The organism is Actinomyces johnsonii (genome assembly GCF_006546835.1).
Lineage (GTDB): Bacteria > Actinomycetota > Actinomycetes > Actinomycetales > Actinomycetaceae > Actinomyces > Actinomyces johnsonii.
In genome coordinates, this window is sequence record NZ_VICB01000001.1 from 1 (window position 1) to 56,431 (window position 56,431).

At 68.0% G+C, this 56,431-nt stretch carries 53 protein-coding genes (1 of these 53 cut by a window edge); 22 read left to right on the forward strand and 31 right to left on the reverse strand.

Annotated features, from left to right (window positions below; all coding sequences use genetic code 11):
* Positions 1-447: 447 nt before the first annotated feature.
* The 4 genes from FK256_RS00005 to gatC form a co-directional block, all read right to left on the reverse strand.
* Positions 448-1,836 (reverse strand): NAD(P)-dependent malic enzyme, encoded by a 1,389-nt coding sequence (locus FK256_RS00005; RefSeq protein WP_141423235.1) that lies wholly within the window; start codon positions 1,834-1,836, stop codon positions 448-450.
* A 321-nt stretch (positions 1,837-2,157) separates the two neighbouring features.
* Complete coding sequence (gatB, locus tag FK256_RS00010; RefSeq protein ID WP_021605612.1) at positions 2,158-3,654, reverse strand: Asp-tRNA(Asn)/Glu-tRNA(Gln) amidotransferase subunit GatB; 1,497 nt, start codon at positions 3,652-3,654, stop codon at positions 2,158-2,160.
* On the reverse strand, positions 3,651-5,192 hold the full coding sequence (gene gatA / locus FK256_RS00015) for an Asp-tRNA(Asn)/Glu-tRNA(Gln) amidotransferase subunit GatA (protein ID WP_141423236.1): 1,542 nt from the start codon (positions 5,190-5,192) through the stop codon (positions 3,651-3,653). The genes gatB and gatA overlap by 4 nt, the downstream gene beginning before the upstream one ends.
* Positions 5,189-5,494: an Asp-tRNA(Asn)/Glu-tRNA(Gln) amidotransferase subunit GatC gene (gene gatC, locus FK256_RS00020; RefSeq protein ID WP_009233523.1), complete on the reverse strand. Its 306-nt coding sequence runs from the start codon at positions 5,492-5,494 to the stop codon at positions 5,189-5,191. The genes gatA and gatC overlap by 4 nt, the downstream gene beginning before the upstream one ends.
* Positions 5,495-6,060: 566 nt before the next feature.
* Here gatC and FK256_RS00025 point away from each other — a divergent pair.
* On the forward strand, positions 6,061-7,707 hold the full coding sequence (locus FK256_RS00025; RefSeq protein WP_141423237.1) for a L,D-transpeptidase: 1,647 nt from the start codon (positions 6,061-6,063) through the stop codon (positions 7,705-7,707).
* Positions 7,708-7,781: 74 nt separating this feature from the next.
* On the opposite strand, the gene ligA is transcribed toward FK256_RS00025, so the two are convergent.
* A complete protein-coding gene (gene ligA / locus FK256_RS00030) occupies positions 7,782-10,244 on the reverse strand; it encodes an NAD-dependent DNA ligase LigA (RefSeq protein WP_141423238.1) in 2,463 nt (820 codons plus the stop codon).
* Between the two features lie 62 nt (positions 10,245-10,306).
* On the opposite strand from ligA, the gene FK256_RS00035 reads away from it, so the two are divergent.
* On the forward strand, positions 10,307-14,020 hold the full coding sequence (locus tag FK256_RS00035; RefSeq protein ID WP_141423239.1) for an FtsK/SpoIIIE domain-containing protein: 3,714 nt from the start codon (positions 10,307-10,309) through the stop codon (positions 14,018-14,020).
* A gap of 206 nt (positions 14,021-14,226) precedes the next feature.
* Complete coding sequence (locus FK256_RS00040; RefSeq protein WP_003779481.1) at positions 14,227-14,475, forward strand: WhiB family transcriptional regulator; 249 nt, start codon at positions 14,227-14,229, stop codon at positions 14,473-14,475.
* Between the two features lie 100 nt (positions 14,476-14,575).
* Here FK256_RS00040 and FK256_RS00045 read toward each other — a convergent pair whose 3' ends face one another.
* A complete protein-coding gene (locus FK256_RS00045; RefSeq protein ID WP_009233519.1) occupies positions 14,576-16,051 on the reverse strand; it encodes a sensor histidine kinase in 1,476 nt (491 codons plus the stop codon).
* 167 nt (positions 16,052-16,218) lie between these two features.
* On the opposite strand from FK256_RS00045, the gene FK256_RS00050 reads away from it, so the two are divergent.
* From FK256_RS00050 to FK256_RS00070, 5 genes are all read left to right on the forward strand, one after another.
* Positions 16,219-16,758 (forward strand): DUF2505 domain-containing protein, encoded by a 540-nt coding sequence (locus tag FK256_RS00050; RefSeq protein WP_021610269.1) that lies wholly within the window; start codon positions 16,219-16,221, stop codon positions 16,756-16,758.
* A gap of 142 nt (positions 16,759-16,900) precedes the next feature.
* On the forward strand, positions 16,901-17,356 hold the full coding sequence (locus FK256_RS00055) for an OsmC family protein (RefSeq protein WP_141423240.1): 456 nt from the start codon (positions 16,901-16,903) through the stop codon (positions 17,354-17,356).
* 69 nt (positions 17,357-17,425) lie between these two features.
* Positions 17,426-18,142, forward strand: a complete 717-nt coding sequence (locus FK256_RS00060; protein WP_141423241.1) for a hypothetical protein — start codon at positions 17,426-17,428, stop codon at positions 18,140-18,142.
* On the forward strand, positions 18,139-19,029 hold the full coding sequence (locus tag FK256_RS00065; protein ID WP_141423242.1) for a thymidylate synthase: 891 nt from the start codon (positions 18,139-18,141) through the stop codon (positions 19,027-19,029). Before FK256_RS00060 ends, FK256_RS00065 begins: the two co-directional genes overlap by 4 nt.
* Positions 19,026-19,616, forward strand: a complete 591-nt coding sequence (locus FK256_RS00070; RefSeq protein WP_141423243.1) for a dihydrofolate reductase — start codon at positions 19,026-19,028, stop codon at positions 19,614-19,616. Before FK256_RS00065 ends, FK256_RS00070 begins: the two co-directional genes overlap by 4 nt.
* Before the next feature lie 26 nt (positions 19,617-19,642).
* Here the strand turns inward: FK256_RS00070 and FK256_RS00075 are convergent, their stop codons facing one another.
* The 6 genes from FK256_RS00075 to FK256_RS00100 form a co-directional block, all read right to left on the reverse strand.
* A complete protein-coding gene (locus FK256_RS00075) occupies positions 19,643-20,038 on the reverse strand; it encodes a winged helix-turn-helix transcriptional regulator (RefSeq protein ID WP_141423244.1) in 396 nt (131 codons plus the stop codon).
* Between the two features lie 103 nt (positions 20,039-20,141).
* Complete coding sequence (locus FK256_RS00080; RefSeq protein WP_009403923.1) at positions 20,142-20,765, reverse strand: NADPH-dependent F420 reductase; 624 nt, start codon at positions 20,763-20,765, stop codon at positions 20,142-20,144.
* Positions 20,766-20,878: 113 nt separating this feature from the next.
* On the reverse strand, positions 20,879-21,877 hold the full coding sequence (locus FK256_RS00085; RefSeq protein WP_141423245.1) for an ABC transporter substrate-binding protein: 999 nt from the start codon (positions 21,875-21,877) through the stop codon (positions 20,879-20,881).
* A complete protein-coding gene (locus FK256_RS00090; protein ID WP_141423246.1) occupies positions 21,874-22,554 on the reverse strand; it encodes an ABC transporter permease in 681 nt (226 codons plus the stop codon). The genes FK256_RS00085 and FK256_RS00090 overlap by 4 nt, the downstream gene beginning before the upstream one ends.
* Complete coding sequence (locus FK256_RS00095) at positions 22,551-23,288, reverse strand: ABC transporter permease (RefSeq protein WP_141423247.1); 738 nt, start codon at positions 23,286-23,288, stop codon at positions 22,551-22,553. The genes FK256_RS00090 and FK256_RS00095 overlap by 4 nt, the downstream gene beginning before the upstream one ends.
* Entirely contained in the window at positions 23,285-24,208 is a 924-nt protein-coding gene (locus tag FK256_RS00100) for an ABC transporter ATP-binding protein (RefSeq protein WP_141423248.1), read from the reverse strand. The genes FK256_RS00095 and FK256_RS00100 overlap by 4 nt, the downstream gene beginning before the upstream one ends.
* Before the next feature lie 171 nt (positions 24,209-24,379).
* Between FK256_RS00100 and FK256_RS00105 the strand changes: the two genes are divergently transcribed.
* Positions 24,380-25,387 carry a zinc-binding dehydrogenase gene (locus tag FK256_RS00105; RefSeq protein WP_141423249.1) on the forward strand — a complete coding sequence of 336 codons (1,008 nt, stop codon included), beginning with the start codon at positions 24,380-24,382 and terminating at the stop codon, positions 25,385-25,387.
* On the opposite strand, the gene FK256_RS00110 is transcribed toward FK256_RS00105, so the two are convergent.
* Entirely contained in the window at positions 25,384-25,824 is a 441-nt protein-coding gene (locus FK256_RS00110) for a VOC family protein (protein WP_141423250.1), read from the reverse strand. The two genes, FK256_RS00105 and FK256_RS00110, sit on opposite strands and share 4 nt — an antisense overlap.
* A 209-nt stretch (positions 25,825-26,033) precedes the next feature.
* On the opposite strand from FK256_RS00110, the gene FK256_RS00115 reads away from it, so the two are divergent.
* Entirely contained in the window at positions 26,034-26,801 is a 768-nt protein-coding gene (locus FK256_RS00115; protein WP_141423251.1) for a DeoR/GlpR family DNA-binding transcription regulator, read from the forward strand.
* Positions 26,802-26,832: 31 nt separating this feature from the next.
* Here FK256_RS00115 and FK256_RS14220 read toward each other — a convergent pair whose 3' ends face one another.
* From FK256_RS14220 to FK256_RS00130, 4 genes are all read right to left on the reverse strand, one after another.
* Positions 26,833-26,991 (reverse strand): hypothetical protein, encoded by a 159-nt coding sequence (locus tag FK256_RS14220; RefSeq protein WP_170197875.1) that lies wholly within the window; start codon positions 26,989-26,991, stop codon positions 26,833-26,835.
* Between the two features lie 12 nt (positions 26,992-27,003).
* Positions 27,004-28,785 carry an alpha/beta hydrolase family protein gene (locus tag FK256_RS00120; protein ID WP_009233501.1) on the reverse strand — a complete coding sequence of 594 codons (1,782 nt, stop codon included), beginning with the start codon at positions 28,783-28,785 and terminating at the stop codon, positions 27,004-27,006.
* A gap of 213 nt (positions 28,786-28,998) precedes the next feature.
* Positions 28,999-30,435 (reverse strand): class II fumarate hydratase, encoded by a 1,437-nt coding sequence (fumC, locus tag FK256_RS00125; protein ID WP_009233500.1) that lies wholly within the window; start codon positions 30,433-30,435, stop codon positions 28,999-29,001.
* A gap of 95 nt (positions 30,436-30,530) precedes the next feature.
* On the reverse strand, positions 30,531-31,124 hold the full coding sequence (locus FK256_RS00130) for a TetR/AcrR family transcriptional regulator (protein ID WP_009233499.1): 594 nt from the start codon (positions 31,122-31,124) through the stop codon (positions 30,531-30,533).
* 84 nt (positions 31,125-31,208) lie between these two features.
* Between FK256_RS00130 and FK256_RS00135 the strand changes: the two genes are divergently transcribed.
* Positions 31,209-31,589, forward strand: coding sequence for a nuclear transport factor 2 family protein (locus FK256_RS00135; RefSeq protein WP_141423252.1), 381 nt, complete (start codon positions 31,209-31,211; stop codon positions 31,587-31,589).
* 40 nt (positions 31,590-31,629) lie between these two features.
* Here the strand turns inward: FK256_RS00135 and FK256_RS00140 are convergent, their stop codons facing one another.
* On the reverse strand, positions 31,630-32,514 hold the full coding sequence (locus tag FK256_RS00140) for a purine-nucleoside phosphorylase (RefSeq protein WP_141423253.1): 885 nt from the start codon (positions 32,512-32,514) through the stop codon (positions 31,630-31,632).
* Positions 32,511-33,959 (reverse strand): purine-cytosine permease family protein, encoded by a 1,449-nt coding sequence (locus FK256_RS00145; RefSeq protein ID WP_141423254.1) that lies wholly within the window; start codon positions 33,957-33,959, stop codon positions 32,511-32,513. The genes FK256_RS00140 and FK256_RS00145 overlap by 4 nt, the downstream gene beginning before the upstream one ends.
* Positions 33,960-34,260: 301 nt before the next feature.
* Between FK256_RS00145 and FK256_RS00150 the strand changes: the two genes are divergently transcribed.
* Entirely contained in the window at positions 34,261-34,449 is a 189-nt protein-coding gene (locus FK256_RS00150) for a CsbD family protein (RefSeq protein WP_009233495.1), read from the forward strand.
* A gap of 114 nt (positions 34,450-34,563) precedes the next feature.
* Here FK256_RS00150 and FK256_RS00155 read toward each other — a convergent pair whose 3' ends face one another.
* The 3 genes from FK256_RS00155 to FK256_RS00165 all read right to left on the reverse strand — a co-directional run bounded on the left by FK256_RS00155 (position 34,564) and on the right by FK256_RS00165 (position 37,237).
* Positions 34,564-35,727: an RCC1 domain-containing protein gene (locus FK256_RS00155; protein ID WP_021605234.1), complete on the reverse strand. Its 1,164-nt coding sequence runs from the start codon at positions 35,725-35,727 to the stop codon at positions 34,564-34,566.
* Between the two features lie 38 nt (positions 35,728-35,765).
* Positions 35,766-36,422, reverse strand: coding sequence for a hypothetical protein (locus FK256_RS14710; protein ID WP_021605235.1), 657 nt, complete (start codon positions 36,420-36,422; stop codon positions 35,766-35,768).
* Positions 36,423-36,577: 155 nt separating this feature from the next.
* On the reverse strand, positions 36,578-37,237 hold the full coding sequence (locus tag FK256_RS00165; protein ID WP_425321564.1) for a ferritin-like fold-containing protein: 660 nt from the start codon (positions 37,235-37,237) through the stop codon (positions 36,578-36,580).
* 276 nt (positions 37,238-37,513) lie between these two features.
* On the opposite strand from FK256_RS00165, the gene FK256_RS00170 reads away from it, so the two are divergent.
* The gene (locus tag FK256_RS00170; RefSeq protein WP_141423256.1) at positions 37,514-39,178 is read left to right on the forward strand and encodes a DEAD/DEAH box helicase; all 1,665 of its coding nucleotides are present in this window, start codon (positions 37,514-37,516) and stop codon (positions 39,176-39,178) included.
* A 44-nt stretch (positions 39,179-39,222) separates the two neighbouring features.
* On the opposite strand, the gene FK256_RS00175 is transcribed toward FK256_RS00170, so the two are convergent.
* Together FK256_RS00175 and FK256_RS00180 are read right to left on the reverse strand one after the other, a co-directional pair.
* Positions 39,223-39,849: a MarC family protein gene (locus tag FK256_RS00175; RefSeq protein ID WP_141423257.1), complete on the reverse strand. Its 627-nt coding sequence runs from the start codon at positions 39,847-39,849 to the stop codon at positions 39,223-39,225.
* A gap of 44 nt (positions 39,850-39,893) precedes the next feature.
* Positions 39,894-40,739, reverse strand: a complete 846-nt coding sequence (locus tag FK256_RS00180; RefSeq protein ID WP_141423258.1) for a PHP domain-containing protein — start codon at positions 40,737-40,739, stop codon at positions 39,894-39,896.
* 36 nt (positions 40,740-40,775) lie between these two features.
* Here FK256_RS00180 and FK256_RS00185 point away from each other — a divergent pair, with 36 nt between their 5' ends.
* The 4 genes from FK256_RS00185 to FK256_RS00200 all read left to right on the forward strand — a co-directional run bounded on the left by FK256_RS00185 (position 40,776) and on the right by FK256_RS00200 (position 45,100).
* Positions 40,776-41,885 carry a Gfo/Idh/MocA family protein gene (locus FK256_RS00185; RefSeq protein WP_141423259.1) on the forward strand — a complete coding sequence of 370 codons (1,110 nt, stop codon included), beginning with the start codon at positions 40,776-40,778 and terminating at the stop codon, positions 41,883-41,885.
* 69 nt (positions 41,886-41,954) lie between these two features.
* Positions 41,955-43,592, forward strand: coding sequence for an aminopeptidase P family protein (locus FK256_RS00190; protein ID WP_141423260.1), 1,638 nt, complete (start codon positions 41,955-41,957; stop codon positions 43,590-43,592).
* Positions 43,593-43,748: 156 nt separating this feature from the next.
* Positions 43,749-44,120, forward strand: coding sequence for an ArsR/SmtB family transcription factor (locus FK256_RS00195; RefSeq protein WP_021607037.1), 372 nt, complete (start codon positions 43,749-43,751; stop codon positions 44,118-44,120).
* A complete protein-coding gene (locus FK256_RS00200; RefSeq protein WP_021607038.1) occupies positions 44,117-45,100 on the forward strand; it encodes a cation diffusion facilitator family transporter in 984 nt (327 codons plus the stop codon). The genes FK256_RS00195 and FK256_RS00200 overlap by 4 nt, the downstream gene beginning before the upstream one ends.
* A gap of 60 nt (positions 45,101-45,160) precedes the next feature.
* Here the strand turns inward: FK256_RS00200 and FK256_RS00205 are convergent, their stop codons facing one another.
* On the reverse strand, positions 45,161-46,009 hold the full coding sequence (locus FK256_RS00205) for a sugar phosphate isomerase/epimerase family protein (protein ID WP_021607039.1): 849 nt from the start codon (positions 46,007-46,009) through the stop codon (positions 45,161-45,163).
* A gap of 21 nt (positions 46,010-46,030) precedes the next feature.
* Positions 46,031-46,831 (reverse strand): YflT domain-containing protein, encoded by an 801-nt coding sequence (locus FK256_RS00210; RefSeq protein ID WP_141423261.1) that lies wholly within the window; start codon positions 46,829-46,831, stop codon positions 46,031-46,033.
* Positions 46,832-46,911: 80 nt separating this feature from the next.
* Between FK256_RS00210 and FK256_RS00215 the strand changes: the two genes are divergently transcribed.
* From FK256_RS00215 to FK256_RS00225, 3 genes are all read left to right on the forward strand, one after another.
* A complete protein-coding gene (locus tag FK256_RS00215; RefSeq protein ID WP_021607041.1) occupies positions 46,912-48,204 on the forward strand; it encodes a magnesium transporter MgtE N-terminal domain-containing protein in 1,293 nt (430 codons plus the stop codon).
* Positions 48,197-48,778: a DUF1003 domain-containing protein gene (locus FK256_RS00220; RefSeq protein ID WP_021610296.1), complete on the forward strand. Its 582-nt coding sequence runs from the start codon at positions 48,197-48,199 to the stop codon at positions 48,776-48,778. The genes FK256_RS00215 and FK256_RS00220 overlap by 8 nt, the downstream gene beginning before the upstream one ends.
* Before the next feature lie 71 nt (positions 48,779-48,849).
* Positions 48,850-49,992: an Mrp/NBP35 family ATP-binding protein gene (locus FK256_RS00225; RefSeq protein ID WP_141423262.1), complete on the forward strand. Its 1,143-nt coding sequence runs from the start codon at positions 48,850-48,852 to the stop codon at positions 49,990-49,992.
* Between the two features lie 112 nt (positions 49,993-50,104).
* Here the strand turns inward: FK256_RS00225 and FK256_RS00230 are convergent, their stop codons facing one another.
* Positions 50,105-51,013, reverse strand: coding sequence for a twin-arginine translocase TatA/TatE family subunit (locus tag FK256_RS00230; RefSeq protein WP_141423263.1), 909 nt, complete (start codon positions 51,011-51,013; stop codon positions 50,105-50,107).
* Between the two features lie 160 nt (positions 51,014-51,173).
* On the opposite strand from FK256_RS00230, the gene FK256_RS00235 reads away from it, so the two are divergent.
* Positions 51,174-51,809 carry an O-methyltransferase gene (locus tag FK256_RS00235; protein ID WP_009233478.1) on the forward strand — a complete coding sequence of 212 codons (636 nt, stop codon included), beginning with the start codon at positions 51,174-51,176 and terminating at the stop codon, positions 51,807-51,809.
* A 162-nt stretch (positions 51,810-51,971) separates the two neighbouring features.
* Here FK256_RS00235 and FK256_RS00240 read toward each other — a convergent pair whose 3' ends face one another.
* Together FK256_RS00240 and FK256_RS00245 are read right to left on the reverse strand one after the other, a co-directional pair.
* Positions 51,972-52,139 (reverse strand): DUF3117 domain-containing protein, encoded by a 168-nt coding sequence (locus FK256_RS00240; RefSeq protein WP_003782053.1) that lies wholly within the window; start codon positions 52,137-52,139, stop codon positions 51,972-51,974.
* A gap of 105 nt (positions 52,140-52,244) precedes the next feature.
* A complete protein-coding gene (locus FK256_RS00245; RefSeq protein ID WP_021607046.1) occupies positions 52,245-53,000 on the reverse strand; it encodes an LOG family protein in 756 nt (251 codons plus the stop codon).
* Between the two features lie 380 nt (positions 53,001-53,380).
* On the opposite strand from FK256_RS00245, the gene FK256_RS00250 reads away from it, so the two are divergent.
* Complete coding sequence (locus FK256_RS00250) at positions 53,381-55,123, forward strand: phospho-sugar mutase (RefSeq protein ID WP_141423264.1); 1,743 nt, start codon at positions 53,381-53,383, stop codon at positions 55,121-55,123.
* A 242-nt stretch (positions 55,124-55,365) separates the two neighbouring features.
* Here FK256_RS00250 and FK256_RS00255 read toward each other — a convergent pair whose 3' ends face one another.
* Positions 55,366-56,250, reverse strand: coding sequence for a metal ABC transporter permease (locus FK256_RS00255; protein WP_009233475.1), 885 nt, complete (start codon positions 56,248-56,250; stop codon positions 55,366-55,368).
* A protein-coding gene (locus tag FK256_RS00260) for a metal ABC transporter permease (RefSeq protein WP_141423265.1) crosses the window boundary here: on the reverse strand, positions 56,247-56,431 show its final stretch. Its footprint extends 871 nt past the window's final position; only the last 185 of its 1,056 coding nucleotides appear in the window; the start codon falls outside the window, past its right edge — the gene reads right to left on this strand; its stop codon occupies positions 56,247-56,249. The genes FK256_RS00255 and FK256_RS00260 overlap by 4 nt, the downstream gene beginning before the upstream one ends.

Sequence of the window (56,431 nt, forward strand, 5' to 3'; positions counted from 1 at the left end):
GCCCCCCAGAACCAAATGGCATAAAAAACATGACACACTATCGAGTTCTCAAACAACACACCCAGCCAGCTCTTATTCGAACCACGAAGGTTCGAACTTGCCCTGGCGAGCAACCCCGCTATCTTAGGATACTCGCTCATTTGATGTCAACCCGAAGCGCATTGCCCTCGATCACATCTCGCGTTGCCCTCGCGGCGGAGTCGCTACCGGAAGGCCTGACCGAAGGCGCAAGCCGTCCTGCAGCGGGCTGTACTTTAGGCAGGTTCACCCCCTGAACGTCAAACCAGATCACCATGATCCAGGACACATCGATTTTTCCCGATAATTCCAGCACTTCCTCTCTCTCCGTCCAGGAAGCACTCACACATGCCGGAGGGCGTCCGGCACCACGACGAAGAGTGGTGCCGGACGCCCTCGGCTGTATAACAGGACGAGAGCTCTTAGCCTCTACTCCTGCTCGGCAAACTTACGCACCGCCTTGGCCACGGCGTCGGCGACCCGGGTGTCGAAGGCGCCGGGGATGATGTACACGGGGCTGATCTCGTCGTCGGCGATCACTGAAGCGATGCCGGTTGAGGCGGCCCGCAGCAGCTCGGTCGAGATGTCGGTGATGCCGGTGTCCAGCAGACCGCGGAAGAGACCGGGGAAGGCCAGGACGTTGTTGATCTGGTTGGGGAAATCCGAGCGGCCGGTCGCCACCACGGCGGCGTAATCGGCGGCGCCGATCGGATCGACCTCGGGAACCGGGTTCGCCATCGCGAAGACGATGGCGCCGTCGTTCATGACCTTCAGATCCTCGGGCTTGAGCAGGTTGCCCGAGGAGACACCGATGAAGACGTCGGCGCCCTTGAGGCCCTCCTTGAGGGATCCGGTCACCCGGCGCGGGTTGGTGTTCTCCGCGAGCCACTTGCGGTGCTCGTTCATGCCCTCGGTGTCCGCTGCGGACAGAGCCCCGGTGCGCCCGTAGCCGACGATGTCGGTGGCGCCGTGAGCCATGAGCAGCTTAGCGATGGCGTTGCCTGCCGCACCGACACCGGACAGGACGATGCGCACGTCCTCGATCTTCTTACCCACGATCTTCAGGGCATTGATGAGGGCGGCCAGGGTCACGATGGCAGTGCCGTGCTGGTCGTCATGGAACACGGGAATGTCGAGCTCCTCGCGCAGGCGAGCCTCGATGTCGAAGCACTTGGGTGCAGCGATGTCCTCCAGGTTGATGCCCCCGTAGGCTGGTGCGATGGCCTTGACGATGGAGATGATCTCTTCAGGGTCCTTGGTATCCAGGGCAACCGGCCAGGCGTCGACGTTGCCGAACTGCTTGAACAGGACGGCTTTGCCCTCCATGACGGGCATGGCGGCAGAGGGACCGATGTCCCCCATGCCCAGGACCGCGGTACCGTCGGTGACGACGGCAACGGTGTTCTTCTTGATGGTGAGCATCCGGGCGCGCTCGGGGTGGTCGTAAATGGCTTTGCAGACACGGGCCACCCCAGGGGTGTAGACACGAGCCAGGTCACGACGGTTGTGGATCGGGTACTTGCCGGTCACCTCGATTTTGCCGCCGACGTGAGTCAAGAAGGTGGAGTCGCCGACGTTGCGCACGACGACGCCGTCGATCTCCTCAAGCTTGGTGACGAGCTCATTGCGGTGCTTGGAGTCTCGGGTGTCCGCAGTGAGGTTGACGGTGAGCTTGTCGCCGTCGGCGTCGGCCACGTCGACGCCGGTGACGATGGCGCCAGTCGCAGTGGCGGTGTCGACCAGACGGGCAACCGCCTTCTGTGAGGCGGGCACCTCGAGGTACAGGGCGACGGTGTAACTGGGACTGGGCTGAACCATGGGCACTCCTTGTAGGACAGGCGGGGCTTGAGATGAAGTGCTCTGAGCCTATCCCCCACCGGCCGTCTCCTAGCCAAATGACGGTCCTATGCCGACCGGATAGTGAGACACCAATGCTCACTCGCAGGCATTCCACCTCCTTGTTGGGAGGGGTCTCACATGAAGAGGCATCCAGCCTCCCGTCTCCTCCGGAGCTCCCGACGACGAAGGCCCGGCCCGTTCCCCTGGCGGCAGCCATGGGAAACGGGCCGGGCGATATCAGCATCCCTCGGTGCGAGGGGACCGGTGGTGGCGGACGGTCAGCTCAGTGCGTCGAGCCTCTCAGCCCTGGACGCGCTCCATGACCAGCTCACGCACGCGCTTGGCGTCGGCCTGGCCGCGAGTCGCCTTCATGACGGCACCGACGATGGCACCGGCCGCTTGCACCTTCCCGCCGCGGATCTTGTCGGCAACGTCCGGATTCGCCGCCAGGGCCTCATCCACGGCCTTCAGCAGGGCCGAATCGTCGGAGACGACCTCCAGGCCGCGAGCGGCGGCCACGGCCTCGGGATCACCCTCTCCAGCCAGAACCCCCTCAAGGACCTGGCGAGCCAGCTTGTCGGTGAGACGCCCGGAGTCGACCAGCGTCTGCAGCTCGGCGATCTGCTCGGGCGTGACCGGCAGGTCCTCCAAACCGGTCTCTTGCTCCTTGGCGGTGCGGGAGAGCTCGCCCATCCACCACTTGCGAGCGGCCTGGCCGGTGGTTCCCGCAGCCGCCGTGGCCTCGATGAGCTCGAGGGCCCCGGCGTTGACGACGTCGCGCATCTCGGTGTCGCTCAGGCCCCACTCGGCCTTGAGGCGACGGCGTTTGGCTGCTGGCATCTCCGGCAGGCCCTCACGGATCCGCTCGACCCACTCGCGGCTGGGCGCCACCGGCACGAGGTCCGGCTCGGGGAAGTAACGGTAGTCGTCGGCGTCAGACTTGACACGGCCGGCGCGGGTGGTGCCGTCGGCCTGGCCGTGGCGCGTCTCCTGAAGAACCTCTCCCCCGGCGGCCAAGATGGCGGCCTGGCGCTGGATCTCGTAGCGGACGACCTGCTCGATCCCGCGGAAGGTGTTGACGTTCTTAGTCTCGGTGCGAGTGCCCAGCGGCGCGTCGGGCGACTCGCGCAGGGAGACGTTGACATCGGCGCGCACATTGCCGCGCTCCATACGAGCTTCGGAGACGCCCAGGGCCCGGAAGATGTCGCGCAGGGTGCGCACGTAGGCGGCGGCGACCTGAGGCGCCCTGGCGCCAGTGCCCTCGATGGGGCGGGTGACGATCTCCACCAGCGGCACGCCGGCGCGGTTGTAGTCCACCAGGGAGTAGCTGGCGCCCTCGATACGGCCGTCGGCGCCCCCGATGTGGGTGTTCTTACCGGCGTCCTCCTCCATATGGGCCCGCTCGATCGGGATGGTGAAAAAGGCTCCGTCCTCCAGCTCGATCTCCAAGGCGCCGTCGTAGGCGATGGGCTCATCGGACTGGGAGGTCTGGAAGTCCTTGGCCAGGTCCGGGTAGAAGTAGTTCTTCCTGGCGAAGCGGCAGGACTCGGCAATCTCGCAGCCCAGGGCCAGGCCGATACGGATGGCGTACTCCACCCCGCGGGCGTTGACCACCGGCAGCGCACCGGGAAGGCCCACCGACGTGGGGGTCACCATCGTGTTGGGCTGGGCGCCGAAGACGTTGGGGGCGGCGTCGAACATCTTGGTCGCGGTCCCCAGCTCGACGTGCACCTCCAGTCCCAGGACTGGGTCGTAGCGGCGAACAGCCTCGTCGAAGTCCATCAGCGTGTCACTCATCGTGTCTCCTCCAGCTCGGGCGCGCGAGACAGCAGCGGCGCCCCCCAAGTCTCCTCCAGCGCTGCCTCCAGCACGGCTCCGACACGGTAGAGCCGGTCATCAGCGCGCTGCGGCGCAAGGATCTGGAAGCCCACCGGCAGCCCGTCGTCACTCAGGCCCGAGGGCAGGCTCATACCGGGAACCCCAGCGAGGTTAGCCGGGATCGTGGTCACGTCCAGCTTGTACATCGCCAACGGGTCGTCCTTTTCCCCGAAGCGGTAGGCTGTCACCGGAGCAGTGGGCGAGACGAGGATGTCCGCCTTGTCCCAGGCGGCGGCGAAGTCGCGCTGCACCAGGGTGCGCACCTTCTGGGCCGAGCCGTAATAGGCGTCGTAGTAGCCGGCCGACAGCACATGCGTGCCCAGGATGATGCGGCGCTTGACCTCGTCACCGAAGCCCGCCCCACGGGTGGCCGCCATGACGGTCTCAGCGGTGACGGGCCCCGACGTCGGCTCGACCCGCAGGCCGTAGCGCATCCCGTCGTACCGGGCCAGGTTGGAGGAGGCCTCAGCCGGCATGATGAGGTAGTAGGCGTCCAGTGCGTACTCCAGGTGCGGCAGGGAGACGGTCTCCACACGTGCACCCGCTGCCTCGAGCAGCTTCAGAGCGGCGTGGAAGGAGGCGACGACGCCGTCGTGGTAGCCCTCGCCGCCGTCGAGCTCGGAGATGACGCCGACCCGCAGACCGTTCAGGTCCCGCCCGTCCTGAGCGGCACGCACGACCGCCGCCATGCCTCGTGGCGCGTCCGGCAGTGAGGTCGAGTCCAGCGGGTCGTGGGAGGCGATGACGTCGTGCAGGAGAGCGGTGTCCAGCACCGTGCGAGCCATGGGGCCGGGCGTGTCCAGGGAGGAGGCCATGGCGATGACGCCGAAGCGGGAGACCGTGCCGTAGGTGGGCTTGACGCCAACTGTGCCGGTGACCGCTGCGGGCTGGCGGATCGAGCCGCCGGTATCGGTGCCGACGGCCACGGGGGCCTCATAGGCACCGACGGCGGCCGCCGAGCCGCCCGAGGAGCCCCCGGGGATGCGCCCGAGGTCCCAGGGGTTGGCTGTGCGTCCGAAGGCCGAGTGCTCGGTGGAGCCGCCCATGGCGAACTCATCGAGATTGGTCTTACCCAGAATCGGGGTGCGGGCGGCGCGCAGGTTGCGCACGAGGGTAGCGTCGTAGGGCGGCACCCAGCCCTCGAGAATCCGCGAGGCGGCGGTGGTGACCTGACCGCGGGTGACGATGAGGTCCTTGACGGCCACCGGTACGCCGGTCAGCTCACTGGTCGCCTGCCCCTCCTTGCGGGCGGCGTCGGCGGCATCGGCCTGGCTCAGGGCGTGCTCGGCGTCGACGTGGAGGAAGGCGCCCACGGCACCGTCGACGGCGGCAATGCGGTCCAGGTGGGCCTGGGTGAGCTCGCGGGAGGAGACCTCCCGGGCCGCCAGGGCTGCCGCCTGATCAGCGGCACTGCTTCTGATGAGACCGGCCAGTCCGGTTGTGTCAGTACTGCTCATGAGGCGGAGTCCTCCCCCAGGATCTGCGGCACGAGGAACATGGAGTCCTCGGAGGCCGGTGCTCCGGACAGAAGCTCATCGACGTCGAGTGTGGGAGCCGCGACGTCCTCACGCAGCACGTTGGTCAGGGGCACGGGGTGGGAGGTGGCCGGGAGGTCGGGCGAAACCACGCTGGTGACCCGGGCGAAGGAGGAGGCGACCGCGTCCAGCTCCCCGGCCAGCCGCGTCACCTCTTCCTCGCTCAGCGCCACCCGAGCCAGCGCCGCAACCCGTGCGACCTCATCAGTGGAGATAGCAGACATGGTGTGGAGTCTAGCCGGGACCGGCCGAACTGCCGTCGCATCATGGCGACACGGGACCCACAGCGGGGATCGGTACCCATGGACGATCCGGGACCGGAGGGGGAAGATAGTCTTCAAACCCCGGAATTACAGCGGAAGCGAAACCGAGGCCGGATTCGTGCGATCTCACAGCACGTCATCCTCGAGGATGATTGACATCCCCTCGTTTCACCGATGTCATGGTGGGCACCGGGTTGCTGACGACCGCCGGGAACAGTGTTCCCGCGACGGACCGACAGCGGCCCAGTAGACCAGGCCTCCAGGACGCTGGACCTTCCGGAGGTCGGACAACTGGATTCGACGGCGCTCCGCACGGTGCGGGGCATTCGGTCGAGGGACGAGGACGCATGAGCAGCAACACTTCCCCTACTGGTGCTCAGCACCAGGGAGAAGCCTCATCGAGCAAGACCCCTGTGCTCAGCACACCCTACGGAGAACCCGCAGGTGTGCATCGTCAGTCTGTCTTCCAGGCGGCTGCGAACGATACGACACCGCACGTACGCGCTACCAGCACTATCGCAGACGATATGAATAAGAACCTGGGCGGCACCGAGGAGATCGAGGCGGTCGGCGCACCGGGAGCCGACAACGGGCTGCACGACCAGTCGAGCGGCTTAGGCACCGAGGCGGCAAGCAGCGCCGGCTTCACTGATGGCGCCGATGATGCCGCTGCGGCCGCCCCGGTTTCCCCGGTCGTCTCCGCCTTCGCGGCGCCCGCGCGCCCAAGTGAGGACTCCTACCTGAACGAGCCCCGGCGTCGTCGGCGTTGGCCGATCGGCGTCGCGGCCGCAGCGCTTCTTCTCCTGGGCGTCGTCGGTGCGGGGGGCTACGCCTATGCCGCGCACTACGACGGCCGGGCCGTACCGGGGACAACGGTGGCCGGCACCGACGTCTCCGGCCAGAGCCGCGAAGAGGTGGTCGCCACCATCGAGAACCGCGCAAAGAATGCCAAAGTCGATATCTCAGGGGATGTCACTGCCAGCGCCTCCCTGGACGATCTGGGAACAACCGTGGACGCCAAGGCCACAGCCAATGCTGTGATGGCGCGCGGCGACACGCTCGGGGAGAAGTTCCGTGCCCTGGTCTCCAAGGGGGAGATCCCGGTAGTCACCACTACCGACAAGGCCTCGGTTGACAGCTATGCCATTTCCCTGATCCCGGAGGACCGCGCCAAGGCGCGTAACGCCACCGTCGTCCTCGGCGATGACGGCGTCACCTTCTCCACTACAGGCGCTTCCAAGGGCGCGGCCCTGGACGCGGACGCCCTGACGCAGGCCGCACAGAAGGCCGCCACGTCGCTGGGCTCGTCATCGGTCTCCCTGACGATGACGAACGCCGACCCGAAGGTCTCCGACTCCGACGCCCAGAAGGTCGCTAACGAGGCCAATAGCTGGGTCTCCCAGGACGTGACCATCACCCTGGACGACGATTCCTACACGGCGGAGGACACGGACAAGGCCTCATGGATCACAGTGACCAACTCCGCCGACTCCGCCCCTACCATCGCGGTGGACTCCACGAAGGTCTCCCAGTGGGTCAAGGCTCAGGCCGAGGAGGCCAAGGTCGACCCGGTCACCGGTCAGCGCAATGTCAACGCCAGCGGGCAGGTGGTTTCCACCCCCACGGAGGCCAAGGACGGCAAGACCGTCAGTAACGCTGATGCGGTCACCACGTCGATCGTTCAGTCCCTCGGCAGCGACAAGGCCTACACCGGTTCTTTCGAGACGACGACGGTCAAGGCGGAGTGGAAGGATCGCACCATCGCCGACGGTGCGGAGAACCTGCCATACCAGGCTGCTCCGGGTGAGAAGTGGGTCGACCTCAACCTGTCGAGCAAGACGGTGACTGCCTACGAGGGCGCAACCGTTGTGCACGGCCCGGTCTCCATCGTGGACGGTGCCGCCGAGACCCCGACGGTGACCGGTACTTACAAGGTCTACCTGCAGTACGCGTCCCAGACCATGCGTGGCGAGAACGCCGACGGATCGCCCTATGTCGCCGAGGACGTCCCATGGGTGAGCTACTTCCACAGCGGCTACGCCTTCCACGGCGCGGGATGGCGTTCGAGCTTCGGGTACTCCGGCTCCCACGGCTGCGTCAACATGCCGGTTTCCGAGGCGCAGTGGATCTACAACTGGGTGGACACGAACACCGTGGTCCAGAGCCACTACTGAGCCAATCGGTCGATCCGCTGCCGGGGCGGGGCGCCTCCTGAAGGAGGCGCCCCGCCCCGGCTCGGTGAAGAGCCTCAGGAGACCGCCTGCGGCCCACCCTCCAGGAGCGAGACAAAACCGTCCTCGTCGAGGATCGGCAGTCCCAGCTCACGGGCCTTGACCTCCTTGGAGCCCGCCTTGTCTCCGACGACGACGAAACTCGTCTTCTTCGAGACGCTGCCCGATGCCCTACCGCCCCTTGAGACGATGGCTTCCTTGGCACTGTCCCGGGTGAATCCCTCCAGGGAGCCGGTGACGACGATGGTCAGCCCGTCCAAGGTTCTTCTCGGTACCTCCGTCCCCGGCTGATCCGAGGTCTCCTCGCGGGTGCGGACACCGGCGGCCTCCCAGCGGCTAAGAATCTCGCGGTGCCAGTCGACGTCGCGCCACTGAGCCCAAGAATCGGCGATGGTGGGACCCACGCCGTCGACCTCGGCAAGCTCGGTGATCTCGGCATGGCACAGAGCGTCCAGCGACCGGAAACGCGTGGCCAGGGCCCGGGCCGCCGTCGGGCCGACGTGCCGCACGGACAGGGCCACCAGAATGCGCCACAGAGGTCGATTGCGGGCCTCACGGAGCTGGGAAAGCATGGCGGTCGCGTTCTTGCCCGGCGCCGTCGCCTTCTTGACCCGGCCATCGGCGTCGTATGTCTGCTTGGTCCAGAAGAACCGGCTCAAGCGCCAATCACCGGTGGGGACCCCGCGGCGGGAGATGGGACGCCACACGAAGACCTCGCGCAGGTCGTCCTCGGTCAGGTCGAACAAGGAGGCTTCCCCGGAGAGAACCGGGGTCTGCCCGTCGATCCCCGCCTTCTTCAGCATTTCCTCGACGGCCTCCACCCGCTGGGAGGCGTGCAGGGAGTCGAGTTCACCCGCCGACAGGCTGAGCCGTCCGCGTTCCGTCTCCAGGCTCTGCCCCGCAGCGAGCGCGGCCAGTGCCTCCCGGCGTCCGGCGTCGGGCCGGGTGAGGGCTCCGGCGGCTTCGTCACCCAGTCCTTCGACATCCAGTGCACCCCGGGAGCCGACGTGGGCGATCCGCTCGGTCAGCTGGGCGGGACAGGAACGGGTGTTGGGACAGCGCAGATCGACGTCGCCGTCCTTGGCCGGGGCCAGCTCGGTGTCGCAGGAGGGACAGTGCGTCGGCATGACGAAGACCCGCTCGGTGCCGTCGCGCAGATCGGCGACTGGCCCCAGAATCTCGGGGATGACGTCGCCGGCCTTGCGCACGATGACCATGTCCCCGATGCGCACGCCCTTGCGGGCCACCTCGGTGGCGTTGTGGAGCGTGGCCCGAGCCACCGTCGAGCCGGCAACGAGGACCGGTTCCATCATGCCAAAGGGGGTGACGCGTCCGGTGCGGCCCACCTGGACGGCGATGTCCAGCAGACGGGTGCGGACCTCCTCAGGCGGGTACTTGTATGCCGTGGCCCAACGAGGCACCCGGGAGGTGTGGCCCAGGCGGCGCTGGAGGGAGTGGTCATCGAGCTTGAAGACGATGCCGTCGATCTCGTGGATGAGGTCATGGCGATGAGTGGCGTAGCGCTCGATGTAGGCCTCGCGCTCCGAGCGTCCGCGGACCACGGTGTTGTAGGGGGAGACCGGCAGTCCCCAGCCGGCCAGGAGCTCGTACCACTCGTGCTGTCGGGTGGGGAGTTTCTCCCCCGGAGCCGGAATGATCGCACCGACACCGTGGGCGATCATTGCCAGCGGCCGCGAGGCGGTGATGGCCGGGTTCTTCTGGCGCAGTGAGCCCGCGGCAGCGTTGCGGGGGTTGGCGAAGACCTGCAGAAGCGGGGCGCCGTCGGCCTGTCGCTGCACGTTGCGGATGCGGCGCTCCTCGTTGAAGGCCTCGAACTCCTGGGTGGGGAAGTAGACCTCGCCGCGCACCTCGAGCAGGGAGGGGTGGGCGTCGCCGCTCAGGATCAAGGGGACGGAGGCAATGGTGCGCACGTTGCCGGTGACGTCCTCGCCGGTGGTTCCATCGCCGCGGGTCGCGGCCCGGGTGAGAATCCCATCCTCGTAGGTCAGGGCCACGGCCAAGCCATCGATCTTGACCTCGGCGGTCATGGCGAGCTCGTCGTCGGCGACTCCGGTCTCGACGCCCATGCGCTCGGCCCACTCCTGGACCTCGACAAGGGAGAAGACGTCCTGGAGGGAGTACATGCGCTCGTGGTGGGGGGCGGGGGCGAAGTCGGTGACGGCGCGACCGCCCACGCTACGGGTCGGTGATCCGGCTCCGGCCAGAGCGGGGTGGGCGGCCTCCAATCCCTCCAGCTCGCGGTAGAGAACATCGTAGGCGGCGTCGGACAGAGGGCTCTCGGCGTCGACCGCGTTGTAGTAGGCGTCTCGGGCGGCCTCGATGTCACGCACCAATTCGCCCCAGCGTTCCCGAGCGGACGCGGGAACAGCACTCAGGACCGCTGAATCCTGCCGGCCGGAGCCTGCCGGAGAGGGGGCCGACGGGCGAGCGGAACCGGGGGAGGTATCGGTGTCAGTCATGGGGCCATCTTTCCTCAACCGGGATCAAAACGGTTTCAGGCGTCCCAGGTAGAAGTCCCCAGATGCAGCCAAACCGTGAAACTGCGGCATTCCGGGTTTCCACAGCACTCACAGACTGCCGCGAGGAGCGAGGTTGTCCACACCCGGCGTTGTTAGCCGGTGACGGCATCGACTCGACCAGTGATTCTGGACGAGTGAGTACCGCCGTAGATGTCTCAAGCCTCCATCGCCCCCGCTCGGAGCACGACCCGTCTCCCTCCTGCCCGCGGTCGGCCGGAGCAGCGGCGGCGGGGGCGGCTCTCGACGCCTTGTCCGGCCCATGGCACCTCGCGGTCCTGGACGGACCCGACCTCGGCCTGGTGGTGGCCATTGGGAACGGCACCGTCCTGGGCAGAGGCGAGGTGCTGAGCGATCCACTGGTCTCGCGCCGCCACCTGCGCCTACGGCTCCACGGCGGCCGCGTCCTGGCCCAGGACTGCGGCTCGGCCAACGGCACCTACCGTTACTGGCGCCTGGGCCTGTGGCTGCGTCTGCGCAGGGAGGTCGGGCTGAGCGAAGGGGCGCTGCTGCGTCTTGGAGACAGCGTGCTCGAGCTGCGCGGACGCCCTACCGACCTCGTGGTCCCGGCGCCTGAGTCGGCCTCGTCGATGGCCTGGTCGATGGTGGGCTCACTGATCTGCGTCCTGGTCATGGCCGGCTCCGCGGCGATAGCGATCACCACTGGAAGCCGTGGCGCCATGGGCATGGTCATGGTGGCACCGATGCTCGCCATGACGATCATGCGTCTGGTTCCATTCCTGCAACGACGTCGAGGAGGCCGTACCAACCGCACCGACGGACCTCGATGGCGCGGTCGCCGACGTCGCAGACGATGCCGGCCGGGCTGGAGCCGTGGCCGTCCGGATCCCGCCATGATGCTGCTGGCCCTGGCCGCGCGCTATAGCGTATTCGAGTCCGCAGGCGGCTCCGGGGATGATGCGGAGTCCGACGGCTCAGCAACGGCATCGACCTCCGGCGAGATCCTGGCCGCCTGGACCTCTGAGCCCCGACGACGGTACATCCTCTCACTCGCCGACTCGGAAAGCCTGGCTCTGGTCGGCAAGGACGCTGAGAGCACTCTGAGATGGTGGTGCGCTCAGCTCCTGGCCCGCGATGAGGTCCGGGTGACCGAGCTAGACGATCTGCTGGACAGCCGATTCGATGGCCGCGCCGGTGAGCGCAACAGGAACTCGTGCGGAGTCAGTCTCACCTGGGGGCCGCGGACTCGTCCTCATTGCGCTCAGATCCTGATCTGCCCGGGCGATCGGGTTCCACCGCAGGCACTGAACGTGTGCCCGGCTCCGGCCGGGGCGCCGTCGAGCTCACCGGTCTGGTGGGACGCGGTCCGTCATCTGTGTCGGTCCAGGATCACCTCGAGGGCCGACCCGTCGTTACAACTCGACGGCGTTCCCGATCTTGTCCGTCTCAGCGAGGTCATCGACGACCTCGACGACCACGAGCTGCGGGCGCGGTGGCAGGAACAGATGCGCTCGCCAGCCCGTGGAGCATCGTCGCTGTCCGCAATACTCGGAGTGGGACCGCAGGGGCGGGTCGGTGTCGACTTGGTGGCGGACGGCCCTCACGCCCTTCTGGCCGGGACCACGGGATCGGGAAAGTCTGAGCTGCTCATCTCCTGGCTGGTGCAGCTGGCTCTGAGGTGCCCGCCGGACCGCCTAACCATGGTCCTCGTCGATTACAAAGGAGGAGCCGCCTTCGGGCCTCTTGCCGGTCTACCGCACACGGCCGGGGTTCTCACCGACCTGGATCCGGCCGGTACTCAGCGGGCGCTGTCCTCATTGGAGACGGAGGTGCATCGGCGTGAGAAGATCCTAGCCGCGCACGGCGCCAAGGACGTCTCCTCGCTACCGCCGCGGATCGTCATCCCCCACCTGGTGGTAGCGGTTGACGAATTCGCCACATTGGCCGGCGACCACGCCGAGGTCCTGGAGGCTCTGGTGCGCATCGCCGCCCAGGGACGCAGCTTGGGGATCCACCTCATTCTGGCCACCCAGCGGCCCCAGGGCGCCATCTCCCCCGCGATCCGTGCCAACACCTCCTTGCGGGTATGCCTGCGGGTACTCGACGCCGCAGACTCCAGAGACGTCTTGGGGCACGACGGCGCCGTCCGACTCGGCCGCCATCCCGGCCGGGTCATGGTCAGCGGAGTCAGCGCAGCTGGTGGGGCAGATCATGGCTCTCGCGACGACGAGGACCCGTTTCGCACGCAGACGCTCCAGGCCCCCTGGTGCGGGTCCGCTTGTGACGTCCAGGAGCTCGTGGATCTCATCTCTCGAGCCTCCGAGGGGCTAGCCTCGCCGTGGCGTCCGTGGGCGCCCGCCCTGCCCGCCGTCGTCGACGAGGCAGAGGCGCTCGAGCTGGGACGGCATCGGTGCCCGCAGGGGTCCCTCGCGGAAGGCGGGGAACCTGGCCAGCTAAGAGAGTCCGGGGACGACAATCACGACGAACAGATGCAGTCCGGCCAGGACGGGATGGCTGACGAGGTTCTTCTCGCCCTGACTGATCTCCCCCATCAGCAGCGGCTGGGACTGTGGTACTGGCGGCTCACGCGTCCCCTGCTGGTACTCGGAGCACCGGGGTCGGGGCGTTCCACACTCGTGGTGTCAGCCGCAACGGCGGCACTGCTCTCAGGGCGAGGGGTGCACTTGTGCGGACTCACTCCCCCGGCGGGTGACAGCACCGGCGCGGCCGCGGGCCCCGCCTCGAGAGTGAAGAGCCTTCTGGCGCATCCCAGGGTGGGCACCGTTGTCGGCACAGAGGATCCGCGACGCCTGGCCCGATTGTGGGGGCTGGCTGCCGGCGGGAACCTGGGAGGGGACCTGCTGTGCCTCGACAACGTCGACGCCCTCATCCCGGCCATCGATGAGGTCCTGGGCCCCGGGCAGGGCAATGCCCTGCTAGAGGCGGTTATCCGTACCGCATCGGCGACGAACATGCCCCTGCTGCTGACAGCCCCACTGGTCGCTTCCACCTGCCGGTGGGCCGGGTCCGTGGGACTGAGACTGGTCCTGGGCGCCGCCACCGGTACCCAGGCTGCACTCGCCGGTCTTCCACGCGGAGTGGTCACAGGCGGTGTCCCGGGGCGGGGCGTCATCCTCGATGGGACGGCCACGACCAGCTGTCAGATCGTGCTCCGCGAAGGGCCCACGGCAATCGGCCCCGACCGGGATCGCGGCTCCACTCTCCGGCTCAGACCCCTGCCCACACGGATAACCTGGGAGGATGTCCCGGAGGGCACCTGGGCAGTGGGAGGAGATGCGGCCGCCCCCGTCGCGCTACCGTCAGGCACCAGCGTCCTGGTCACGGGGCCGCCCGGTTCGGGGCGCTCCACGGCGTTGCGAGCGCTGGCTCAGGCGCTCGACTCGGGAGGTCTCGTCGTCGACGACCTGGACCTGGCCGATCAGACCACTGCCAGTCAGGTCGAGGCCGCGTTGGCGCGATCGGAGGTGGTTCTGGCCTCGGCATCGACGGAGAAGGTCGCCGCCACCTTCCGCGGCGCGATTTCAACCCTGCGCGAGCGCGAAGCGCTCGTCGTGCTGTGGCCCGGCTTGCGGCATGCAGACCAGGCCGCTGGAATATCTCTGAAAGCGGTCACCGATCCAAGAGCGGTGACGCTTCCGGGACGCGGAGCGCTCGTCTACCGGGGAACCTGTCTGGCGATTCAGATCGTGCTGCCACGGCCCGAGGCCGGCGACATCCCTCTTGAACATCCTGTTTAACAGGAATTCTCAATGGTGGAAAGTAGCGTTATCTCAACACTACAGTGCCCTGTGAGCATCACGACAGGGTATCAGCGCAGGTCTCACGACAGAAGTCTTGCCCGACGCCCCCCGTCATGTGAAAGTTGCTCTCAGAAGTGGCCGCCGTCCCCTTACGAGCCGGACTGGCGATAGCCGCATGACCGATGACCTTGAAGGGGGCCCTCATGGACTGGCGCAGCCAAGCCGCATGTCTCACCGTCGACCCGGAGCTCTTCTTCCCCGTGGGAAACACCGGTCCCGCCATCGCTCAGATCGCCAAGGCAAAAGAGGTGTGCGGCCGCTGCGAAGTGGTGGATACCTGCCTGAAGTGGGCACTGGAGAACGGCCAGGACGCCGGCGTCTGGGGAGGCATGAGCGAGGACGAGCGACGCTCCCTCAAGCGTCGTGCAGCTCGCGCTCGCAGGTCGTCCTGAAAGTCGATTGTTTTCTCCACGCCACGGCGTTCGCACGAATTTAATTGTGCGAACGCCGTTTTGCTGATTCCGACATTTCCGAAAAGTTGGTGGCGATACATCAGAGCTCGTTCCGGGCGGCCCTCTGGTTAAGACGAGCGTGAATGACGACATCGGTTCCCCCTGTGTCGAGAGACTGCCAATCAATACTTCCTCGCAGCTCCCCGCGCACCAGGGTGGCGACGATCCGTGTCCCCAGACCAGTCATGAGCGTATCCGGAGCCACGCCGGAACCGTTGTCTATGACATGAACCTCGAGCCGGTCCTCCTCACGGCGGACCTTGACCGTGACTCGGCCGTCACGCCCGTCGAGTCCGTGCTCGACGGCATTGGTGACCAGCTCGGCCAGCACGGTGGCCAGTGCCTGGGCAGTGTCAGCGTCGACAACGCCGAACGAGCCCTCCAACGAGGTGCTGACCTGGCCGGTCGGCGAGGCCACGACTGCGGCCATGCGGAGGATGGATGAGAAGACGTCGTCGAAATCCACCCGCTCATTGACGTTGTGGCTCAGGGCGTCGTGGACGGTGGCGATCGTCGTTACCCGTCGTTCGGCCTCGGACAGGGCCTGGCGGGTCTCCTCGTTCGAGGCGCGGCGCGCCTGCATGCGCAGCAGCGCCGAGACGGTCTGAAGGTTGTTCTTGACCCGGTGGTGAACCTCGCGGATAGTGGCGTCTTTGTTGAGCAGGACCTGCTCGCGTCGGCGTACCTCGGTGACGTCACGGACCAGAAGTGCCGCCCCTGAGCGATGCCCGTCCAGAGACAGGGGGATGGATCGCACCGAGAGGAACACTCCTCCGACCTCCACCTCGGTGAGCCAGGCCTGCCGCCCCATGAGGACCACCGCCAGGGTCTCATCGACGGGGGTGCGGGCCGGAATGATCGAGGTGACGGCCTCGGCCAACTGGATGCCCTCCAGCTCACCCTCGATGCCAAGACGGTGGAAGCAGGAGCGCCCATTGGGGCTGACGTAGACGATCCGCCCATCCTCATCCAGGCGCAGGACGCCGTCGGCCACGCGCGGGGTGCCATGGCGGATCGTGGTGCCCGCCCCCTGGATGGGGAAGTCGCCCGCCGCAGTCATCCGGCACAGGACTTCGGCGATTTCCTCCATCTCCCGCTCGACGATGCGCCCGCCGCGGATGACCCCCACCGAGGTCTCGCGGGTGACGACGGCGATCGGCGTGCCCGCATGGACGACCGGGATGTACTCCTCCTGCACTGCGGCAGTCCCGGTCCAGTAGGGTTCGGCGGCGTCCTGGATCTGGGCGGTGGACAGCGACTCCATGGCCATCGCCTCGCGCGAGGCCGGCATACGCCGGCCGATGACGTCCTCAAGATGAACGGTGGTACCGCCCGAGGGCCGGGTATGCCCGGCTGCGATGAAACGTCCCGCGCGGGTGCGCACCCACAGGACCAGGTCAGATGTGGACAGGTCCGCGATCAGCTGCCAATCGGCCACCAACTGGTGAATCCAGTCGAGATCGGCCTCGGCGAGGTCGACTGCGTCTCTGAGGGCGCTGGGCAGAATATTAGGCACCTCTCAAGGTTATCGGCAGTGAGCGAAACCGGCTCGTTGAGGCGGCTATTTGCCAAGCATGACACACGGTCGGGGCGGGGCTCACCTCACCGCCGCCGCGTCGCGGGGCCTTCGGCCGGAGATGATGCGATGTGCTCCGACCCGGCAGGGCGTGGCAGGATCGCGGCATGAGGAAGACCATCACCATCACCTATCCCGCCGATCCCACCCGCACCGCCCAGATGCTCGCCAGTCCCGCTTACCAGGAGGGGAGGATCGCGCGAGCCGGACTCGACGACGCCTCGGTCGATGTCGCCCAGCGCGGTCAGGGTTTCGTCTCCACCATCTCCGGGAACATCCAGCCCTCCCAGCTGCCCTCGGTCGCCTCGAAGCTGGTGCGCTCCGCCGTATCCTTCAGCGTGGCCGAGTCCTGGGGCGAGCCGGCGGACGACGGCTCACGTTCCGGCGGCTACGACGTGACGATCAAGGGCGCCCCGGTCAAGGTCAGTGCCACCTCCACCATGGCTCCGGCCACTGACAACGCTGAGAATGCCGAGAGCGCTGAGGATTCCGTTTCGACGCAGGCCACCGTGGTCACCGTCGACGTCGACCTGAAGGTCACCGTGCCCCTGGTGGGCAAGACCATTGAGGAAAAGGCCATGAGCATGGTGGGCCGGGTCGTGGCGGACGAGGAGCGCCGCGCCGCCGCCTGGCTCGCTGAGCACTGATGCACCTCCGCCGTCGCATATCCGCTCGTCCACTGTGAGCCTGGCCGCTAGGCCCCGTTATTCCCGGCTGCGCGCCTGGCGGACAGGCGCGCAGCACGGGCGTGTACGTGGACACCACCTCGATTCATGGCACGATCGGGCCATGAGCACATCAAGCATCCCCTCCTCCCCCGCCACAGCGGGCACTGCCGGTGCCGTGTGGGCCGAGCGCACGGGCACCCGCCAATACATCGGCCGCAACTCCGCCGGAGCCGAGGTGCGTGTCGGCATGGGCCCGGGCGAGTTCTCCCCCGGGGAGCTGATGAAGATCGTCCTGGCCACCTGCAACACCCTCTCGGCGGACCACCGCCTGGCCAAGGCCCTGGGCGAAGACTTCGAGGCCACAGTGGGCTGCTCCTCGGTCAAGAACGACGCCGAGGAGCGCTATGAGTCCTTCCAAGTCGAGATCGTCGCCGATCTGTCCTCGCTCGACGCCGACCAGAGAAAGCTGCTCGACCAGAGGGTGGCGAGCGCGGTCGACCGCCACTGCACTGTGGGGCACACCGTCGAGCACGGCGCCACCTACACGACGACGATCGTCGACCCCGACGAGGACTGAGCGCTCGGCGCCCCCCCCACTGCCCCGCCCGCCATCGTCGCCGTCTGACACGCACATGAGGAGACAACCGTGAACGCCTCCGGCTCTGGGCGCTCCACCGCGCTGGAACGAGCCCTGGACAAGGCCATCGCCATCCCGGCGGCCCGCATCGAGGAACGCGCGGCGCGGATGCGCCGGGACCGTCCCGGAGCGGACGCAGCCGAGCTCGTCGAGATGGCCGCCTCCCGCTTCCGGCGGGATGCGGGACTGTCATCGGGCGCCGTCGGGGCATCCGCAGCCCTGCCAGCGATCAGCACAGGCGCGGCGGCCGCTCTGACGGTGGGGCAGAGTGCCGCCTTCATCGCCTCGGCCGTCACCTACGTGCTGACGGTGGCGGAGATCCAGGGGATCCATGTGGTCGACGCCGAGCGCCGTCGGGCGCTGGTCCTGTCCGCGCTCCTGGGCAAGGAGGGCTCCGAGGCGGTCCAGGGCCAGCTGGGGCTGTCCACGATGTTCTGGGCGGCGCAGGTACTCATGCAGATGCCATTGCCAACGGTGAAGTCGATCAACGCCCGCCTCATCAAGCGGGTGGCCAAGCGGTCGGCCGCCAAGGGCGGGGCGCTGGCACTGGGGCGTCTCATCCCCTTTGGGATCGGAGCCGCCATCGGCTGGTCCGGCGGGCGGGCACTGGCCAATCAGGTCATTGAAGGCGCGCAGGCCGCGCTCGGGCCACAACTTGTCCTGGGCGGCCCCAGCACCTACATCAATGATATGAACGACCCCAGCGTCGAGGTGATCGACGTATGAGCGACACCGGCGCACCCGGGCCGACGTCGGCGGCCGCCCAGTACCCGGCCCTGGAGCAGATGGGGCTCGTCCCCCCGCCAGGTGTCGACGTCGCCTACGAGAACCTGCTGGCCGACGTCCTGACCAACGGTGCCCCGAAATCGGACCGCACCGGCACCGGGACCCACTCGCTCTTCGCCCGCCAACTGCGCTACGACCTGGCACGGGGATTCCCCCGTATCACCACGAAGTTCGTGGCCATGAAAGCCGTCAAGGGCGAGCTGCTGTGGTTCCTGCGGGGCGACACGAATGTGCGCTGGCTCCAGGAACGGGGCATCACCATCTGGGACGAGTGGGCCGATGACTCCGGAGAACTGGGTCCGGTCTACGGCGCCCAGTGGCGCTCCTGGCCCACATGTGACGGGGGCGCCATCGACCAGCTCACCAAGCTCATCAACACGCTGCGCACCGACCCGGACTCGCGGCGCATGCTGGTCTCGGCCTGGAACGTCTCCGAGCTGGGTTCCATGGCACTGGCCCCCTGCCACGCCTTCTTCCAGTGCTATGCGGCCGATGGCCGCCTGAGCCTGCAGATCTACCAGCGCAGCGCCGACCTGTTCCTAGGGGTGCCCTTCAACATCGCCTCCTACGCGCTGCTCACCCACATGCTCGCCCAGCAGGCGGGCCTGGAGCCCGGTGAGCTCATCTGGACCGGAGGGGACTGCCACATCTACGACAACCACGTCGAGCAGGTCCGCACCCAGCTCTCCCGGGTGCCGAGCGCATACCCCTTCCCGACGCTGCGCCTGGAGCGTGCCGCGTCCATCGACGCCTACGACATGGATGACATCGATGCCTCCCAGGGCTATGAACATCATCCCGCGATCAAGGCCCCGGTCGCGGTATGAGCAGCCTGGGAATGATCTGGGCCCAGGACGTGACCGGTCTCCTGGGGGCCGACGGCGACATGCTGTGGCGTGTGCCCGCGGACTTCGCCCACTTCAAGGCTACGACCATGGGCAGCGGGCTGGTCATGGGTCGTACCACCTGGGAGTCGCTCGGGGGCGCCCTGCCCGGTCGGCGCAACGTGGTCCTCACCCGCGACCGGTCCTGGCAGGCCGAGGGCGCGATCCGTGCCGGTTCGCTGCGCGAGGGGCTCTCGGTCGCGGCGCGGGGCCTGGCCGCGGAACTGGGTCACGACCCCCGTCAGGGGGCGGCCGTAGGGCTACCGCGCCTGTGGGTGATCGGCGGCGGCAGCGTCTACAGACAGGCCCTGGCCGAAGGCCTGCCCGACATACTCGTTGTCAGCGTCTTGGATCTGGATGCCACCGAGCGGGCCCGCGAGCGCGGTCTGCCCGCCTCGGCGCTGGTGCGCGCACCGGGGATCAGCACACAGGAGTGGGCCATTGATCCGGCCCTGTCCGACCCGGAGGGTCAGTGGCGCCCCGTGTCCGGGGACGCGCGCTGGCGAATGGAGACCTGGCGGCACCTCTAGACGCGCCCAGTGGGCACAATGGTCACTCAGTGGGCGGCGTCATAGCGAGCCCGGGCCTCACTGACAGCGCCGAGGTGATCGGTGGCCCAGGTCTCGACCTGAGCGAGTGCCTCCGCCAACCCCCGCCCCGAGTCGGTGAGCTCGTAGGTCACTCGCGGCGGGATCTCAGGGTACTGATGACGCTTGAGAAGGCCATCGCGTTCAAGCCCCCGTAGGGTCTGGGTGAGCATTTTGGTGGAGATGCCGTCGACTCGGGCCGATATCTCCTTGAAGCGTTGCGGCTGGTCCGCATGATGGAGCGCCCCGACGACGAGCACGGTCCACAGGTCCCCGAGTGACTTGAGTAGGCGGCGTGAGGGGCAGCTGCGGCTATAAGGGTCGGGGGCCATCTCCATGCCGGTCGACTTCTCAGTATCGGCCACGTTGTCTCCTCGTGCGCTTGGTCACCGATCCGTCGTCGGGCGCCCATGAGTGTGAGCGCCCGACAACGGACATGGGTGACAGGCTACCTGCGAACCGGGCGCCTCACTCGGACACGACGGCGAGGCCTCCGGTCCAACCGATCTGCTCAGTGACGGCCAGGGCGATGTTCAGCGCGCCGAGTGCCTCCAGACGCTCCGCCCGCTTGAGCTCGCCAGCGTCTGCCCACGTCAGTCCGGCGGCCTCGATGAGCGCACGCAGGCTCGTCTTGGCCTCCGCGGAGTCGGAGGCGGCCAAGACGGTTGCCGGGCGAGCGCCGACGGTGCCGGTCGCCAGGACGGCGGCGAAGACGGTGTTGAAAGCCTTGACCACCTGGGCATCCGGGAGTCTCACGGCGAGCTCGGCGGCCGCAGAGCTACCGGCCGGAACGAGAGAGTCGAGGGTGGTGAAGTCCAGGGGGTTGGTCGGGTCGACGACAACCTTGCCGGCGAAGGCCCTGGCGCCATAGGTAGCGATGACGTCGTCGATGGCGGCGTAGGGCAGGGCGAGGACGACGATGTCGCCGCTCAGGGGCGAGCCGATCTCAGCGACTTCGACGCCCGACAGGCCGGTGACCTTGGAGGTGTCGCGTACCAGGACCTGAGTGCTGGCGCCGGCCTTGACCGCCAGACCTGCGACAGCTGATCCGATGTTGCCGGCGCCGATGATGGAGATGGAGGGGACTGACATGAGAGCTCCTTAGTGTTGTTGGTGGACGAACACCCATACTCTCCCACACATAGTCACTTCCCGAAAGAGAGTGAGTGCGTGAAAGAGAACATACTGGTGGCGGAGCAGGCCGTTCAGAGGAGCTTCTTGGATGTGAGCCAGTCGGTGGCGATGACCTTGGAGCTCAGTCCCTCACCGGTGGAGCGCTGGTTGAGGGCGCGCAGCTCGTCGGGGGTCAGTAGAGCCGAGACCCGGTTGATGGCGGTCACCGCGATGGCGGGCAGTGAGGCGGACACCAGTGGGGTGACGTTCTGCGGAAGGATGAGCATCTGGGGATCGGACAGGACGACGAGGTCCTGCGTCTGGATGACGGGGTCCGAGGAGTAGATGTCGGCGACGTCGACGGTGCCGTCAGTGAGCGCCTTGACGGTCAGCGGCCCGCCGGAGTCCTCTACTGGCGTGACAGAGGCCTCGACGCCGTAGACGGCCTTGAGCCCCTCGGGCCCATAGGGCCGGGTGGTGAACTCGGAGTTCGCGGCGATCGTAATGGGCCGCCCCAGGGAGGCCAGGTCTGCGATCGAGGCCAGGGAGTGGGCCTGGGCGGTGGCCCGGGTGACGGTCAGTGAGTCCTGATCCGTGGCCTCGGCCGGGTTCAGGACGGTCAGGGAGCGCGGCAGAGTCGTCAGCAGGGTGTCCTGAATGGAAGTGGTGTCGCTTGCGGCGCGGGAAGGAGTGGCGGTGCCGGTAGCGGTGGAGGGACTACCTGAGCCGGCGGTCTTGCTGTAGTACTCCAGCAGATTGCCTCCGTACTCAGGGATGACGTGGATCTTGCCAGCCTCGAGCTCGGGCAGGTAGACCTCGCGCTGGCCGATCTGGTACTGCCGGGTGACAGTCAGGCCCGCCTTCTCCAGCATCTGGGCGTAGAGCTCGGCGATGATCTCGTTGGAGTAGTACTGCTGGCTGCCAATGATGATGGGGCCGCCGGAATAGCCTCCCGAGGCCCGGTCGATGGCGAAGGGATCGGTGTTGGAGCAGGCACTGAGCGCGACCAGGCCGCCCAGTGCGCCGACGCCGGCCAGCAGGCCGCGTCGCGTCAGTGGTTCTCCGGAACGCGTGCTGGGGTGTGCGGTCATGCGGTTTCCTTCCGGTGCTGCCGGGCGCCCGGGGGCGTGACAGCCCATTGAGCGAGGGCAAAGAGGGCCTCGGAGGCCAAAGCGAGGGCGATAACCAGCATCGCCGAGGCGAGCATCATGACGTAGTCCTGAGTCTTGAGCCCCAGGAACATGAGCCGGCCCAGCCCACCGGCGCCGGTGTAGGCGGCCAGCGTGGCGGTGGAGATGACCTGGAGGCTGGCCGAGCGCAGCCCGCCAATGAGCAGCGGCGCCCCCAGAGGGATCTCGACGCGCCCCAGAATCTGGAGCTCGCTCATGCCGCTGGCCCGGGCCCCGTCGACAGCCATGACGGAGGCCGCACGCACGCCACTCATAGCTCCGGCCAGGACGCTGGGCAGAGCCAGGACGACGAAGGCGATCATGGGAGCGGTCAAACCGACGCCGAGAGCGAGACCGAACAGGGTGATGAGGCCCAGGGTGGGCAGGGAGCGAGCGGCACCGCTGAGCGGCTGCACCCAGCTGCGCCCGCGACCGGTGTGGCCCACCCACCAGCCGGCGGGAACCCCGATGAGGGCGGCGATGAGGACGCCAGCCAGCGAGTACACGGCGTGCTGGATCATCAGCGACCCGATCCCCATGGCCCCACTCCAGTGAGCAGGGTCGGTGATGTAGGCCAGGGCGGCCAGGACGAACCTCATGCCTCATCCTCCTGGTTTTCCCGGCCGTCATCCTCGCGGCCGCCGGCTGCAGGCACCTGTGCGGGCCACCCGGCCGTCTGAAGCACCTGTCCGGCACCGGCGCGTTTCCACGTCCATGGCAGGCACAGGCGCCCCAGGAGGAGAATGATCCCGTCCAGGACGAGGGCCAGGACCGCGGTGGCCACCAACCCGGTGACGATCTCCGCGGTGATGCCGCGCTGGAACCCGTCGGTGAACAGCCAGCCCAGGCTGCGCACGCCGAGTACCGCTCCGACGGTGGTCAGCGAGATCGTCGAGACGGTCACCACCCGCAGGCCCGTGAGGATCGCGGGTCCTGCCAGCGGCAGCTCGACGGTGAGGAAGCAGCGGAGGCGTCCCATGCCCATGGCGGTCGCGGCGTCCAGGACTCGCCCGTCGACGGCGTCGAGCGCATCGGCGGTGGCCGGAACCAGCAGCGCCAATCCGTAGAGGGTCAGGGCGACGATGACGTTGAACGGGTCGCGGATCCCAGTGGCCAGGATGATGGGAAGGATGACGAACAGCGCCAGCGACGGGACGGCGTAGAGCAGGGAGGAGCCGGTCACTAGCACGGCGCGCAGAGGGCGGGCCGCGCGGGCCAGTCTGGCGATGGGGATCGCCAGGACGAAGGCGGCGAGAATCGCGGGAACCGCCTGGAGCAGGTGGGCCAGCAGGTGCCCGGCGATGGTGGGCAGGTTGGCCAGGACCCAGCTCATGCCCGCTTCCCCGCAGGCTTCATAGCCTCCACGACCTCCGTAGCCTGCACAGTCTGCTCAGCTCCTGTCGACGTCACCAGATCGTCGGACAGGCGCCCGACGGCGCGGCCGGCGCGGTCGAGAACGATCCGGGTGTCGGCGACATCTTTGAGCCGTAGCTGGCGTGCGGCGTCGTCGAGCCCGAGGAAGCGGGCCACGAAGTCGTCGGCCGGGTCGGCGAGCAGCTCTGCTCCACTGCCTCTCTGAGCGACCCGGGCGCCCTCGCGCAGGAGGATGATCTCGTCCCCTAGGGCCAAGGCCTCGTCGACGTCATGGGTGACGAAGATGATCGTCTTACCCAGCTCGGCCTGAATCCGGACCATCTCGCGCTGGAGCTCGCGGCGCACGAGGGGATCGACGGCGCCGAAGGGCTCATCCATGAGGAGAACCTCGGGATCAGCGGCCAGAGCCCGGGCCACGCCAACCCGCTGGGCCTGCCCTCCGGAGAGCTGGTGGGGGTAGCGCCCCGCCAGGTCGCGATCGAGGTCGAGCATGTCCATGAGCTCGAGGGCCCGCTGCCGGCAGTCACGGCGGTCCGTGCCCTGGAGGCGGGGCACGAGAGTGATGTTGTCGATGACGCGTCGGTGCGGTAGCAGCCCCGCGTTCTGCATGACGTAGCCGATGGACCGACGCAGGGCAACGGCATCGCGGGCGGCGATGTCCTCATCATCGATGAGCACTGCACCGCTGGAGGGCTCCACCATGCGGTTGACCATGCGCAGCAGGGTGGTCTTGCCGCAGCCGGAGGATCCCAGCAGGACGGTGGTGGTGCCGGCCTCGATGCGGGCCGAGAAGGAGTCGACGGCGGGGGCACCGGATCCGGCGCCCCTCCCGGCCGGGTACAGCTTGGTGACGGCGTCGAAGATGATGGTGCTGCTCATAGAAGGTGCCGGATATCCTCTCCTGGCCGCAGACAGCACGACCGTATAGCGTGCCGCAACCGTACCAGCCGTCACTTGCTGAACTGCCGGAAGGCAGGCTTTACCAAGGCGATTGGTGCAGGATTGAAAGCAAACACCCAGGTACCCGCGAACAACCTCGGAGGCGCACGCATGACGGACATCACCGACAGCGACGCTCCCGCCACGATGCTGGCGGCTCAGCTCAGTGAATCGGGCAGCATCGGCAACCTCCGCATCGTTGAGCTTCCGATGCCGGTGCCTCCGGATGGCTGGGTGCGTCTGAAGGTCATGGCCTTCGGCCTCAACCGCAGCGAGTACCATTCCGTTCACGGCCTGGCTGAGGGGATGACCTTCCCGCGCATCCTGGGGATCGAAGCCTCCGGGGTCATCGACCTGGACCCGGAGGGCATCCTGGAACCCGGCACCCAGGCTGTCACGATGATGGGTGGGATGGGACGGCTCTTCGACGGCGGCTACGCCCAGTACGTTGTCGTGCCGCGCACGCAGATCATCACCTTCCATTCCAGCCTGCCCTGGGAGGTCATCGGCTCGGTGCCTGAGACACTGCAGACGGCCTACGGAACCCTGACCACAGGCCTGGATCTCCAGCCGGGGCAGAGCCTGCTCGTACGCGGAGGCACCTCGGCGCTCGGACTGGCCACGGCCGCGCTCGCAGCCGACATGGGCTGCCGGGTCTATGCGACCTCTCGCCGCGAGGCCGGGCTGGAGCTGCTGCGCTCACGAGGCGCCACCCCGCTCCTGGACGACGGGAAGGTTGCTCCACGGCTGCGCGAGGCAGAGCCGAGTGGGGTTCACACCGTCCTTGAGCTGGTCGGCGTGCCGACGCTACGGGACTCGCTGGCAGCGACGGCGGTTCACGGAACGGTCTGTTTCTCCGGGATGCTGTCGGACTCATGGACGATTCCCAATTTCTACCCGATGGACTGGATCCCCAACGGGGTGCGTCTGACCACCTACTCCGGCCAGGCCCAGGACCTGCCGGCGGAGGTGCTTCAGCGGACCCTGGATCGGATCGAGTCGGGCGATCTCGATCTCCTGCCCATCCACTCCTACCCTCTGGCCGACATCGCCCAGGCGCACGAGGACATGGCCTCGGGACGCCACATGGGCAAGCTCGTCGGTCTGCCGTGGCCCTAGAAGGCCGGGCGCAGGGCGACATCGTCGGAGTAGTCGGAGGCGACGAGTTCGACGCGGTTGCCCTCGGGGTCGAGCACGGTGGCCTCGTAGTAGCCGTCTCCGGTCTCGCGGGGTCCGTCGATCACCGGTACACCGGCCTCGGACATGTTGGAGGCCAGGCGGTCGACGTCGTCACGCCCGGGCAGGCCGAAGGAGACGTGTGCCCAACCCAGCGCGTCGGTCTCTCGCCGCTCGGCGAGCTCCGGACGGGTCATGATCTCCAGGCGGGTTCCCCGCTCGTCCGCGGGGGTCTCGGCGAAATGGAGGATGTGGGTGCGCAGGCCGGTCTTCGGGTTCTCGTAGAGGCCGTTGGCGTGCCCGTCGAACCAGTGGGAGTAGAAGTCGCGGGCGCCGTCGAGGTCGGCGACCCAGATGGCAACGTGGTCGAGGTGCGGCATGATCGTTCCCTTCGTGACGGTGCAGAATCACTGTAAATGACCAGAGATGATCGCACGATCATTCTTCTCAACAGTGATTTTCTGCTGTTAATTCAACGGATTAGCTGAACCGCTCTCCGTTGACACCAACAGTAAAAGACCATACGATCATTGTCATTGCTCGTTCCCAGGCAAAACGATCACCTCATCGCTGTTGAAGCGGAGGAAGCATGCCCAACAGTCCCCACGAGAGGCGCCGCACCATCCTGCGAGCCCTCAGCCCCACCACGGTCCACAGCGTGCAGGCGCTGTCCCGATTGACCGGAGTCTCAGTCATCACCATCCGACGGGACCTGACCGAGTTGGCCCACGAGGGTCTGGTGACTCGGGTCCACGGCGGGGCCCTGCGCGCTCCGCGCCGTGGGGCCGCCCGACCAGCCGCCATGCGCCGCGGTCAGGACGTGGAGATCAAGCGCCGCCTGGCGCAGGCTACCGCCGAGCTCATCGAGGACGGAGAGGCGGTCATCATCGACTCCGGGACCACCTGTGAGATGGTGGCCGAGCAGCTCGCCGGCCGCGATATCCGGGCCCTGTGCTTGTCGCTGGGTGCCGGTGCGGCACTGGCCTCCGTGCGCGGGGCCGCGGTAACCATCGCGGGTGGCCCGGTGGATCCGGAGTCCCTCTCCCTGTTCTCCGCCGAGGCGGTCGACTCTGTTCGCGCCTTCCGGGCCGACGTCGCGGTCCTATCCACCTGCGCCGTGTCCACCCGCGAGGGGCTGACCGTTATGGAGTCCGACGATGCCATGGTCAAGCGCGCCATCATGGCCTCCTCCACCCGGCGCATCCTGCCGACCGCGCCGAGCAAAATCACTCAGACCAATACCTATCGGTTCGGCCGTATCGAGGACCTCGACGCGCTGCTGACGACAAGCCAGATCGATCCCGACGCCCTCGAGGAGCTACGAGGTGCCGGGGTCGACGTCGTGCTGTGCGACTGACCGCCGGCAGCCGAGCCGGGATCGAACCGACTCAGCCAAGAAGCGCCGCAATGGTGCAGGAAGCGGCCAGCAGCGGGAAGGTCCCTTGCTTGGCTACCGCGCTGCGGTGGGGCGCCAATGCCAGGACCAGGACGACCGCAGCCGCCAGCATCGCCTCGGTACCGATGCTGTTCCCCAGGACAATGCCCAAAGCCTCCCGCGCTCAGGAAGTCGCCTGCTGGGTCACCCAGGCGATGAAGTTCTCCTCACCGGAGCCGGTCAGCTCGGCCATCGTGTGCCCCTGACCCCAGATGGTGGCGAAGTCGACGCTGCCGGCTCCGGCTTGCTGGAGCGCCAGGGCGAGGTTGACCTCCACGGTGGAGGCGGTGTCGCCCTGGGTGATGCCGGTGCGGATTCGCCAGGCCGGGGCGATAGTCGACGTACCACGCCCCTTGGAGTCCTGGGTGAGGTAGTAGAGGGGGTCGTACATCGACACGCGCGTGGCCATGTCGGTGCCGACCGAATCCTTCGTAGCAAGGTCCTTCTCGTACGCGGCGACACCGTAGTCGTTGCTCCAGCCGCTGAGGGCGGAGTACTTCGACTGCCCCTTGGAGATGACCTCGCGGCTCGAGGAGGAGAAATGCAGCTTGTTCTCCCCTGATCCCATGACGAGATTCTCGGTCTGGGCGCGGTCGACGCCGTCGAAGGCTCCCACATCCTTGGAGGCGTTCTTCTGGGAGGTGACGAAGCCCTCGAGGCCGGTGATCGTCGCGGTATTGGTGGAGGCGTCGTAGGCGACCCACCGCGAGGAGGAGTTGAGAGAGGCGATGTACTCCTCCACCGTGTTGTAGGTGGTGGTCTCGCTGCTTGATTGACCGTCCGGCCCGCCACTCGAGGGCGCACCACCGCCACCGGGTCCCATGCCGGCCATCTCGGTGGATGAGGGCGTGTAGGGGAAGGAGGTGGCGGACAGGAAGTCGTTGAGGGATTTCTGGATGACCGCCACGAGGTGGTCGTAGTAGGAGCCGGCCAGATAGGTGCCCTTCGAAGAGCTCTCCAGGCTCAAAGGCTTGCCGTCCGAATCGGTCAGCTTCAGCTCGTTGAGATAGGCGGGGAAGGCCGCCGCGAGGTCCTGGGAGTAGGCCCTCGTCCAGGTGCCCTCGGCCCGGGTGCCGGAGGAGGCGAACTGTCCCATGTTCCACTCGTAGGCGGCGTTGGCGCTGTCCAGGGTGGTGATGGGGCACCAGCACATGGCTCCGGCGACGGCGTCGGACAAGGCCTTTCCGCTGGTGTCGGTGGTGGCGGCGCCCAGGGCGGCCAGGTAGGGGGCGAAGAGCCCGCTGTCGCCCGAGGCCCCGGCCACGGCGCTCTGGGCACCTCCTCCGCTGTGCCCGAAGACATAGACCTTGGCGGCGTCGCCGGGGATGGAAGCGGCGTTGTAGCGCCGGTAGCGCACGGCGGCCTTGAGGTCGGTAACGCCCCAGGGCGCGTTGCCGGAGTAGGTCTGGGAGTTGGAGTCCTTGCCGCGAAGGCCGGCGTGGACGTAGATGAAACCGGCCTCCATGTAGGCCTTGATGGTGTCGTAGGAGTACTCGCTGGGCGGCTTCTGGGCGGAGTAGCCCGGGGTGTTGACCGGGAGGACAGTCGGTGCCGTGGCGGCCGTGAAGCTGCCGACGGCGCCTGAGGCATTGATCGTGGCGGTGTAGGTGCCGTTGCCGTTGTCGGTTCCGGTGAAATAGGCGCCAGGCACGTAGATGCCCAGAGTCTCGTAGTCTGAAGCCTGGGGCGTGGCCACGTAGCTCAGACCCAATTGGTAGTAGACGTCGCCCGTCGCGTCATAGCGCCAGGCGGCGCTGTCAAGGGTCAGCTTCGGGTCGGTGGGGGCCTGCGACGACGCCGTGGCGGAGGCCTGTGAGGCGGTTCCTCCACTCGAACAGGCCCCCAGTCCCAGGACTCCCGCCGCAGCGGGCAGGGCGGTGAGGACGGTGCGTCGCGACAGGTTCATAGTGGTTCCCCTTCCATACCGTGGTCCGAGTCATGATCCACTTGTCTTCTGCGTGCTTGGCTTCAGCACATCACCCTAGAACAGGGTTCCTCCCATAACCGACCTGTGGCTTTCCTGTGGGAGTGAAGGACAAGGACGATGACGGTTCCCGCCTCCTGAGATGGAGGGCGGGAACCGTCATCGTGCTCGGTGGTCGGGGACCGGAGTCGGGGTTCAGTCCTCAGCGGCGCTGGGGTGGGTCATGTCCATGGGCACGACCCACTTGTCGAACTCCTCGGCAGTGACGAAGCCGAGCTCGAGGGCGGACTCGCGCAGGGACAGGCCCTTGTGGTGGGCGTTCTTGGCGATCTTGGAGGCCTTGTCGTAGCCGATGTGGCGGTTGAGGGCGGTGACCTGCATGAGGTTGGTCTCCAGGTTGGCCTCGATCCGCTCGGTGTTGGGCTCGATGCCGTAGGCGCAGTTGGTGTCGAAGGAGACGCAGGCGTCGCCCAGGAGCTGGATGGACTCCAGGACGCACCAGGCCATGACCGGCTTGAAGACGTTGAGCTGGAAGTTGCCCTGGGAGCCGGCGAAGCCGACGGTGGCGTCGTTGCCGAAGACCTTCGTGGCCACCATGGTCATGGCCTCGCACTGGGTGGGGTTGACCTTGCCGGGCATGATCGAGCTGCCGGGCTCGTTCTCCGGGATGATGAGCTCGCCGATGCCGTTGCGGGGGCCGGAGGCGTACCAGCGCACGTCGTTGGCGATCTTCATCAGGGCGTCTCCCAGGACGCGCAGGGCGCCGGAGACCTGGACCAGGGCGTCGTGGGCGCCCAGGGCGGCGAAGAGGTTGTCCGCCTGAGTGAACTCGATGCTGGTCTCCTCGCTGATCTTGGCCGCGCACAGGGCCCCGAACTTCGGGTGGGCGTTGAGACCGGTGCCCACGGCGGTGCCGCCGATGGCGAGCTCTCGGGCGCGGGAGTCGGCGTAGCGGATGCCGTCGAGGGCGAAGTCGATCTGGGCGACCCAGCCGCTGATGACCTGGCCCAGGGTGATGGGGGTGGCGTCCTGCAGGTGGGTTCGCCCGACCATGACGACGTCGGCGTAGGCCTTGGCCTTGGCGTCCAGAGTGTCGCGCAGCTGCTGGACGCGCGGGTACATGGCGGCCAGCTCGTTGACGACGGCGATGTGCATGGCCGTGGGGAAAGTGTCGTTGGAGGACTGGCCGCGGTTGACGTGGTCGTTGGGGTGGACCGGGGTCTTGGAGCCCCGCTCGCCGCCAGCCAACTCGATGGCGCGGTTGGAGATGACCTCGTTGGAGTTCATGTTGGACTGGGTGCCCGAGCCGGTCTGGAAGACCACGAGCGGGAACTCGGCGTCGAGGTCACCGGCGATGACCTCGTCACCGGCCTTGGCGATGAGGTCGGCGATGTCGGTGGGCAGCTCGCCGAGCTCGGCATTGGCCAGGGCGGCGGACTTCTTGAGGATTCCCAGGGCCTTGATCATGGGGCGGCCCCACACGAAGGTCTCGCGGCCGATATCGAAGTTGTGCAGGCTCCGCTCGGTCTGGGCCCCCCAGTAGCGGTTGGCGTCCACCTCGATGGTGCCCATGGAGTCGGATTCGGTACGGGTCGTGACGGCCTGGTCTGGCGTCTTTGCATCAGTTGTCATAGGTGCAAGGTTAGGCGCACACGATCGTCGACGGGCGAGGACGGGCGTCCCACGCGTCTCAGATCGCTACCGGCCGACGGCGTCGTTACGGCGGCTCATGACGACCGGAGCTGTTCCAGAGCCAGGTCGAGCAGGTCCGCGAGATGCTCGCCTCCGTCGATGGTTCGGGGCTCATGGAGATGACCGGTGATCTGCAGGGCGGCCAACCCATGAAGCAGGACCCAGACGATGGTGGCAATCTCACGAGTCGGCCCGGGGCGCAGCAGATCGGCATCCTGGGCCTGAGCAACGAGCTCGCCGACGGCGGACATGGCGTCGTCGGCAGCCTCCTCCAACCCGGGATCCGGCTCGGCAATCGGGGTGTCCCCGAAGACCAGCTGGTAGTGATGGGGGTGCTCGACAGCGTAGTCGATGTAGGCCCGACAGCCGGCGTGCACCCGTTGCCAGGCATCCTGATGGCGCTCCGCGCCGTGACGAATCCATCCCGCAATCTGTCGCAGCGTTCGCTCGGCCAGTGCGCGCATGAGCGCCGCCTTGTCCGCGTAGTGACGGTAGGGCGCTGAGCGGGACACACCGGCGGCTTCTCCGACGGCGCGCAGCGTCACCGCCTCAGGCCCGCTGTCCTCGAGCAGCCTTGAGGCTGCATCGAGGATGGCGGCACGAGTCGGTGCTGAATCACGGGGGCTCACGAATCAAGCCTACCCACATGTTGACACAGTCAACTTTCCGGTTATGCTGACATTGTCAACTTAATCTGAGGAGAGGAACGACTCATGACCGACATCACCCGTACCGGCGCCGACTTCGACGCGAACTACCTGCGCACCTGGACTGAGCCCGACGCCGGTCAGCGCCGTGCGCTCATCGAGCAGATGTGGGCCCCGCACGGGTCGCTGCACATCTCCTCACCCGCCTTGACCGTCACAGGAACAGCCGACATCGCTGAGCACATCAACCGCGTCCACAACGACCGCATTGCAGGTCAGGGCCTGACCTTCAGCTACGACCAGCGCATGGAGTCCGGCGACGCGCTATTGCTGCGCTGGTCAATGACCGCCCCAAGCGGCGACGTCGTCGGGCGCGGAGTCGACACCGTCTTCCGCGACGTCGACGGCAAGGTGACGCGCGCCTATATGTTCATGGGCGTGAACTGACCCGAGAGATCCCCCTGCGACTCACCTCGACGTCGGCAGCTCAGGACATCGCCGCCAGCACCGCCTCGATGCCGGCGGCGATCGTCGTGTGCGCGCCGGCCGCGAGCCGGACGACCTCGTCGGGATCGGTGGGCGCCTGCGCGAAGGACAGGTCGGAGACGACGCTCATGCCGGCCACGCGCACCCCGAGCTGATGCAGGGCGATGGCCTCCAGGACGGTGGACATGCCCACGCAGTCGGCACCGGCGAACTCCAGCATTCGCGTCTCCGCCATGGTCTGATACTCCGGCCCGCGCACAGCGGCATAGACGCCTGACCTCTCTGTGACACCGCGCAGGACGTCAGCGAGCTCGTCGTCCCACACACTGCGCACGTCAGTGAAGACCGGGCCGTCGAAGGGTGAGGAGCCGGTGAGGTTGAGGTGGTCGGTGATCGTCATGACCTCGCCGATGCGCCAGCTGCGCAGGCACCCGCAGGCGTTGACCAGGACGGCCCCGCGTACGCCGGCAGCGGCCGCGATACGGGACAGGGCGACCACAGGTCCGGGCCCGTGCCCCTCGTAGAGGTGGGTCCGTCCGCGAGCCACGAGGACGCGCCACTCTCCCCCATCCTCCTGGGCGCCCACCTTCCGGCCACGAGCGACGGCATAGGAGTCGAGGCGATCCTCATGTCCCGGTGCGACCGGGACCATGACCCCGGGCAGGTCGGACAGGCGCAGGCTCGCCGCCGGCTCACCCCAGGCCGCCAAGGCGTCAGCGGCGCCGGACCCCAGGACCACCAGGAGGTCGTGGCCAGGCGCGCCGGTACGACGGGCGATCTGATGGGCGCCTTCCATGGCCGCTCCCGGACCTTCTGCGCCGGCAGACACGCTCAGGGCCTCCAGACGCTCAGGCTCAAGGGAGAGAACAGCTGCATGGTCGGTCACGAACGCGCCTCCTGGAGGGCGACCCGGCCTCGACCGAGGGCGAGGTGCCCGAGCACACCGATGAGCAGGGAGACCAGCACACCGAGGTTGGCTCCGGCCCAGGCCCCGTCGCGACCCCCGAGGGGCCCGAGCAGGTAGCCCTGCCAGGACAACCACGAGGCGGCCGAGTTGACGACCAGCCCCCAGCCGACGACGGAACCCACGGCCACGAGGGTGATGGCCTCCCAGTTGACTGAGCCGTAGACGCCGTCGGGAGTGAAGAGGGCCTCCTCATCGTAGTCGCGCCTGCGCAGAATGACCTCGGCGACCATGACTCCGGCCCAGGCGGCGATGACGACTCCCAGGGTGGTGAGGAACCCCTGGAAGGGGCCGAGGAAGTCATCGGCACCGAAGATGACGGCGATGGTGCCCACGGTCATGATGGTGGCGTCGATGGAGGTGGCCACGTGCCGGCGCACGGGCAGACCGGTCGCCAGGAGCGACAGGCCCGATGAGTACAGGTCCATGATGATGCCGCCGGCCAGCCCCAGGATGGCGACGACCGCGAAGGGAACGAGGAACCACGTGGGCAGAATCGTGGTCAGAGCACCAATGGGGTCGGTGTTGATGGCCTGGCCGAGCTCGGCGTCGGAGCCCACCAGGAGGATGCCGAAGAAGACGAGCACCACGCAGGGCAGCGCCGATCCCAGCGTGGTCCAGCCGATGACGCCGGCCGTCGAGGCCTTGCGGGGCAGGTAGCGGGAGTAGTCGGCGGCGGCATTGACCCAACCGAGGCCGAAGCCGGTGGCCACCATGACCAGGGCTCCGATGAAGGCCGCGGGGCCACCCGACGGCAGGGCCAGAATCCTGTGGATACTGATCTGGGGAGCGACGAGGACGAGGTAGATGATGGTAAGGACACCGGTGGCCCAGGTGATCCAGGTCTGGACCCTCATGATCGCCTCGAAGCCGAGGATGCCGGCGCTGGCGGCCAGGCCGACGGTGAGCAGGAAACCGAGGATCTGGGCGCCGACCTGGTTGTGCCAGCCCAGCGCCTGGAGCACCGTCGCCGAAGCGAGGGTGGCCGAGACGCACAGGACGGTCTCCCAACCCACGGTAAGGATCCACGACAGCGCTGCCGACAGTCGGTTGCCGTTATACCCGAAGGCGGCTCGGGACAGGGCCAGAGTGGGAGCGCTGCCCCGCTTGCCCAGGACGGCGATGACGCCGCACAGGAAGAACGACAGGACGACGCCGACGGCGCCGGCCACGACCGCCTGCCAGAAGGACAGTCCGAATCCGAGGACCCAAGCGCCCCAGGACAGTCCCAGCACGGAGATGTTGGCCGCGAACCAGGGCATGAAGAGATCGCTCGGCCGTCCCTTGCGATCGGACTCGGCGATGACGTCGAGACCGACGTTCTCGACGCGGGTGGCGGTGGGGGCATCGGCAACTGCACTGCTCATGGGCGATCGACCTCGGTGTCGGAATCGGGGCGCCTCCGGCGGAGACGAGGCATTGAACGAGGAAAACGGCACTGGACGTTGTGAAACGTTCAGGGTGAAGTGTACGCCCTCGACAGCCCGGCGGTCTCAGTCAAGAGTGCCGCCGCGGCCTCCACCTCAGAAGATAAGAAAACCGCACGATCAACTTGATTTCCATAGTAACTCTCACTATATATGGAGCGGCGTCCCAGGCGACGGCCTGTAGTGTTGAGCTATCCGCTATGTCTCCACCTCGGGAGACTCACCACGGAAAGGAGCTCTCATGAGCGACAACGGAACCTTCGACAGGATCGCTGGCAAGGCCAAGGAGGCCGCGGGCAAGGTCACTGGCAACAAAGAGACGGAGACCGAGGGCAAGCTTCAGCACGCCGAGGGCAAGGTCAAGGAAGTCGCAGAGGATGCCAAGGACGCCGTCAAGGGCGCGGTCAACCGCCTCAAGGGCGACAAATAGAACCTCCCGGCGCTGAGAACTAGCAGGAGCCCAGCCCCTTTCAAGAGGGGCTGGGCTCCTGCCGCACGACCGTGGAATGTCTCTGGGAGGCGACTCAGCCTTGGCGGGCCGGCCTCAGCTGTCCGCGGGAATGAGGGTCGGCGCCACATTGACGACGCTCTGCGAGGGATCGGCCTGTCCCCACGAGTTGTTCCCCCAGGTCCAGGTCCCCTTGTCGACCGTTGCCCACGTGTCGTAGCCGGACGTGCCGATACGGGTCACTCCTTCAACCTTGTCGACCCGCACCAGTCCGGACGGGGAATCGGAGACGGCGCCGTTGACCTGGCCATAGCGGTTGGATCCGAAGCACCAGACGGCTCCCCCGGCCAGTGCGCAGGTGTGCTCATAGCCCGAGACGAGCTCACTGGGAACCACAGGCAGCTTACCGACCTCGACGGCCTGGTTGACGAGCGCCTCGTCGGTCTTCTTACCGAGCTGACCGACCTCATTGGCCCCCCAGGCGTACACGGCACCCGAGTCGTCCACGGCCACGGCAAAGCCCTTGCCCACGCTCAGCGCGGAGATCTTGACCTTCTCAAGGCCGGGCACCGCCGTCGGCGAGACGCGCGCGCCCTGAGTATTGGCCTGAGCATCGGCACCCCAGCAGGAGACTCCGACACCGCCGGAGGAGCAGATGAAGGACCCGCTACCGGCACGCAGTAACGCCGGCTTCGTGGCGTCAGGGGCCGCAGCGGACGGGGCCAAGGCCGACGACTTCCCGCCGGGCCAGAGCCAGTGCCCTCCCAGGGCACCTCCTACCAGCCCGATCACGAGAAAGCCGACTGCGATCACGGGCAGAATCCAGTTGGGGCGCGGAACACCGTCCGTGTATTGGACAACACCCTGACTCGACGGAACCTCGGTCACGGCTGGCAGCGGCTGGAGGCGGAAGCCCTGCGGCTGGGGCTGCGTCGGCGTCACCGTCTGCGGCTGGGGCTGCTCGGCTCCTGACGGCTGCGATTGGACCCGAGTCACGCCGGAGTCGGCGTCGTAGCCACTCGTGTAGGCACCATCGGAGGCGAAGGCGCCCCCCGATACCCCAGAGGCCGGGGCGGGCTGCTGCGTGGACGGATACCTGGTGGACTCGGAGGAGTATCCAGCGGAAGAAGCCATCTGTTCGAGCTGCGCGCGCTGCTCGGGCGTCCAGGCATCGCCGTCGCGGAGAGCCTCCCGAGCGCGTTCAGGACTGCCACCGATGAACCACAGCACCTTGTCCCCGTCGAGCATCCGGTCATCCATGGGCCAGATTTCTCCTCAAGGCCGAGAACCAATGCGCGTCAGTACGTCAGCCGGCGGCGCGCCATGAGCATGGCGGCACCCGTAGCACTTGCCCCCACGGCCATCCAGGCGGCGGTCGTTCCGGCACCGGTCTGCGCCAGAACAGGACGACCGGCAGTGCCGGTACCGCCCTGCCGGGGAGCGATGGTCTGCTCACGGGAGGCGCCGGCGGAGCCCTGAGCAGGTCCCTCACCGGACGCCGCGGGAGCGCTCTCGGAGGACTCCTCGGACCCTCCAGCCTGGGGCGCCTGTTGCTCGGGAGCACTACCCGCGCCGGAGGTGCCGCCCTGGTCCCCCTGGCCCTGCTCCGCCGGCGCAGCCGGGCTGTCCTGCTGCCCCGTGGAATCGTCGGCGCCGGGCGCCTGCTGGCCGGCATCGTCTCCGGGAGCAGGCGCAGGGGCCGGGGCCGGCGCGGGCTCAGGAACGGGGGCGGGAGTCGGAGCGGGCTTGTCGACGATGGGGTTGGGGTTAGGGTTGGGATCGGCGGGAGCGGGCGTAGTGGGCTGAGGGTCCGTGGGGGAGGGCTTGGCCTCACCGGCCTGCGACGCCGCCTGCTCGGTTGTCTGAGCAGTGTCCGAATCCGCAGCAGCCGCTCCAACGGGAATAACGGACAGAGCGACAGCCGCGGACGCGGCCATCCACACGCTTCGCTTCATGGGAACTCCTTCAATATCGAGAACCGCGGGTTCTCGAGAGGCGGGTCATAGGGTTTGGATGCCGACACTTTACCCGGCAGAACCCCGGTCATGTCACGCCGCCGACACGGGCACCACTCCCACTGTTAGATACCTCACAATATAATCATGCGTCGTTAGACCCTCAGCCCCAGCCCCTTCATCCGCGAGACGGCCCCCTGGGACAGGACCGTGTGGAGCCGCTCGGGAGCAATGGTTCCGAGCAGCTCGGGGAACTGGTCGAGCAGCCGCTGGAAGGAGCCGATCTCCTCGCCGACGACGCGCCTGCCCCACAGCCCCAGGCGCGCAGCCAACTGCGGGTCGGCGGCGATAACAGTCTCCAGCTCGGCGATGGCGTAGGAACCGATCGGGTCCAGGCTCAGCTCGTCAATGAGTCCGCCGCGCAGAGGCTCGGCCAGCGAGTCGCTCAGCGCCATACCGAAGTCGATGAGCAATCCGAAGGCGATATAGGTCTTGACCAGGCGCTCAGCCCAATCCAGGGGACGCAGGCGCTCGTCGAAGTCGCCGAGCACGTCCGTGAAACGCTCAGCCGCGCCAGCAGCGTCGATACCGTGCTCCGCAGCCAGGGCCACCACCCGATCGAAAGAGCCGACCTCCCAGGCACTCATGCGCAGCAGGTCGACTCGCGCGCCCATCTGCGGGGCGCGGTCGGCGTCTTTGGCGTAGCGCGTGCAGGCCGCCGTCCTGGAGATGGCGACGATGCCGACCACGGACAGCTCGTGAGGACCAACCCGCATCGGGGAGGGGGCACTGGGCTGCGGAGACGGCGTCGACATCTGAGTCATGGCCCCAATCGTAGCCAGGTCCGCCGCACCACGACGCAGCACCGTGACATCAGCCACGCCCATGGCACGTTTCTCCGCCCAAAGGCGCCATCTGGGCATTTTCCAGCTACGCTGACGGGGTCCACGGTTGCCCGGTCGTCAGATGGACTCAGATAACTCGCGATCGGCTGCCATACCCGACGGCGCCCACGCAGCGCACCTTATGCCGTGCGCGCGAGCGACAGCCGCGCCAGACCGGAACAACCTGATCAGAAGACAAGGAACCTCGTGACCAACGAGCAGCACGGGGCCGACGCCGTCGAGCCCAGCAACAACTCCACAGACGAGAACGCAACCGCCAACGCCGCAAGCACGTCCACCAGCACCGCGGCTTCCGGGATCCTCGAGACGGCCGGAGCCCACGCACCTGCCCTGGACGAGGCCACACCCGACATCACCGATGAGGGCGACCGGACCGACCTGACTCGCAAGACCTTCGCCGATTTCGGTGTCGAGCCCGAGATCTGCGACGCCCTATCTGCCAAGGGCATTACCCACCCCTTCCCCATCCAGGCCCTCACCCTGCCGGTGGCCCTGGAGGGGCAGGACATCATCGGCCAGGCCAAGACCGGTACCGGTAAGACCCTGGGCTTCGGTATCCCTCTGCTCATGGACACCCTGGGCCCCGGGGAGGAGGGCTGGGACGAGGACCCCGCCTCCGGCAGCCCGCAGGCCCTGGTCATCCTGCCCACCCGCGAGCTCGCCAAGCAGGTCGCCGAAGAGCTGTCTACCGCCGCCGCCAGGCGGACCGTGCGCATCGTCCAGGTCTACGGGGGCCGCGCCTACGAGCCCCAGATCGAGGACCTCGAGCGGGGCGCCGAGGTGGTCGTAGGAACACCCGGCCGCCTCATCGACCTCATGGACCGCGGAGTGCTGGACCTGGCCCACGTGACCACCGTCGTCCTAGACGAGGCCGACGAGATGCTCGACCTGGGCTTCCTGCCGGACGTGGAGAAGATCCTGGCCCGCACTCGCACCGACCGGCACACGATGCTATTCAGCGCCACGATGCCCGGCGCCGTGGTCGCCCTGGCGCGCCGCTACATGACCCGCCCCACCCACATCCGCGCCCAGGACCCGGGTGATGAGGGCATGACCGTCCAAACCGTCCAGCAGGTCGTCTACCGCACCCACTCGATGAACAAGGTCGAGGTCGTCTCCCGGATCCTGCAAGCCGAGGGTCGCGGACGCACGATCATCTTCGCCCGCACCAAGCGCACGGCAGCCCGGGTGGCCGACGATCTGCGGGCGCGCGGTTTCGCCCCCGCAGCCCTCCACGGAGACCTCGGCCAGGGGGCCCGGGAACAGGCCCTGCGCGCCTTCCGCAACGGCAAGGTGGATGTGCTCGTGGCCACCGACGTGGCCGCCCGCGGCATCGACGTCGACGACGTCACGCACGTCATCAACTACCAGTGCCCCGAGGACGAGAAGATCTACGTCCACCGCATCGGGCGCACCGGCCGCGCCGGTAACTCCGGCACAGCGGTCACCTTCGTGGACTGGGACGACGTGCCTCGCTGGAGGATCATCGCCAAGGCCCTGGGACTACCCATCGAGGAGCCGGTGGAGACCTACCACACCAGCAAGCACCTCTTCTCCGACCTGTCGATCCCCGAGAAGGTCACCGGCCGCCTCCCCCGCCACAAGCGCACCCTGGAGGGCCTGGACGCCGAGGAGATCGAAGATCTGGGCGAGACCGGCAGGCACGGGCGCAAGCAGCCCGGCCGGCAGGGAGGGCGCGGTGGGCGCGGTCGGGGCCACGGCAGGGATGCCAAGCGCGGTGAGCGTTCGCGCTCCCGGCGCTCCGATGCCGGTGAACCGGCGCCCCGGCGCAAGCGCACCCGCAAGCGCACCCGCGGCGGCCGCCTAATCGACGGCTCCGCCAACGATTAGGCACCGGAGGCCGTCGGCGACTACGAGTCCGCACGGGATCAGCGTCAGAGACGGGTCTCCAGGAAGGCGAAGATGCCGTCGGCCATGATCTGGACGGCGATCGCCGCCAGAAGCAGTCCCATGACCCGGGTGAGGATACGGATACCGGAGGTGCCCAGTACCCGGTTGAGTCCCAGGGAGAAGCGCAGCGAGATCCAGACGACGATATGCGTGCCGATGATCGCGGCCGTTACCGAGACCCATCCGGCCGCGCCGCCGCCGGTGGCGTCCACCGCGACCATGGCGGCGACGATCGCTCCCGGGCCGGCCAGCAGGGGCGTGCCCAGGGGGACGAGGGCGGCGTTGGAGGTGACGGCGTCGGGGTCGGGGCTCTCATCTGCCTTGTCGGTCAGCAGCTCGAGGGCCACCAGGAGGAGGAGCAACCCGCCGGCCACCTGGAGGGAGGGCACCGAGATGTCCAGGAACTTCAGGATGTAGCGGCCGAAGACCGCGAAAAGAAGGATGACGCCGAAGGAGACGACCGTGGCCTGGCGCGCGGAGGCGGCCCGCTCGGTGGGGGTCTGCCGCGAAGTCAGGGAGAGGAAGATCGGTATAGCCCCCAGGGGGTCCTGGATGACCAGGAGCGTCATGAAGGTCGTGGCGAAGACCGTGGGCTCGAAGACGGACTGCATAATGGCTTTCTATCACCGGCAACCGGTAGGAGTCAGGGCACGATTCAGGGCTTGACGAGGTCGAGGGCGCCCTCGTCGACGATCTGTTCCAGGAGCTCGGGCGGCATGAGGTTCTCCCCCAGGCGGTTGGGTTTACCGGTGCCGTGGTAGTCCGAGGCCCCCGACAGCCCTAGGCCCAGGCGCTGAGCCAGGATGCGGACCTGCTCGCGCTGCCCGGGAGTCTGGTCCCGATGGTGCATCTCCAGGGCAGCCAGTCCGGCCTCCGCCATCTCGGCGAAGACCTCATCGGGCACGAGGCGGCGCTGGCGCGAGGAGGCGCGCGGGTGGGCGGCCACCGGGACTCCGCCGGCGGCGCGCACCAGGCGACAGGCCTCGACCGGATCCAGTGCCCAGTGATGGACGTAGTAGGGGGAGGCAGTGGCGAGCGGCCCGGCGAAGGCCGCGTTGCGATCGGGGAAGGACCCGGCAGCCACGAGGGCGTCGGCGATGTGGGGCCTGCCGATCGTGTGGGCGCCTGAGGACTGGGCCACGACATCCTCCCAGGTGATCGGATAGTCCTCACCGAGACGCTCGACCATCCGCTGGGCGCGGGTGTCCCGGGAGGTACGGGCGTGGGCGAAGGCCTCGCCCAGGGCGGGGTCGTCGCTCCGGTGCAGGTAGGACAGCAGGTGGAGGGTGACGCCGCCCGCGGCGCAGGAGATCTCGGTGCCGCGCAGAAGGGCGACGCCGGTGGCAGGCACAGCCGCGGCCGCCTCCTCCCAACCGGCCATCGTGTCGTGGTCGGTCAGCCCGACAACATCGAGGCCGGCCCGCGCCGCCTGGGCCATGAGCTCGGTGGGAGAGTCGGTACCGTCGGAGCAGGCCGAGTGGGTGTGGGGGTCGATGCGCACCGGGACAGTGTAGGGACGCATGAGAGACTGGACGACATGAGTGAGCTGAGCCGCACGACGGATACCGCACCTGGCTCCGGGGACTCCCCGGTCCGCTTCGGCGTGATCGGGGCCGGTTTCATCGCCCGATGGTTCGCGCAGGCCGTTGCCCTTGAACCGGCCGCCCGGGTCGTGGCCGTCACCTCTGCTCGCCGCGAGCGCGCCGCCGCCTTCGCCCAGGAGCACCAAGTCCCGTATGCCCACGCATCGCTCGAGGAGATGCTCGCCGCCCACGGCCCGGACTCCGAGGCACCGATCGACGTCGTCTACGTGGGCTCCCCCAATTCCCTGCATGCGGAGCATACGATCGCGGCGTTGGAGGCCGGTTTCCACGTCCTGGTGGAGAAGCCCTTCGCGCTGACGGCCGGCCAGGCCCGCGCGATGGTGAAGGCCGCCAGACGGGCCGACCGCTTCCTCATGGAGGGGTGGTTGTCCGCCTTCGAGCCCGGTGTGGCACGGGTGCGCGAGGCGCTGGGGCGCGTGGGCCGACTGCACCGGGTGGTGCTGTCCAAGGAGCAGTTCTCCTCGCGGATGGAGGCCTACCGGGCCGGTCACCTGCCGCCGGCCTTCGACCCGGCCCTGGGCGGCGGGTCCCTCATGGACCTGGGCATCTACACGGTCAACCTGGCCATCCACCTGTTCGGGGAACCGGACCGGGTAACGGCCACGGGAGAGCTGCTGGATTCCGGCGTCGACGTGCGGGGCACAGTCGTCCTGTCCTACGACTCCGGCGAGTTCGCCGGGCTGGAGGTCATCTGCCTGCACTCCAAGACCTCTCCGGGGACGGAGTCGACCTTCGCCTCGGACCGGGACGTCGTGGCCATTGATGACTGCCAGTGGCCCGAGCGGATCGAGCTGCGCGGGCCGACCGCAGGCAGGAGCGCGGGTGAGGGTGCGCAGGCGCGCGAGGATCTGTCGGTCGAGCGCGGCGCCCAGCAGCCCGGCCGTCAACTCATCTATGAGCTGGCCGAGGTCTGCCGCCTGGTGCGGGCCGGGGCACGGGAGTCCGACCTGCATCCCCTGGAGCATTCGGTGGCCGCCATCAGGGTGCTGGAGGAGGCACGCCACCAGGTGGGGGTACGTTTTCCGGCCGACTCTCAGGACTAGCCGCCGTTCCTGCCCCTCGGCCGCTTCCGCGGTAGCCCGACGACGGCTCAACGGTGAGATGATGCCGCTATGACATCGATTCCCCCTGCAGACGGCAGCCCGTCCGACGACTCATCCACATCCGCCTCCCCGGGTGAGGCTCCCCAGTCCTTGGCGGCGCGCGGCTCCAATCGTTCTCGTCAGCCGGACAACCAGGCCTTCCGGGACTTCATCGGCTCGGGATGGGGTCCGCGCCCCGGGGGCCTGCCCGCCCGCAGCGAGGCGGCCCCGTGGGCGGCGGCTCGCCGAGAGGCGCTCGGGACGCACTTCCCCGGCGAGCGCCTGGTACTGCCCGCGGGAGCGCTCAAAGTGCGCAACAACGACTGCGACTACCGCTTCCGGCCTCACAGTGCCTTCGCCCACCTGGCAGGGACCGGTGCGGACTTCGAGCCCGACGCCGTCCTCGTCCTGGAGCCCCTGACCTCGCCCGGCCGGAACACGAACACTGCGCAGACGCCAGGCGCCCCGGATGATCCGGCCCATGCCGCCCCGACTCACGAGGCGGTCCTCTACTTCCGTCCCCGGGCCTCGCGTTCCAGCCGGGAGTTCTACGGCGATCCCCGCTACGGCGAGCTGTGGGTGGGGGTGCGCCCCTCCCTGGAGGAGGTCGAGGCGGCCACCGGTGTGCGCTGCGCCCACATCGACTCCCTGCCCGATGCCCTGGCCAAGGACGCCGGTCCCGGCGCGGTCCAGCTGCGCGTCGTCGCCGAGGCCGATGAGGCCATCACCGATCTGGTGACCACCACCCGTCAGAAGGCCGGGCTGGAGACCGGCCAGGTCGCTGCCGAGGTCGACGCCGGGCTGGCCGAGGCCGCCAGCGAGCTGCGCCTGGTCAAGGACCCCTGGGAGATCGACCAGCTGCGCGCCGCCGTGGCCGCCACCAAGGCCGGCTTCGACGACCTCATCCGCTCCATCCCGAGGGCCCGCGGCCACTGGCGGGGCGAACGGGTCCTGGAGGGGGCCTTCGGGGCCAAGGCCCGCGAAGAGGGCAACGGCCTGGGCTACGACACGATCGCCGCAGCCGGCAACCACGCCAACACCCTGCACTGGATCAACAACGACGGCGCAGTCGAGCCCGGCCAGCTGGTCCTGGTGGACGCCGGAGTCGAAGTCGACTCCCTCTACACCGCCGACGTCACCCGCACGATCCCGGTCGACGGCCGCTTCACCGAGGCCCAGCGCAAGATCTACCAGGCAGTCCTCGACGCCGCCGACGCCGCCTTCGCCAGTGCAGGCACTCCGGGCTGCCGTTTCAAGGACGTCCACGCCGCCGCCATGGAGGTGATCGCCGCCCGCCTGGAGGAGTGGGGGATGCTGCCCGAGGGGGTGAGCGCCACCGACTCGCTGGCGCCCGAGGGTCAGTATCACCGGCGCTGGATGGTCCACGGGACCAGCCATCACCTGGGCCTGGATGTCCACGACTGCGCCCAGGCGCGCCGCGAGATGTACATGGACGCCGAACTCGAGCCAGGCATGTGCTTCACCATCGAACCGGGTCTGTACTTCCGCGACGATGACCTGCTGGTGCCCGCCGAGATGCGCGGCATCGGTGTGCGCATCGAGGACGACGTCGTCGTGCGCGAGGACGGCGGCGTGGAACGTCTCACCCAGGATATTCCCCGCACTGTGGAGGAGGTCGAGGCCTGGGTGAGCGGGCTCATCGCCTGACAGCTTTCTTCCACCCCTTCTATCACTTCCCTCTGCCACGGGACGAGAACGGACCGGGCCCATCGTCACCGGGGCGATCGGCCCGGTCCGCAACGTACGGAGCATCGGCGGCAGAGCATCTTGCACATCATCGCCTAACGCGGATACCATCGTTACATGACGATGAAACATGGGTTGCTTCCCGAGGACCGATCCCAGGACCACGGCGCAGTGCACAAGGCCTCCACCGTGGCCTCCCTGCTCGACGTCCTGGGGGACGCCACCCGCCTGGCGATCCTGCGCCACCTCCACGGCGGCGAGCACCGGGTAGTGGAGCTGACCGAGCACCTGGGCCTGGCCCAGTCGACCGTCTCCCAGCACCTGGCAATCCTGCGCAGCGCGGGTCTCATCTCCAGCCACTCCCACGGGCGGGCCAATGTCAGCCGGATCGAGCACCCCGAGGACATCGAGAAGGTACTGGCCGCAGCCGAGTCCCTGGCCGCCATCATCTCCGCAGCCCCTTCGGGCCAGGACCAGGAACCGCTGTGAGCACTCCGGGCAGTCACGAGGACCACGACCACTCCCCCGCCGCCACTGAGCACGCCCACGGACACTCCCACAACCACGGCGCGGGGGCCTCGCGCGGCCGGCTCCTGATCGCCCTGTGCCTGTCAGTCACCGTCCTGGTGGCTGAGATCATCACGGCGCTGCTGACCGGTTCACTGGCCCTCCTGGCCGACGCCGGGCACATGCTCACCGACGTCGTCGGCCTGGTCATGGCCCTGGTCGCCGCGCACCTGTCTACGCGGCCGGCGACGGACCGCTCCACCTGGGGCATGCGCCGGGCCGAGGTCATTGGGGCCGCGCTCCAGGCGGGCATGCTTGCCGTCGTCGGCGTCTTCGTGGCCTTCAAGGCGATTCACAACCTGCTGGTGGCACCGCAGGTCGAGGCCTCCGGGATGCTCGTCATGGGCGTCATCGGCCTGGTCGCCAACATCATCGCACTGGTGGTCCTCTCCGGCGGGCGCGGCGGCGACGGACACGGCGAGAACCTCAATATGAGGGCCGCCTTCCTGGAAGTCCTCAACGACGCCCTGGGATCAGTGGGAGTCATCATCGCCGCGGCAATCGTCGCCCGCACCGGCTGGACTCGGGCCGATGCCGTGGTCTCCCTCCTCATCGCAGTCCTCATCCTGCCCCGGGCCGTGGCGCTGCTGCGCTCGGCTCTGGCCGTCCTCATGGACTTCACGCCTAAGGAGCTGGACCTGGCGCAGGTGCGCACCCACATGCTCGAGGTCGACCACGTCGAGGAGGTCCACGACCTGCACGCCTGGACGGTCGCCTCGGGAATGCCGGTACTGACCGCCCACGTCGTCGTCCGCGACGAGTGCCTGCGCGACGGTCATACCGAGGAGATCCTGGACCGGCTCCAGAGCTGCATGGCCGAGCACTTCCCGGTCAGGATCCAGCACGCGACCCTCCAGCTCGAGCCCGTCTCGCATCTGGAGCACGAGGCCGCCCACTGCTAGCGCAGGTGGCCAGTTCCAGTTGGTCCTGTTAGCGCGCAGTTGGCGCAGCTGGCGCAGGGCTCAGCCGCGGCGGTAGCGCTTGCGGGTCGGCTCGGGTATGTGCGCGGGCTCTCCGCCCTCCAGGTGCTCCCGGGCGAAGGCGAGCGCGCTGGCCAGCCCCTCGAGGCGCTGGGCGGCCGTCATGGACCTGGTGGTCACTTCGACGACCACCTGTCCCCCGCCGGCCTCGAAGCCGGTGGCTATCAGGTGCCTGAGGACCCCGGCGCAGTCCTGGTTGCCCTGCCCGGGTAGCAGGTGGTCGTCCAAGGGTCCCGGCACGCCGTCGGTCAGGTGGAGATGACGCAGCGTGGGGCCGAGGGAGCGGGCCATGGCCAAGGCGTCGGAGCCGGAGGTGGCCGCATGGGAGATGTCCAGCGTCACCGACTTGTAGCCCTGCCCCACCGGGTCCCAGGTGGGCGAGTAGGCCTGGAAGTCGCGCGTGGAGTGGGCGTGGCGGGGCCTCCAGGTGAACATGTTCTCCACCGCCAGATGGATGCCCGTGGTGGACTCCCGCTGCGCGACCCCGGCGATGAAGGAGCGCGCGTAGCGGGTCTGCCAGAAGAAGGGCGGGTGAAGCACCACGGTGGGCGCCTCGAGGTAGTGGGCCAGCTCGATGGAGCGGTCCACCTTGTCCCACGGATCCACCCCGAAGACCCCGCGGGTCACCAGCAGCGTGGGGGCGTGGATCGCCAGAACGGGCTGGTCGTGCTTCTCCGCCAGGGCCGCCAGACGGGTGGCGTCCTGGGAGGCCTTCTCACTCCAGACCATGACCTCGACGCCGTCGTAGCCCAGTTCCTGAGCCATCGCGAAGGTGTCGGGAACGCTGCCGGGAACCACGCAGGCGGTCGACAGTCCCACCGGAATACTCATCGCTGAAATCCCTTGTCCCTCTCAGTCCTCATCACTGGAGTTGGCGCCGCCACCGCCCTGCGACCTCCTCGAGTCGCCCTGGTCCCCCTCATCGCGCCGGCGCGAAGGCCGCCGGAACGGGTCGTAGTCCTCGGGGACGGCGGGCGTGCCGGGCTCAGGTCCCGAGACCGCGCCGGGAGTTATGTCAGGGGCGCTGCCGGCCTGCGGCAGACGCACCCCGAAGCGGGGCTGCTCATCAGGGCGGGAGCCGAAGGCCGTCGGACCGGGGGACTCCTCCCGAGCCCGACGACGCTCCTGGGTCCGGCGCAGGGCCTCTCCCCCGCGCGAGAGATTGCCCGGGACGTCGGCCAGGGCCTGAGTCGCCTCGTGGACTTCGCGGGCCGCGATGATCGAGTAGCGGGAGGCCACGACCTGACTGATCGAGGTGAAGTCTCGGCGCCCGCGCGTCAGGGCATAGCTAAAGAGCTGGAAGACGATGCCCCACAACACCCCCAGCAGGACGCAGGCCCAGAAGCTGAGCCGAGGACCGCTGCTGCCGGCGACCGACATGATGAGACCGAAGAACACCCCGATCCACAGGCCGCTCATCGCGCCCGACATCGCCGCACGCCCCCAGCTCATGCGCCCGGTGATACGCTCCACCTGACGCAGGTCGGTGCCGATGATCGCCAGGTGCTGGACCGGGAAGCCCTGATCCGACAGGGCATCGACTGCCCTCTGCGCCTCGGGGTAGGTCGCGAAGGAGGCCACCTCCTCCCCCTTGGGCATGACACCACCACCGGGTGAGGTCAGGGAGGACAGCGGGCTCGGATTGGCACTCATAGGGGCTATCGTCGCATGCGCGGGCACGCGGCACAGACCCATCGACGGGCATTCACGCCCCAGACGCATAGGCTTGGCTTGTGGAGAACACCAGGACGCGCACGACCAGCAGGGTATTTGTGGCCCGCCTCATCGGTACCTCCGTCTTCGACCCCCTGGGCGACGCGGTGGGCAAGGTTCATGACGTCGTCGTCCTGCTGCAGATGCGCGGGGAGCCACGAGCGGTCGGCTTCGTCATCGAGGTCTCCAGCCGGCGCCGTGTCTTCCTGCCGCTATCCCGAATCACCGCGATCGAGCCCGGCGCCGTCATCACCACGGGCCTGATGAACATCCGCCGCTTCACCCAGCGGCACGTGGAGACCCTCGTCGTCGGCGAGCTGCTGGACCGGGTGGTCACGATGCGCGACGGCTCTGGGACCGTCACCGTACGGGACGTGGCTATCGAACGCGACCGCGGCATGGACTGGAAGGTGACCCGCCTATTCGTCCAGCGGGCCTCCACCGGGCCACTGGGCCTGCGCCGCGGAGAGACCTTCACGGTGCGTCCCGAGGAGGTCACGGGTCTGGCCGCCAGCGCGGACCAGCAGGGCGCCACCGCGCTACTGGCCACCCTGGAGGACCTCAAGGCCGCCGACCTGGCCGACGTCATGCGAGACCTGCCTCAGGACAGCCAGATGCGTGTGGCCGCCGAGCTCACCGACGAGCGCCTGGCCGACGTCCTCGAGGAGCTCGGCAATGAGGACGCCGTCGCTCTCCTGTCCCGCCTGGAGGCCGGGCGCGCCGCCGACGTCCTGGACGCCATGCAGCCCGACGACGCCGCCGACCTGGTCGCCGACCTCCCCCAGCTCAAGGCCGCCGAGCTCCTGGGCCTCATGGAGCCCGAGGAGGCCGAGGACGTGCGTCGCCTCATGGCCTACGACGACTACACCGCCGGTGGCCTCATGACCACCGAGCCGATCATTCTGCCCCCCGAGGCGACGGTGGCGACCTTCCTGGCCCAGTCCCGCAAGGTCGAGATCCCCCCGGCCCTGGCCGCCATCGGCTTCGTGTGCCGACCTCCCCTGGAGTCGCCCACCGGCAAGTTCCTGGGCGTGGTCCACTTCCAGCGGACCCTGCGCGAGCGCCCCCAGCGACTGGTCGGATCGATCGTGGACACCGACGTCGACTCCGTGCGAGCCGAGGACTCCATCGGTACCGTCACGCGCCTGCTGGCCACCTACAACCTGACGGCCCTGCCGGTCCTCGACGACGCCGGGCGCCTGCTGGGCGCCGTCAGCGTCGACGACGTCCTGGACCACCTCATGCCCGATGACTGGCGCGTAGCCGATGAGGCCGTCACCGACGAGACGATCGAGAGGGGAGCTAATGCCTGACCAGCTCGACCAACCGCTGCCCGACAACCGCCTACGGTGGCTGCGCAGGACCCACCCCGCCCGGGCCTCCCGCTCCGACGGATTCGGCCGCTTCGCCGAGGCGACCGCCCGCTTCATGGGCTCGCCCCAGTTCGTGCTCTACATGTCGATCTTCGTCATCGCCTGGATCGTGGCGAACCTCGTCCTGGCCAAGGTGCAGCAGGCATGGGATCCCTACCCGTTCATCCTGCTCAACCTGGCCTTCTCCACCCAGGCCTCCTACTCGGCCCCCCTCATCATGCTGGCCCAGAACCGGCAGGACGACCGCGACCGCGTCACCGCCGAGCAGGACCGCCAGCGCGCTCAGCGCAACCTGGAGGACACCGAGTTTCTCACCCGGGAGATCGCCGCCCTGCGCCTGGCCATGAACGACGTCGCCACCCGCGACTTCGTGCGTAGCGAACTTCGCGACATGCTCGGCGAGATCCTCGCCGAGGAGCGCCTCACCCGTGAGGAGATCACCGAGATCGCGGAGTTCCAAGAGGGGGGCGACGACGAGACCGACAGCCATCCCGGTCACCACCCCTCCCATTGAGGACGGCCGCCCCTTCTCACGTGGGACGCGCCACCTGTCGAGGCGCCGAGCACCGCCCCTAGGATGGGGCCATGCCGCTACCGACTCATGACGCCGTCATGGAGGCGCTGAACCGGGTGATCGACCCCGAGCTGCGCCGCCCCATCACCGACCTGGGAATGGTCTCCTCCGTCGACATCGCCGAGGACGGCGTGGTCAGCGTCGAGGTGCTCCTGACCGTGGCCGGGTGCCCCCTGAAGGACACCATCACCGCTGACACCCAGCGCGAAGTCGGCTCCATCGAGGGCGTCACAGATGTGCGGGTGAGCCTGGGCGTCATGAACGACGAGCAGAAGGCCGAGCTGCGCCGTCGCCTGCGCGGGGGCGCGGCCGAGCCGGTGGTGCCCTTCACCCAGCCGGGCAACCTCACCCGGGTCTACGCCGTCACCTCCGGCAAGGGCGGGGTCGGCAAGTCCTCGGTGACCGCGAACCTGGCCGCGGCCATGGCCGCCCAGGGCCTGAGCGTGGGAGTCGTCGACGCCGACATCTACGGCTTCTCCATCCCTCGCATGCTGGGCGTGGACCGGGTTCCCACCCAGCTGGACGGCATGATCGTGCCGCCCGTGGCCCACGGGGTCAAGGTCATCTCGATCGGCATGTTCGTCGAGGACAAGCAGCCGGTCGTCTGGCGCGGCCCCATGCTGCACCGCGCCGTCCAGCAGTTCCTCTCCGACGTTTTCTGGGGAGATCTGGATGTCCTTCTGCTGGACCTGCCGCCCGGGACCGGGGACGTGACCATCTCAGTGGCTCAGCTGCTGCCGGGCGCCGAGATCCTCGTGGTCACCACCCCGCAGACGGCCGCCGCCGAGGTGGCCGAGCGAACGGGCCTCATCGCCGCCCAGACGCACCAGAAGGTGGTGGGCGTTATCGAGAACATGTCTTACATGCCCCAGGCCGACGGCTCGCGCGTCGAGATCTTCGGCTCCGGAGGGGGCGCGATCGTCAGCGCCTCCCTGAGTGAAACTCTCGGCTACGAGGTCCCGCTCCTGGCTCAGCTGCCGTTGGACATCCGTCTGCGGGAGGGTTCCGACACCGGTCGTCCGGCCGCCGTGGCCGACGACGGCAGGCCCGCCGCCGACGCCCCCGCCGCCCTGGAGCTGTCCGCCGTCGCCCAGCGCCTGACCCACCGCGCCCGAGGCCTGGCCGGCAAGAGCCTGGGGGTCACTCCGGCCTGAACCGGCCTCGCCCAGGTCCCAGTTCTCACCGAGTCTCACTGAGACCGACAAGTCTCGCGTAGCCCGACGGTTTTTCTGTCCGGCTACGCGAAATCGGCCCGGCTCGGTGAGGTCAGAAGTCGACGGCGACGCGCGCGGCCTCGGCGCGGGTGCGGGCGGCGGCGTTGGCGGCTCGCACGATGTCGCGCGGAGACAGAGGGCGCACCCGCTTGGCATGATCGCCGGAGGCGCCGGAGGCATCTTTCGAGTGCTCGTCAGAGGAACGAGGGCCCGCTTCGACCAGGCTGGCCGGGACCTCCACAGGGACGGACTCGACGGGCTGCTCATCGGATTCCGGCTGCTCGGTCTGCTCGATCGGTTCCGACTCGGCCTCGGTCTCAGCGCTGTCCGCCTCCTGGAGTACGCCCTGCGGTGGGGCGGCGGACTCGGGGGTCCCAGAGGTCTCGGCGTTCTCCACCGCCTCGATCGCGTCGTCGGCCCGAGCGCCCTCCGCCACGTTCTGAGACTCGGCAGGGGCGTTGTCCCCGCTTGTCTCCGCCCGCACGGTATCCGTCTCGACGCTCTTCTCAGCGTCGTCGGCTGCGCTGTTCGTGGCATTCTTGTCGGCCAGCTGTTCAGCCCGCTTGGCCTTGATCTGCTTGCTCAGCGAGTTGGCCCGGTCCTTCCTGACGACGTCGTTGACGGCCTTGGCGGCGTCGTCGGAGATCTCCTTGGCGGCCGAGCCGACGGACCGGAAGGGGTGAGTGAGGTCTTCGCGAATGGCGTCGATATCCTCCCCCAAGGCGTCGCGCACGATTTTGCGGGGGTCGTACTGGCGCGGATCGAGGCTGGACAGGTCCAGGTCGGCCATCTCGGGGCCGACCTCCTCGGCGATCTGGCTACGCGCATTATCCAGGAACACCCTGAGCTGACGCACCATCTGGGTGAGCTTACGGGTGTACTCGGGCAAGCGCTGCGGCCCCACGACGACCACCGCCACCAGGATGATGACGAGGAACTCAGAACCAGAGATGCCGAACACGCCGCTCAGTATAGGGACTCTTCCCAGACAGGTTCCGCATCGGTTCGCCTACCGGCGGACTCACCCGGGCTCGCTCCCTTCCCCCTATCTGGCCGAACACCTGGAACAATGAGGCTCGAGGGGCAGCGCCTGGCGCCCCGCAGCAGAAGAAAGGCTCACAGTGAGTGCGGACAAGACGCTGAGCTGGTCCTACACGGAGGACTTCACCGCGGAGGACGAGGCCACCGCGCAGGCCCGCATGCGCGGGCTCGAGCTCGGCATCACCCCGGTCTCCTCCGGAACCGGTGCGGCGCTGCAGATGCTGGCCGCCTCGGTGGGCGCCAAGTCCGTGGCCGAGGTGGGCACCGGCACCGGCGTCTCGGGCCTGTGGCTGCTGGGCGGCATGGGCTCGGACGGGGTCCTCACCACGATCGATGTCGAACCCGAACTCCAGCGCGAGGCCCGCCGCGCCTTCGACGGCGCAGGCTATCCCTCCTCGCGCACCCGCATCATCCAGGGGCGGGCCTCCGACGTCATGCCCCGGATGGCGGCTCGCTCCTACGACATGGTGGTGCTCGACGTCGCACCGGAAGAGGCGATCCTGCTGGCCTCCAACGCGCTGCGGATGCTGCGCCGAGGCGGAGTCCTAGCGGTCACCCGGGCCCTGTGGAACGACCACGTGGCCGATCCCGCCCGCCGCGACGTCACCACGGTGGCCGCTCGCGAACTCGGCAAGGCGCTGCGCGCCTCCAGGGCGCTACTGACGACGCTGCTGCCCGTCGGAGACGGACTGCTCGTCTCGGTGCGCCAGACCTGATAGCGCGCCTGTCGCGCCGCCGGGAAGGGTAAGACAAAGAGGAGGGAGGGGTGGACCCGTATCGGATCCGTCCCTCCCTCCGTAGGCTGGATGGCCCGGCCTCCGGTTCCTCGACGCCGAGGACCGAGCGGGACCGGTCTGCGCCCAGACCGCCCGGTTCGATCAGATCTTGGCGTTGGCCAGGGCCTCTCCAAGCTCCTTGACCTCGTCGGCCGTGATCTCGAGGACCAGTCGGCCGCCGCCTTCAAGCGGAACCCGCATGATGATGGCGCGGCCTTCCTTGACGACTTCGAGAGGGCCGTCTCCGGTCCGGGGCTTCATGGCAGCCATGTGCTCACCTTTCGTCAGTGCTGCGCGGGTACATCGCCGCGCGACCTGTCATATTCTACGACATTCAAGGTGCGACGTTCGAGGATGCGCCTGCCATGACACGACTCACGCCCCGCCCTGCCCGTTGCGCAGTCTGCGGGCGGCGCCCACCACGTAGTCCACGGCTTCCTCGGCCCCGTCGACGACGTGGAGCAGGTCGGGGTCGGTCGAGGAGATCGTGCCCCGGTCGATCATGGTGGTGCGCACCCACTCCAGCAGACCGCCCCAGTAGCCGCTGTCCACCAGGGCAATGGGGAAGGAGGAGATCTTCTGGGTCTGGACCAGGGTGAGGGCCTCGAAGAGCTCGTCGAGGGTCCCCATGCCGCCAGGCATGACGACGAAGCCGTCGGAGTACTTGACGAACATGGTCTTGCGGGCGAAGAAGTAACGGAAATTGACCCCGAGGTCGACGTAGTCGTTCATGCCCTGCTCGTGGGGCAGCTCGATACCGAGCCCCACCGAGGTGCCGCCCGCCTCGTGACACCCTCGGTTGGCGGCCTCCATCATGCCCGGGCCACCGCCGGTGATGACGGCGTAACCGGCTCGAGCCAGCCCGGCCCCGACCTCCACCGCCGCCCGGTAGGCGGGATCCTCGGACTTGGTGCGGGCCGAGCCGAAAACGCTGACAGCCGGTCCCAGCTCCGCCAGGGCGCCGAAGCCCTCGATGAACTCGGCCTGGATCCGCATGACCCGCCACGGGTCGGAGTGCAGCCAGTCGGCGTCGGCGGCGCTGCTCAGCAGGCGTGCGTCGGTGGTCTGGGTGGGGATCTGGGTGCCACGCAGCACCACTGGCCCCTTGCGGTAGGACTCGCGTGTACTCATGTGGTCATGATTCCTCAATCCGGCCGGGGCGGCGACGCGTCTGCCGCTCCATAAAGTGGCGGACAGCGAATGCGGGTGAGCAACCGCCGATTCAGGCCAGCCAGCCGTGCAGGATGGAGGTGACCTCGTCAACCTGCTCGGCCGGGCAGTGCTCGTCACTCTTTCACTCTCCTTTCACATTAACCTCTTGCTTCCCAAAAGCATCAGACACCCCACATTCTCAAAATAGTCTTGAATCGTATCCTTTTTTTAATTCAGAACAACTTATTTCACGCGAGATCTGACGTTGTCGTGACTGGATTCTCCTTGTGTTTGGGAACACCCGTGAGGAGAGTCATTGTGAGCGCTTCCAGTACTTTTGTCGCGGTACCGTCGCCGATATGACCCGAGACCCTGTAGACGTGTACGACGACGCTGCCGTGAACGCCTGGATCCAGGACGATCCGGATCCCGTTACCCGCGCCGAGCTCACTGAGCTCCTGGCGACTGCCGCCAGTTCTCATGGCAAGCAGGCCGAGGAAGCGCGCGCAGCCATCAGCGACGCCTTCAGCAACACGCTCACCTTCGGTACCGCCGGTTTGCGCGGTCGCCTGGGCGGTGGTCCCAACCGGATGAATCGGGTCGTCGTCATTCGGGCCGCTGCGGGCCTTTCGGCTTATCTCAAGGACCGTCTTGGCGAGGGTTTCAGCGTCGTCATCGGCTACGACGCCCGTCATAACTCCGAGCAGTTCGCGCGCGACACAGCGGCAGTGGTCACGGGCGCGGGAGGGAGGGCCATTCTCTTCGAGTCGCATTGCCCCACCCCGGTGCTCGCCTTCGCGCTGCGGCGCCTGGAGGCCGACGCCGGCGTTATGGTGACCGCCTCGCACAACCCGCCTCAGGACAACGGATACAAGGTCTACCTGGGTGGACGGGCCGTGACTGACTCGGGCCAGGGAGCCCAGATCGTTCCCCCCTATGACACACAGATCGCCGCGGCGATCGACGCCGTCGGACCGGTCGCCTCGGTGCCGCGCCCACAGTCGGGCTGGGAGACGATCGACCCGGCTATCCGCGAGGAGTACATCGAGCGGGCCGCTCAGACAGCGCGGATGAAGTCCCCGGCCCCTGTGAGGATCGTGCTGACGGCGATGCACGGCGTGGGCGGGGCCATCTGCCGCGAGGTGCTTGCCCGGGTCGGTTTCACCGACGTCGTCGAGGTGGCTGAGCAGTTCGAGCCCGATCCGGACTTCCCGACAGTCGCCTTCCCCAACCCGGAGGAGCCCGGGGCCCTGGACCTGGCACTGGATAAGGCGAGAGAGGTCGAGGCGGACCTGGTGATCGCCAACGACCCCGATGCCGACCGCTGTTCCGCCGCAATCCCGGACGCGGATGCCCCCGGCGGCTGGCGTCAGCTGACCGGTGATGAGGTCGGTGCGCTTCTGGGCGAGCAGGCGGCCGAGCTGGCGGCTTTCGCCGGCAACGGGGTTCTGGCCTGCTCGGTGGTCTCCTCCCGGCTGCTGCGTCGGATCGCCCAGTCCCACGGGCTGGGGTTCCGTCGCACCTTGACGGGCTTCAAGTGGATCAGCCGGGAACCGGGTCTGGTCTTCGGCTATGAGGAGGCACTGGGGTACTGCGTGGATCCCGCTGCGGTGCGGGACAAGGACGGTATCTCGGCCTCGGTGAGGCTGGCGGTGCTGACCTCCGTGCTCAAGCAGCAGGGGCGGACGCTGCAGGATCTGCTCGACCGGCTGGCCCGTGAGCACGGCTTGCACGCCACGAGCCCGTTGAGCATGAGGGTCGAGGACCTCGGCATCATTACCGCGACCATGGAGCGCCTGCGCTCGGGCGGGGCTCCGGCCAAGCTCGCCGGCTCCCCGGTCTCCACGACGGTGGATCTGCTCGACGGCGTCTCCGACGGTAACGGCGGCACGCTGCCCCCCACGAACGGCCTGGTGTGGGTGACGGCCTCCGATGACCGTGTGGTCGTGCGCCCCTCCGGGACCGAGCCCAAGCTCAAGTGCTACTGCGAGGTGATCCTGCCAGTGGGCGATTCTCCGGCGACTGAGGTGCGCGAGGCGGCGGCTGAACGTCTGGAGGCCATCAAGGAGGACCTGCGCGGTATCTTGGGAATCGTCGCCTGAGCTGCTTCCCCGGAGGCTCTCTTCGACGTCCCGGTTCTCCAAGGGTGGGGTTTAATCGACGAGAGGGGCTTGTGGCGGGGCCGGACCGGCACCGATCACCACCCTGCCCCAGAAGAGCCCAACCTGACAGAGCAGAGCCGGCGATCCGGTGCCGAGGCGAGCCGATGACACACCAGCGCCCCCTACGGCGTTCTCACCACGGCCTTGCCGCCATGATCGTCGAAACTCCGTGCGCGAAGGGCTCAGCGCCGGAACGGGATCCGTGCTCGGACTCTGCTCATGGCGATCCAGTGGGCGATGGCGGATATGAGGTACACCAGTCCTGAGGCCACGGCGATGACGCCGCCTGCGGACAGGCTCAGCCGCACCGCGGCCAGCAACCCCACCAGGGCAGTGGCGGCGCCGAGGATCGGGGCTGACACGAGCAGCCGGCGCATGGTGGAGGTCCACGGTGCCAGTGCTGCCGCCGGCGCGGCGATGAGCGCGATGGGCAGAATCGTTCCCACGGCGGGCACCAGCATGACGATGGTCAGGGTGATCATGACCATGACGGTGGCTTCAGCCCACGCGGGACGCAGGCCACTGGCCCGGTAGCCCAACGGATCGAAGCTGTAGAAGGTGAGGAACCGCCCGGCCACGAAAAGCACGAGCACCGTCAGCGCCAGGACGACGCCGACGGCGATGACGTCCACGCGACTGACGTTGAGTACGGATCCGGCTAGGAAGGAGTCCACCTTGAGGGGTAGCGGGGCGAACCACTTGGAGAGGAAGTAGCCCAGCGCGAAGCCGAAGGTGAGGACCACGCCTGCCGCCGACTGCGATGTCACTCCCGGCACTTGGGAGAGTCGGCGCATCAACCAGATCATCGGCAGGCACATGAGCCCGGCTCCCACGAGCACAAGGGCGGACAGGAGGGTGAAGTCGGCGCGCCGTCCGAGGAGCGCCTGTGAGAGCCAGGCGGCCACAACCACTCCGACGATCGCGCCGGGGAAGGTCGCGTGGGTGAGTGACTCGGTGAAGAAGATTCTGCGGTGGACGAGTGCGATCGCTCCCACGAGCCCGGCCAGCAGCCCCATGAGGACCACCTCGACGATGGGCAGGAGGAGGATGTCGAGGCCGATGCTCATGCCCGGCTCCCTTCGGCCATCGGGACCGCTGCGCCCTCCGTACTCGCGGACTCGTCCGGGGAGGCGGCGCACGAGTCGGCGCTGCGCGCCGTCGTCGTCGAAACCTGTGCGGACTGCGCCGAGCGAGCACGCCGAGCCGGTCTGCGGAGCCTCTCGCGCGCAGCGGTGACACCGACGGCGA

What these genes read in the sequence shown, in the direction of transcription:
- FK256_RS00005 (WP_141423235.1), bottom strand. Translation starts at nt 1,836, where the DNA reads ATGGTTCAGCCCAGTCCCAGTTACACCGTCGCCCTGTACCTCGAGGTG.
- gatB (WP_021605612.1), bottom strand. Translation starts at nt 3,654, where the DNA reads ATGAGTGACACGCTGATGGACTTCGACGAGGCTGTTCGCCGCTACGAC.
- gatA (WP_141423236.1), bottom strand. Translation starts at nt 5,192, where the DNA reads ATGAGCAGTACTGACACAACCGGACTGGCCGGTCTCATCAGAAGCAGT.
- gatC (WP_009233523.1), bottom strand. Translation starts at nt 5,494, where the DNA reads ATGTCTGCTATCTCCACTGATGAGGTCGCACGGGTTGCGGCGCTGGCT.
- FK256_RS00025 (WP_141423237.1), top strand. Translation starts at nt 6,061, where the DNA reads ATGAATAAGAACCTGGGCGGCACCGAGGAGATCGAGGCGGTCGGCGCA.
- ligA (WP_141423238.1), bottom strand. Translation starts at nt 10,244, where the DNA reads ATGACTGACACCGATACCTCCCCCGGTTCCGCTCGCCCGTCGGCCCCC.
- FK256_RS00035 (WP_141423239.1), top strand. Translation starts at nt 10,307, where the DNA reads ATGCAGCCAAACCGTGAAACTGCGGCATTCCGGGTTTCCACAGCACTC.
- FK256_RS00040 (WP_003779481.1), top strand. Translation starts at nt 14,227, where the DNA reads ATGGACTGGCGCAGCCAAGCCGCATGTCTCACCGTCGACCCGGAGCTC.
- FK256_RS00050 (WP_021610269.1), top strand. Translation starts at nt 16,219, where the DNA reads ATGAGGAAGACCATCACCATCACCTATCCCGCCGATCCCACCCGCACC.
- FK256_RS00055 (WP_141423240.1), top strand. Translation starts at nt 16,901, where the DNA reads ATGAGCACATCAAGCATCCCCTCCTCCCCCGCCACAGCGGGCACTGCC.
- FK256_RS00065 (WP_141423242.1), top strand. Translation starts at nt 18,139, where the DNA reads ATGAGCGACACCGGCGCACCCGGGCCGACGTCGGCGGCCGCCCAGTAC.
- FK256_RS00070 (WP_141423243.1), top strand. Translation starts at nt 19,026, where the DNA reads ATGAGCAGCCTGGGAATGATCTGGGCCCAGGACGTGACCGGTCTCCTG.
- FK256_RS00080 (WP_009403923.1), bottom strand. Translation starts at nt 20,765, where the DNA reads ATGTCAGTCCCCTCCATCTCCATCATCGGCGCCGGCAACATCGGATCA.
- FK256_RS00085 (WP_141423245.1), bottom strand. Translation starts at nt 21,877, where the DNA reads ATGACCGCACACCCCAGCACGCGTTCCGGAGAACCACTGACGCGACGC.
- FK256_RS00090 (WP_141423246.1), bottom strand. Translation starts at nt 22,554, where the DNA reads ATGAGGTTCGTCCTGGCCGCCCTGGCCTACATCACCGACCCTGCTCAC.
- FK256_RS00095 (WP_141423247.1), bottom strand. Translation starts at nt 23,288, where the DNA reads ATGAGCTGGGTCCTGGCCAACCTGCCCACCATCGCCGGGCACCTGCTG.
- FK256_RS00100 (WP_141423248.1), bottom strand. Translation starts at nt 24,208, where the DNA reads ATGAGCAGCACCATCATCTTCGACGCCGTCACCAAGCTGTACCCGGCC.
- FK256_RS00105 (WP_141423249.1), top strand. Translation starts at nt 24,380, where the DNA reads ATGACGGACATCACCGACAGCGACGCTCCCGCCACGATGCTGGCGGCT.
- FK256_RS00110 (WP_141423250.1), bottom strand. Translation starts at nt 25,824, where the DNA reads ATGCCGCACCTCGACCACGTTGCCATCTGGGTCGCCGACCTCGACGGC.
- FK256_RS00115 (WP_141423251.1), top strand. Translation starts at nt 26,034, where the DNA reads ATGCCCAACAGTCCCCACGAGAGGCGCCGCACCATCCTGCGAGCCCTC.
- FK256_RS00120 (WP_009233501.1), bottom strand. Translation starts at nt 28,785, where the DNA reads ATGAACCTGTCGCGACGCACCGTCCTCACCGCCCTGCCCGCTGCGGCG.
- fumC (WP_009233500.1), bottom strand. Translation starts at nt 30,435, where the DNA reads ATGACAACTGATGCAAAGACGCCAGACCAGGCCGTCACGACCCGTACC.
- FK256_RS00135 (WP_141423252.1), top strand. Translation starts at nt 31,209, where the DNA reads ATGACCGACATCACCCGTACCGGCGCCGACTTCGACGCGAACTACCTG.
- FK256_RS00145 (WP_141423254.1), bottom strand. Translation starts at nt 33,959, where the DNA reads ATGAGCAGTGCAGTTGCCGATGCCCCCACCGCCACCCGCGTCGAGAAC.
- FK256_RS00150 (WP_009233495.1), top strand. Translation starts at nt 34,261, where the DNA reads ATGAGCGACAACGGAACCTTCGACAGGATCGCTGGCAAGGCCAAGGAG.
- FK256_RS00155 (WP_021605234.1), bottom strand. Translation starts at nt 35,727, where the DNA reads ATGGATGACCGGATGCTCGACGGGGACAAGGTGCTGTGGTTCATCGGT.
- FK256_RS14710 (WP_021605235.1), bottom strand. Translation starts at nt 36,422, where the DNA reads ATGAAGCGAAGCGTGTGGATGGCCGCGTCCGCGGCTGTCGCTCTGTCC.
- FK256_RS00165 (WP_425321564.1), bottom strand. Translation starts at nt 37,237, where the DNA reads ATGTCGACGCCGTCTCCGCAGCCCAGTGCCCCCTCCCCGATGCGGGTT.
- FK256_RS00175 (WP_141423257.1), bottom strand. Translation starts at nt 39,849, where the DNA reads ATGCAGTCCGTCTTCGAGCCCACGGTCTTCGCCACGACCTTCATGACG.
- FK256_RS00185 (WP_141423259.1), top strand. Translation starts at nt 40,776, where the DNA reads ATGAGTGAGCTGAGCCGCACGACGGATACCGCACCTGGCTCCGGGGAC.
- FK256_RS00190 (WP_141423260.1), top strand. Translation starts at nt 41,955, where the DNA reads ATGACATCGATTCCCCCTGCAGACGGCAGCCCGTCCGACGACTCATCC.
- FK256_RS00195 (WP_021607037.1), top strand. Translation starts at nt 43,749, where the DNA reads ATGACGATGAAACATGGGTTGCTTCCCGAGGACCGATCCCAGGACCAC.
- FK256_RS00205 (WP_021607039.1), bottom strand. Translation starts at nt 46,009, where the DNA reads ATGAGTATTCCGGTGGGACTGTCGACCGCCTGCGTGGTTCCCGGCAGC.
- FK256_RS00210 (WP_141423261.1), bottom strand. Translation starts at nt 46,831, where the DNA reads ATGAGTGCCAATCCGAGCCCGCTGTCCTCCCTGACCTCACCCGGTGGT.
- FK256_RS00220 (WP_021610296.1), top strand. Translation starts at nt 48,197, where the DNA reads ATGCCTGACCAGCTCGACCAACCGCTGCCCGACAACCGCCTACGGTGG.
- FK256_RS00225 (WP_141423262.1), top strand. Translation starts at nt 48,850, where the DNA reads ATGCCGCTACCGACTCATGACGCCGTCATGGAGGCGCTGAACCGGGTG.
- FK256_RS00240 (WP_003782053.1), bottom strand. Translation starts at nt 52,139, where the DNA reads ATGGCTGCCATGAAGCCCCGGACCGGAGACGGCCCTCTCGAAGTCGTC.
- FK256_RS00245 (WP_021607046.1), bottom strand. Translation starts at nt 53,000, where the DNA reads ATGAGTACACGCGAGTCCTACCGCAAGGGGCCAGTGGTGCTGCGTGGC.
- FK256_RS00250 (WP_141423264.1), top strand. Translation starts at nt 53,381, where the DNA reads ATGACCCGAGACCCTGTAGACGTGTACGACGACGCTGCCGTGAACGCC.
- FK256_RS00255 (WP_009233475.1), bottom strand. Translation starts at nt 56,250, where the DNA reads ATGAGCATCGGCCTCGACATCCTCCTCCTGCCCATCGTCGAGGTGGTC.